The sequence below is a fragment of the Pseudoalteromonas sp. S4741 genome (assembly GCF_005886135.1).
GTDB lineage: Bacteria > Pseudomonadota > Gammaproteobacteria > Enterobacterales > Alteromonadaceae > Pseudoalteromonas > Pseudoalteromonas tetraodonis.
The window spans coordinates 1-48,599 of the sequence record NZ_PNCN01000038.1; the positions used below are offsets into that span (position 1 = coordinate 1).

At 40.0% G+C, this 48,599-nt stretch carries 36 protein-coding genes and 2 pseudogenes; 24 read left to right on the top strand and 14 right to left on the bottom strand.

Annotated features, from left to right (window positions below; all coding sequences use genetic code 11):
* Nucleotides 1-498: 498 nt before the first annotated feature.
* Both CWC30_RS07270 and CWC30_RS07275 read right to left on the bottom strand, forming a co-directional pair.
* The gene (locus CWC30_RS07270; RefSeq protein WP_138626751.1) at nt 499-1,353 is read right to left on the bottom strand and encodes a PA4780 family RIO1-like protein kinase; all 855 of its coding nucleotides are present in this window, start codon (nt 1,351-1,353) and stop codon (nt 499-501) included.
* Nucleotides 1,354-1,622: 269 nt separating this feature from the next.
* Nucleotides 1,623-3,608 (bottom strand): ligand-gated channel protein, encoded by a 1,986-nt coding sequence (locus CWC30_RS07275; protein WP_138626752.1) that lies wholly within the window; start codon nt 3,606-3,608, stop codon nt 1,623-1,625.
* A gap of 121 nt (nt 3,609-3,729) precedes the next feature.
* Here CWC30_RS07275 and CWC30_RS07280 point away from each other — a divergent pair, with 121 nt between their 5' ends.
* A complete protein-coding gene (locus CWC30_RS07280) occupies nt 3,730-4,614 on the top strand; it encodes a LysR family transcriptional regulator (protein ID WP_069439145.1) in 885 nt (294 codons plus the stop codon).
* Nucleotides 4,615-4,880: 266 nt separating this feature from the next.
* The gene (gene uvrA / locus CWC30_RS07285; protein ID WP_138626753.1) at nt 4,881-7,439 is read left to right on the top strand and encodes an excinuclease ABC subunit UvrA; all 2,559 of its coding nucleotides are present in this window, start codon (nt 4,881-4,883) and stop codon (nt 7,437-7,439) included.
* A gap of 120 nt (nt 7,440-7,559) precedes the next feature.
* On the opposite strand, the gene CWC30_RS07290 is transcribed toward uvrA, so the two are convergent.
* Entirely contained in the window at nt 7,560-8,447 is an 888-nt protein-coding gene (locus tag CWC30_RS07290; RefSeq protein ID WP_024605654.1) for a haloalkane dehalogenase, read from the bottom strand.
* A 180-nt stretch (nt 8,448-8,627) separates the two neighbouring features.
* Here CWC30_RS07290 and CWC30_RS07295 point away from each other — a divergent pair, with 180 nt between their 5' ends.
* The 6 genes from CWC30_RS07295 to CWC30_RS07320 all read left to right on the top strand — a co-directional run bounded on the left by CWC30_RS07295 (nt 8,628) and on the right by CWC30_RS07320 (nt 14,085).
* Entirely contained in the window at nt 8,628-9,140 is a 513-nt protein-coding gene (locus CWC30_RS07295; RefSeq protein ID WP_036983801.1) for a MarR family winged helix-turn-helix transcriptional regulator, read from the top strand.
* 274 nt (nt 9,141-9,414) lie between these two features.
* Nucleotides 9,415-10,482: a hypothetical protein gene (locus CWC30_RS07300; RefSeq protein ID WP_036983800.1), complete on the top strand. Its 1,068-nt coding sequence runs from the start codon at nt 9,415-9,417 to the stop codon at nt 10,480-10,482.
* Between the two features lie 54 nt (nt 10,483-10,536).
* The gene (locus CWC30_RS07305) at nt 10,537-11,373 is read left to right on the top strand and encodes a TonB-dependent receptor (protein WP_249929837.1); all 837 of its coding nucleotides are present in this window, start codon (nt 10,537-10,539) and stop codon (nt 11,371-11,373) included.
* 67 nt (nt 11,374-11,440) lie between these two features.
* Nucleotides 11,441-12,226: an ETEC_3214 domain-containing protein gene (locus CWC30_RS07310; RefSeq protein WP_036983798.1), complete on the top strand. Its 786-nt coding sequence runs from the start codon at nt 11,441-11,443 to the stop codon at nt 12,224-12,226.
* 10 nt (nt 12,227-12,236) lie between these two features.
* Nucleotides 12,237-13,535, top strand: a complete 1,299-nt coding sequence (locus CWC30_RS07315) for a transglycosylase SLT domain-containing protein (protein ID WP_138626754.1) — start codon at nt 12,237-12,239, stop codon at nt 13,533-13,535.
* A complete protein-coding gene (locus CWC30_RS07320) occupies nt 13,525-14,085 on the top strand; it encodes an LPP20 family lipoprotein (protein ID WP_013463046.1) in 561 nt (186 codons plus the stop codon). The genes CWC30_RS07315 and CWC30_RS07320 overlap by 11 nt, the downstream gene beginning before the upstream one ends.
* Nucleotides 14,086-14,147: 62 nt before the next feature.
* On the opposite strand, the gene CWC30_RS07325 is transcribed toward CWC30_RS07320, so the two are convergent.
* Both CWC30_RS07325 and CWC30_RS07330 read right to left on the bottom strand, forming a co-directional pair.
* Nucleotides 14,148-14,765, bottom strand: a complete 618-nt coding sequence (locus CWC30_RS07325) for a LysE family translocator (RefSeq protein ID WP_036983794.1) — start codon at nt 14,763-14,765, stop codon at nt 14,148-14,150.
* A 68-nt stretch (nt 14,766-14,833) separates the two neighbouring features.
* Nucleotides 14,834-17,296 (bottom strand): S9 family peptidase, encoded by a 2,463-nt coding sequence (locus CWC30_RS07330; protein WP_138626755.1) that lies wholly within the window; start codon nt 17,294-17,296, stop codon nt 14,834-14,836.
* A gap of 164 nt (nt 17,297-17,460) precedes the next feature.
* On the opposite strand from CWC30_RS07330, the gene CWC30_RS07335 reads away from it, so the two are divergent.
* The 5 genes from CWC30_RS07335 to CWC30_RS07355 all read left to right on the top strand — a co-directional run bounded on the left by CWC30_RS07335 (nt 17,461) and on the right by CWC30_RS07355 (nt 25,008).
* Nucleotides 17,461-18,438, top strand: coding sequence for a LacI family DNA-binding transcriptional regulator (locus CWC30_RS07335; protein WP_138626756.1), 978 nt, complete (start codon nt 17,461-17,463; stop codon nt 18,436-18,438).
* Nucleotides 18,438-19,661, top strand: a complete 1,224-nt coding sequence (locus tag CWC30_RS07340; RefSeq protein WP_138626757.1) for a glycosyltransferase — start codon at nt 18,438-18,440, stop codon at nt 19,659-19,661. Before CWC30_RS07335 ends, CWC30_RS07340 begins: the two co-directional genes overlap by 1 nt.
* A gap of 123 nt (nt 19,662-19,784) precedes the next feature.
* Complete coding sequence (locus CWC30_RS07345; RefSeq protein ID WP_028834183.1) at nt 19,785-21,011, top strand: threonine/serine exporter family protein; 1,227 nt, start codon at nt 19,785-19,787, stop codon at nt 21,009-21,011.
* 128 nt (nt 21,012-21,139) lie between these two features.
* Nucleotides 21,140-23,188: a S9 family peptidase gene (locus tag CWC30_RS07350; protein ID WP_138626758.1), complete on the top strand. Its 2,049-nt coding sequence runs from the start codon at nt 21,140-21,142 to the stop codon at nt 23,186-23,188.
* 152 nt (nt 23,189-23,340) lie between these two features.
* A complete protein-coding gene (locus CWC30_RS07355; RefSeq protein WP_138626767.1) occupies nt 23,341-25,008 on the top strand; it encodes a pseudouridine synthase in 1,668 nt (555 codons plus the stop codon).
* 736 nt (nt 25,009-25,744) lie between these two features.
* On the opposite strand, the gene exaC is transcribed toward CWC30_RS07355, so the two are convergent.
* The gene (exaC, locus tag CWC30_RS07360) at nt 25,745-27,265 is read right to left on the bottom strand and encodes an acetaldehyde dehydrogenase ExaC (RefSeq protein ID WP_138626759.1); all 1,521 of its coding nucleotides are present in this window, start codon (nt 27,263-27,265) and stop codon (nt 25,745-25,747) included.
* 195 nt (nt 27,266-27,460) lie between these two features.
* Between exaC and CWC30_RS07365 the strand changes: the two genes are divergently transcribed.
* On the top strand, nt 27,461-28,354 hold the full coding sequence (locus CWC30_RS07365) for an AraC family transcriptional regulator (RefSeq protein WP_069439129.1): 894 nt from the start codon (nt 27,461-27,463) through the stop codon (nt 28,352-28,354).
* Nucleotides 28,355-28,435: 81 nt separating this feature from the next.
* Nucleotides 28,436-29,467: a LacI family DNA-binding transcriptional regulator gene (locus CWC30_RS07370; RefSeq protein ID WP_016900594.1), complete on the top strand. Its 1,032-nt coding sequence runs from the start codon at nt 28,436-28,438 to the stop codon at nt 29,465-29,467.
* Between the two features lie 72 nt (nt 29,468-29,539).
* Here the strand turns inward: CWC30_RS07370 and gtfA are convergent, their stop codons facing one another.
* Entirely contained in the window at nt 29,540-31,012 is a 1,473-nt protein-coding gene (gene gtfA / locus CWC30_RS07375; protein ID WP_076921972.1) for a sucrose phosphorylase, read from the bottom strand.
* A 175-nt stretch (nt 31,013-31,187) separates the two neighbouring features.
* Between gtfA and CWC30_RS07380 the strand changes: the two genes are divergently transcribed.
* The 3 genes from CWC30_RS07380 (at nt 31,188) to CWC30_RS07390 (ending at nt 36,047) form a co-directional block, all read left to right on the top strand.
* Nucleotides 31,188-32,417: an MFS transporter gene (locus tag CWC30_RS07380; protein WP_036983784.1), complete on the top strand. Its 1,230-nt coding sequence runs from the start codon at nt 31,188-31,190 to the stop codon at nt 32,415-32,417.
* Nucleotides 32,418-32,583: 166 nt separating this feature from the next.
* On the top strand, nt 32,584-34,977 hold the full coding sequence (locus tag CWC30_RS07385; protein WP_036983783.1) for a TonB-dependent siderophore receptor: 2,394 nt from the start codon (nt 32,584-32,586) through the stop codon (nt 34,975-34,977).
* Between the two features lie 125 nt (nt 34,978-35,102).
* The gene (locus CWC30_RS07390; protein ID WP_069439127.1) at nt 35,103-36,047 is read left to right on the top strand and encodes a carbohydrate kinase family protein; all 945 of its coding nucleotides are present in this window, start codon (nt 35,103-35,105) and stop codon (nt 36,045-36,047) included.
* A 198-nt stretch (nt 36,048-36,245) separates the two neighbouring features.
* Here CWC30_RS07390 and CWC30_RS07395 read toward each other — a convergent pair whose 3' ends face one another.
* The 3 genes and pseudogenes from CWC30_RS07395 to CWC30_RS07405 form a co-directional block, all read right to left on the bottom strand.
* Nucleotides 36,246-36,647: a SpoIIAA family protein gene (locus CWC30_RS07395; RefSeq protein ID WP_138626760.1), complete on the bottom strand. Its 402-nt coding sequence runs from the start codon at nt 36,645-36,647 to the stop codon at nt 36,246-36,248.
* 121 nt (nt 36,648-36,768) lie between these two features.
* Entirely contained in the window at nt 36,769-37,461 is a 693-nt protein-coding gene (locus tag CWC30_RS07400; RefSeq protein ID WP_138626761.1) for a cupin domain-containing protein, read from the bottom strand.
* Nucleotides 37,462-37,475: 14 nt separating this feature from the next.
* Nucleotides 37,476-38,093 (bottom strand): annotated as a pseudogene (locus CWC30_RS07405) (glutathione S-transferase family protein).
* Between the two features lie 178 nt (nt 38,094-38,271).
* Between CWC30_RS07405 and CWC30_RS07410 the strand changes: the two are divergent.
* Nucleotides 38,272-38,790, top strand: coding sequence for a TetR/AcrR family transcriptional regulator (locus CWC30_RS07410; protein ID WP_138626762.1), 519 nt, complete (start codon nt 38,272-38,274; stop codon nt 38,788-38,790).
* 72 nt (nt 38,791-38,862) lie between these two features.
* Here CWC30_RS07410 and CWC30_RS07415 read toward each other — a convergent pair whose 3' ends face one another.
* Nucleotides 38,863-40,326 carry a carbon starvation CstA family protein gene (locus CWC30_RS07415; RefSeq protein WP_138626763.1) on the bottom strand — a complete coding sequence of 488 codons (1,464 nt, stop codon included), beginning with the start codon at nt 40,324-40,326 and terminating at the stop codon, nt 38,863-38,865.
* A 348-nt stretch (nt 40,327-40,674) separates the two neighbouring features.
* On the opposite strand from CWC30_RS07415, the gene CWC30_RS07420 reads away from it, so the two are divergent.
* Nucleotides 40,675-41,157 (top strand): putative 4-hydroxy-4-methyl-2-oxoglutarate aldolase, encoded by a 483-nt coding sequence (locus CWC30_RS07420; protein ID WP_138626764.1) that lies wholly within the window; start codon nt 40,675-40,677, stop codon nt 41,155-41,157.
* A gap of 116 nt (nt 41,158-41,273) precedes the next feature.
* Here the strand turns inward: CWC30_RS07420 and CWC30_RS18715 are convergent.
* The 3 genes and pseudogenes from CWC30_RS18715 to CWC30_RS07435 all read right to left on the bottom strand — a co-directional run.
* Nucleotides 41,274-41,710, bottom strand: a pseudogene (locus CWC30_RS18715) (glycosyl hydrolase family 18 protein); the annotation flags it as partial.
* 92 nt (nt 41,711-41,802) lie between these two features.
* Entirely contained in the window at nt 41,803-42,075 is a 273-nt protein-coding gene (locus CWC30_RS18720) for a hypothetical protein (RefSeq protein WP_069439123.1), read from the bottom strand.
* Between the two features lie 219 nt (nt 42,076-42,294).
* Nucleotides 42,295-44,802, bottom strand: coding sequence for a S8 family serine peptidase (locus tag CWC30_RS07435; protein WP_138626765.1), 2,508 nt, complete (start codon nt 44,800-44,802; stop codon nt 42,295-42,297).
* 575 nt (nt 44,803-45,377) lie between these two features.
* Between CWC30_RS07435 and CWC30_RS07440 the strand changes: the two genes are divergently transcribed.
* Genes CWC30_RS07440 through CWC30_RS07455 form a run of 4 tightly spaced genes read left to right on the top strand, consistent with a single transcriptional unit; the run spans nt 45,378 to nt 48,437 of the window.
* A complete protein-coding gene (locus CWC30_RS07440; RefSeq protein ID WP_138626766.1) occupies nt 45,378-46,814 on the top strand; it encodes a curlin in 1,437 nt (478 codons plus the stop codon).
* Nucleotides 46,815-46,855: 41 nt separating this feature from the next.
* Nucleotides 46,856-47,248, top strand: coding sequence for a curli production assembly/transport protein CsgE (locus CWC30_RS07445; RefSeq protein WP_036983770.1), 393 nt, complete (start codon nt 46,856-46,858; stop codon nt 47,246-47,248).
* Nucleotides 47,242-47,664, top strand: coding sequence for a curli assembly protein CsgF (locus tag CWC30_RS07450; protein ID WP_036983769.1), 423 nt, complete (start codon nt 47,242-47,244; stop codon nt 47,662-47,664). The genes CWC30_RS07445 and CWC30_RS07450 overlap by 7 nt, the downstream gene beginning before the upstream one ends.
* Nucleotides 47,664-48,437, top strand: coding sequence for a CsgG/HfaB family protein (locus CWC30_RS07455; RefSeq protein WP_024602690.1), 774 nt, complete (start codon nt 47,664-47,666; stop codon nt 48,435-48,437). The genes CWC30_RS07450 and CWC30_RS07455 overlap by 1 nt, the downstream gene beginning before the upstream one ends.
* Nucleotides 48,438-48,599: the final 162 nt, after the last annotated feature.

Genomic DNA, 48,599 nt, shown 5'->3' on the forward strand with positions numbered 1-48,599 from the left:
TCGTTTCAAGTACCTTGTTCATGCTCGTTCCTTTTTGTTCTAATCACTCTTGGTCGAATGATCGGATCATGGAACGAGCATTTAGTTCCTTTAAATTAGTAATTTCTTATCCGAAGCTCAGGTTCGTTAGGCTTAAATACTAAGTGTAGTGTTTTATTTAATAAAGCAATCACAGGCTGAATTCGAAATAACCATAAATAATAAAAAGATTGTCACAACGTCTTTTTTTTATAAATGTGATTTTAATGAGGAAGAATTTATCAGCTATTACATTGATAATGAATATGTGTTTGCAGACTCAATGGCATTTAATTAATGGATAGTATCAAGCTGCCTTTAGTTAAATACACACCTGTCGGTTCCCGTTGATAGTACTAACAGAACTAAATTAGATTTTGCAGTGACGAGCTAAACTCATCCCTTATGGCTCATACCTACATGCTAAGTTTTGATCTAATAATTATGACTATAAACAAAACTTAGCACGTAAATTAAAGGTTATTGCTCATCGGCGTCACGAATGCGTTCTTTACGTTCTTGCTCTTCATCAAAGGCGGCTTGAATTTCGCCAAGTACTGAATCTACATCTGCAGCTTCGCCATCGTCTTCAAATTCGCCACTGAGTTTTGAGTGCGGGGTTAAGTTAGCATCTGCAAACAGTGCCCACATTTCTTTGGCATATTGCGTATGTAATAACGCCGGTGCAAATTGGCCATAATAGCGGCGCATGTTATTTACATCGCGGGTAAACATGGCTTCGGCGCTATTATTAGCAGAAGCGTTAACCGCTTGGGGTAAATCAATAATTACTGGGCCGTTGCTATCAACAAGTACATTAAACTCCGATAAATCACCGTGAATAATCCCAGCGCACAGCATGAGTTTAATGTAGTGCATCATTAATGTATGTTGCTCAATGGCTTGTTGCTCGGTTAAATCAACTGCACCAAGCTGAGGTGCAACATCGCCTTCATCATCACTTACAAGTTCCATTAGCAATACACCGTCAATGCAGCCGTAAGTTTGCGGTACCCGAACACCCGCTGAGGATAAACGCGATAACGCGTCAACCTCGGCATTTTGCCAAATTTCTTCTTCTAATTGGCGGCCATAGCTTGAACGTTTACCCATAGCACGGGCTTGTCGGCCACTGCGTACTTTGCGGCCCTCTTGATACTGGGCGGCTTTTTTAAAACTGCGCTTACTGGCATCTTTGTATACTTTAGCGCAGCGAATTTCATCGCCACAGGCCACCACAAATACATCGGCCTCTTTACCGCTCATTAACCGGCTGATCACTTCATCAATAAAACCATCATCAACTAATGGCTGTAAGCGTTTAGGTATTTTCAAACGACACCTACTAAAAATACAGGGTTGGCTTTTTGTTTTGCTATGTGGTTCAAACGAGGCATACCTTTGGGGATTGAAGAAAGTTATAAATTATTAGTAAACTTTAAAGTTACATTTAATGACTAAATTACGCAGCTAGAATAAGCGACTACAGCTAAAAAGCCAACCGCCTTTTTTGCTTTTTAAACATTATTGAACAAGAGCCGAGATAAAACCAAAAAACGAGTACGGTTTAGCGTACTCGTTTACTTTATATTATTAAAAAGTGTTTAGAACTGCCACACTAAAGACGCCCAATAGCGACGGCCATCTTCAACATAGCCATACTCTTGCTCTGTGATCTCTTTATCAAGCAAGTTGTAAATTCCAGCACCAAGTTTAACGCTGTCACTTAGCTGATAATTAGCACCTAAATTGGCAATGGTATAATCAGGAGCAATTAAACTGCTTTGTGAAGGCCCTGTGGTAGGCTGGCTTTCTTCTCCACGATATTGCACACGTAACCATCCGCCTAACTTATCTGTTGGACGCCAATTTAAAGACGTTTGTAAACTATGTTTTGGTAGCTGATTAAGTGGGCTCCCCTTATATTGACCGGTTTTTTGCTCTGAGTCGGTGTAGGTATAACTGGCACTCACATCAATTTCAGTTGAAATATCATAATCTACGGATAGCTCAATACCTTGGGTTATGGCTTCGTCCACATTAATGTACGTAGTTGGCATGGAGTCGAACTGATTTGGGCCATCTGTACACTGCGTTAATGGGCATGCTATACGGGTTATTTTGTCATCAAATTCATTATAAAAAACGGTTGTCGATATGCTTAAATCGCGTCCAGAATCATAGTAAACACCCATTTCATAGTTAACTGATTGCTCAGGTTTTAAATCGGGATTACCATAAATATTCCCGCCACGACTCACTTGTCCCCACTGGGCGGTAGATTGGCGAATATTGGGGGCCCGGAAACCGGTTGATATGCCGCCTTTAATGGTGATCAACTTAGATGCGCTATAAACACCATACAAACGTGGGCTCCAATGACCCGCAAAGTTGCCATCATGATCGTAACGTAGACCTGCGGTAAGCTTAAAGTCATCCGTAGCTGCCCACTCGTTTTCACCAAAAACTGACCATTGCTCGTTTTCTACATGGGTTAAGTCGCTAATTTTATTGCTTGTATAATCATCCAATGACTCTTTTAAATAGGTCGCACCAAACGTAGAGTTATGATTGCTATAAAGCGGTAAACTCCAAGTCGTTTGAATGTCGGTATTTTCGACAAACATTTCACGTGAGTTATTATCAAACTTATCGTACTTAATATAACTTCGTGACGAGCCAAAGTCATAAAAACCATTGTGTGACATAGAGTATGTTTGTTGCTCATACTCAGTAGTTGCTGATTCAGGACAGCCACGTCGACCACAGTTTTCACCTGGCGCAAGCGGGGCAACTGTTTTACCAAGTGTTTCGTCTAATGTTTGTTTTGCCGAGCCAAGTTCAAACATTAATTCGTGACTATCATTAGGTGTTAATGTGAACTTGGCTTTAACATTACTTTGTTCTTTTCCTCGAAATCCTGCAGTAAAATCATCTTCATTTCGCTTTGAAAACTGCCCATACAATTGCACGCCCAATAGATCTGGAATAATGCCACCAGAAGTGAAAAAGCTGGCTTGGTTTATATCACCTGACTGGCTTTGCTCTTGAATGGTGCTGTCTAAACGCAGTTCACCGTACCACTGCTCTGGCGCTTTACGAGTAATAATATTGATCACACCACCAATAGCATCAGAGCCATACAACGACGACATAGGGCCACGTATTACTTCAATACGTTCAATCGCTGAGATTGGCGGTGTCCAAGCACCTTCTACGCCTGGGCCATCACTATTAGGTCGTGTTTCTCTTGAGCTTTGGCGTTGTCCATCAATAAGAATAAGCGTGTATTGGCTAGCCATACCACGCAAGCTAATATCTTTTCTGTCGCCTCCGCCGGTCACTATTACACCCGGAATATCAGCCATTGCGTCGGTTAAGTCACGATAAAAGCGTTTTTCTAGCTGCGCTCTGTCGATAACACTAATGCTTGCGGGCGCCTCTTTGAGCATTTGTTCGTAGCCAGAAGCAGTGACAACCATTACTTCCATATCTTGTTTTTTTTCATCAGCAAAAGCAGGGTTAGCAATTGCAAAAGTACTTAAAATAAATGCAGTTACCGGCCTTAACTTACAACTTACCGTGTTCATGATATTTCTCCGTGACATTTAGCGTGCAAATGATAATAATTAGCATTTGCGATAATAGTGAGAAGTTCCCTTTCTCACAACGTTATTTTTATTAAAGCTAATTTAAGTAAGGCTTAACGGTATGAGTGATAAGTTAACTAAAACCCTGAATATATTTGTTCGCACAGTACAAACGGGAAGTATGAGTAAAGCTGCCGCTGACCTTTTAATGACAACCTCTGCAATTAGCCAGCAAATAAAACAAATAGAGCAAGATGTAGGTTTGAGTTTATTTAATCGAAGCCCTCGAGAATTAACGCTTACCGAGGCGGGTGAACTGTATTATCAAAGTTGTTTACAAATGCTTGCCGTTGCAACAGCTACATCAGAACAATTACAGCATTTACAAAATTGCCCGAGTGGGCAATTAAAACTAGCAGCCCCTGTCGGTTTTGGAGGTGGGTTACTAAGCGAGCCTGTAAAGCATTTAATTAGCCAATTTAATGATATAGATGTGCACTTAACGCTTTCTGACGAACCCATTGATATGATCAGAACAGGTATAGATTTAGTGCTGGCGATTGGCCCTCTCGAAGACTCAAACTTAATTGCACGCCAGCTCGCTAGTTGGCCATTAATACTGTGTGTTCATAAAAATCATGCACTAGCACAGCAACCAAAAATCACACTGGATGACCTAAAAGCGCATAACCGCATTGCGCATATAGCTGTTGATCCGGCGCTTACGCATCTTACTCGCGGCGTAAATACAACACTACAAAAAGCGCGTATTACCATTAATAATATGCAAACTGTGATTCAATTTGTTCTCGATGAGTTAGGCTATGCTATTTTGCCTGAGCCTGAAGTACGTAATTTCTTAGCTACAGGAGAACTTTTAGAAATATGCACTGATTGGCAACTTCCCCATTACGATGTATTTGCTCTAACGCCTGCACGCGATACGTTAGCAGCAAAAACAAAAGCCGCAATTAAAGCACTTAACGCATCATTTTCAGCTATTTAAATAACCTAAGTTCAGGTTAAATAACCTATGGCTTGTTTATAGCTAGTTAATTGCAAATAAAATTCCTACCTGCATCATTTAACTCCCCGCAATACGCTTCAGTTACTTAATGTTATTGCCTTTGGTTAAAGTTTATACTTGTAGTTTTTCTGTTATGTAAACGCAAAACAAGCATATAGCTAAGCGCTCATTCAGTAAGACTGCATTAGTATTAATACTTTGCGGCACGTTAATAAACACACGGTTATTAAACAGGAGTAAATTACATGGCAAGCACATCTAATAAGTCACACGAGGTTAGTAATGCACAATCGGCTTTATTAAACCCAGAGCACAGCATTCAAGTACGAGGCGCGCGTGTTCATAACTTAAAAAATGTGGATGTAAACTTGCCCCGTAATTCACTTGTTGTTTTTACCGGTATATCGGGCTCGGGTAAATCTTCGCTCGCCTTTGGAACATTATTTGCCGAATCGCAGCATCGTTATCTTGATTCGGTATCCCCTTATGCACGCAGATTAATCGATCAGGTAGACGAGCCGGATGTAGATTCAATTGAAGGACTGCCACCCGCGGTAGCCCTGCAGCAACAGCGCGGTGCACCCTCGGTACGTTCATCGGTGGGTAGTGTAACCACTATTTCTAACGCGCTGCGAATGCTTTACTCTCGTGCAGGCGAATACCCCAATGGGCAAGGCATACTGTACGCCGATGCGTTTTCGCCCAATACGCCACAAGGCGCCTGTCCAGAATGCCACGGTATTGGCCGTGTATTTAACGTAACCGAAGAGCTGTTAGTGCCCGACCCTACTAAATCAATTAAAGAGCGCGCTATTGCAGCATGGCCGCCGGCCTGGCAAGGTAAAAACCTAAGCCGTATTCTTACCTCGCTAGGCTACGACATTAATAAACCGTGGAATACCCTGCCTAAAAAAGCCCGTGATTGGATTTTGTTTACCGACGACACACCCACAGTGCCCGTTTTTCCTGAGTACACGCTTGAGCAAACCCAAGCCGCTATTAAAAATGAAGAAAGCCCCAGTTACATGGGTACATTTATAAGTGCTAAACGCTTTGTTTTACAATCGTTTGCCAGTACGCAAAGCACACGCACAAAAAAGCGCGTATCGCAGTATATGCAAATATCACAATGCCCGCAGTGCGAAGGTAAAAAGCTTAAAAAAGAGTCGTTGTCGGTTAAAATAGCGGGCCTTGATATAGGTGAGATTTCGCAATTAACACTCAATGAGCTAGCAGATAAACTAAGGTTTGCCGCTAGTACCCCCGCTAAAAGTAATGCTGCAAACCCCGAAAAAGCCATAGTTGCAAAGCGTATAGCAGACGACATTCTTAAACGCGTAGAAGCACTTACCAAACTTGGTTTAGGATATTTATCGCTTGAGCGCACCACGCCATCGTTATCGCCGGGGGAGTTACAACGCTTAAGGCTTGCAACGCAAATTCGCTCAAAATTATTTGGTGTTGTGTATGTGTTAGATGAACCCTCTGCAGGCTTACACCCTGCCGATACCCAGGCCTTATTAGCCGCACTAGATGAGCTAATAGCTGCTGGTAACTCCGTGTTTGTGGTTGAGCACGACGTAAGTGTTATTCGTCACGCCGATTGGGTGGTTGATGTAGGGCCAAATGCGGGCTCCCGTGGCGGTAATATAGTTTATAGCGGCCCTGTTGAAGGCTTAAAGCAAATTAGCAGCTCACACACGAGCCAGTACTTATTTAAAAATAACGAATCCCAGCAAGCTCAAATACAAAACAAACAACGCCAAGCAAAAGCATGGCTTACGCTTAAAAATGTTGAGCGTAACAACTTACAAAAGCTTAATGTAGAATTTCCGCTTGGAGTTATTACAAGTGTTACAGGGGTATCTGGCTCAGGTAAATCAAGCTTAGTAAGCCAAGCGCTTGTTGAATTGATTTACGATGCACTAGGGCAAAAATCGCAGCCACAAATACCCATAGATGAAGCCGAGCTACTCGAGCAAGAACTCGATATAACAACCGGCGGACAAATAACTGGGGGCATTGAGCACATAAAGCGACTAATAACGGTTGATCAAAAAGCCATTGGCCGCACACCTCGCTCAAACCTCGCAACTTACACGGGCTTATTTGATCACGTACGTAAACTGTTTGCCAATACCAAAGAGGCAAAAGCACGTAAGTACGATGCCGGTCGTTTTTCGTTTAATGTTAAAAAGGGTCGATGCGAAAATTGCGAAGGTGTAGGCTTTGTAAGCGTGGAGCTGTTATTTTTACCTAGCGTGTATTCGCCTTGCCCTGTGTGTAACGCCAAGCGCTACAACCAAAAAACACTCGAGATTACCTATAAAGATAAAACTATTGCTGATGTACTTAATTTAACGGTGGAGTCTGCGCATACCTTTTTTGCCGATGAACCCGCTATTTTACGTGCGCTAAATGCGCTGCTACAAGTAGGCCTTGGCTATTTACGTTTAGGCCAACCTGCTACTGAGCTTTCGGGCGGTGAAGCCCAGCGCATTAAACTTGCCACTGAACTACAACGTACTCAGCGCGGCGATACGCTTTATATTTTAGATGAACCAACTACCGGCCTACACCCTAAAGATGTAGCCATGCTAATGGCCCAGCTAAATGGCTTAGTTGATGCGGGCAACACCGTCATTATGGTTGAACACGATATGCAAGTTGCCAGTAACAGTGATTGGGTTATTGATATTGGCCCCGGAGCCGGCGATGAAGGCGGGGTAATAGTTGCTCAAGGTTCCCCCGAAAAAGTGGCAAGCGTAAAGGCGAGTAAAACCGCACCATTTTTACTTAAATAGTTAATAGATGACGCTTTTAGTTGTATAAAAGCGTCATCTATATATGGTAGTTAACGCTGAAAATAACGGCTTGAGATAGATTAATTATCCAAAGTTCAGGTTTACTAATACATCCCTTTTTTATCTTGGTAACCAATCTGAAATAGCTTTACCTATTTCGTGCGGTGAATCCTCTTGGATGTAGTGAATACCGCTTACGGTTACCTCAGTTAGGTTTGGCCATGTGCGCACAAAATCTCTTGCGTAACCAACTAAAAAAGCACCCGGTTCAGCATTAATAAATAGCTTAGGAATATCGTGAGAGTTAGCTAAATAGCTCGCATAGCTTTTAACTAAAGCCACGGTATCGGCAGGCTCTCCAGCAATGGGCAGTTGGCGAGGCCCTGCTAAAATTGCACGGCGATCTTCTCCTGCATTTATAAAGGGTCTGCGATACTCATCATGCTCTGCCTGCGTTAATTTGCGTGCAATGGTCGCTGGTAATATTGTTTCAATAAAAAAGTTGTCATCAAGCACCATTTTTTCACCCTCAGCTGAGCGCATAGTGCCAATGGGTCCGTGCAAATCTTTAGGAAAATCGTCCCATGTTGGAAAGTCAGTAACAATTGCTTCCATAAACGCAATTGCTTTTACAGCATCACGATGTGTATTAGCCCAGTTAAAACCAACGCCTGAACCCCAATCGTGCAGCACCAAGGTAACGTTATTATTTACACCCAACGCTTCTAAAAGTGCAAATGTGTATTTGCTGTTTTCAGCAAGTGAGTAGCTGCCCTCATGGGTGTTATCTAACTTTTGCGAATCTCCTAATCCAATCATATCGATAGCAATTAAACGCCCTTTTCCTTGCAAATAGGGCATAACGTTTCGCCAAAGGAAGCTAGATGTAGGGTTACCATGTAAAAAAACAATAGGATCACCTTCGCCTTCATCTATATAAGCCATTTTTTTATCTAATACAGTTTTAAACTTTTTTGCATAACGTAATGTTTCTGAATCATTTTTCATTTAATTATATCGCTTTATTTAACTGATGAGCTGGCGGTAAATCCTCGCTCATCTAATTTGTGTAATATTCGAAGTAGATTAACTAATTTCGAGTTAATATACATGACTGAGTCATACAATAAACGAACGGGTTTAATTTGTCACTATATTTATATGATCGAATCACATATAATTAAATTTATGAAAAATGAAAAATATATATCAAATTTAATCGGCACGTTTGCTACTTCTGTTTCTAATGACATTGAAAAACAGATTGCCGAATTAGGCGGGCGAAGCCTAAGCCACGAAGCGGCACTGGTCACTATTTACAATCATCCGAATGAAACCATTGATGTACTAAGCAAGGTTTTAGGCTTAACGCATTCTGGTGCAGTTAGATTAATAAATACACTTGAAAAAGAAGAATTTGTAGAAAGGCGAAAGTCAGTAAAAGATGCCCGCTCTGTTGTTTTATGCGTAACGGATAAAGGAAGCCAAAGAGTTGAACTAGTACTAGCCAGCAGAGAAACAGCCACCTCTAAAATACTAAACAACTTTAATGATGAACAAAAACAACGCTTTTTAAGTTTGATAGAAGTAGCACTTGGCAGCCTAACAAACGAGCAGGTAGAAGCACGTAAAATATGCAAATTATGTAACGAAGGTGTATGTAGAAAGCGTGGTTGCCCAGTAGAAAATGCTATTAAGTAAAGTACACCTCACTTAAAAATTTATCCAATAAGTTAAAGAATGATAACAGCCACTTTAGTCGTTTTTCTTACATGAAATTAGGTAAAGATGGATTCGATTATAGTTATAAAATTCATGCATCTTTTTAAATTGTAAAGGTATTCCCCCCTTGTACCTTTTTTAAAATAAGAAAAAAGAACCGTTTTAATGAGAGTTTTTAGCTATAAGGTTGACTCATCTAGTTACAAGTGTTAAAAAGTGAAAATGAACACTAACTTAATAAAGGAATAATTGTATGATAAAGGGAATAAAAATCGCTTTAGTATCAAGTGTAATGCTCTCTGGCTGTGTAGTTACTGAAACTATTAATGTAGGTATTGCTAGTTTAAATAACTCTTTCACAACTGCTGAATTACCTATTACATACACAAAAGCGGCTAAAGAAAGTGGCACTGAGAAAATGAAGCGTCTTGCAGTTATTTCAAACAACAGAAACGCAGCTACAGGTATAATTGAAACAAACCTTTCAAATATTCGTGTGAATGGCCAACCTTACTTTACCTTTGTTGATAAAGCTTCTCTTAGTAAAATTATAGAACAACAACGGTTTAATGAAAGTGATATCAGTAACTCAAAAAACAGAACCCGCCTAGGTAAACTTACAGGCGCAGATACACTTATCACTGCTGACTACACTGCTGATGTAGATACCTCTACTTACTACGAAAAAGACAGTGAATGTATACAAAAAGGTGATAAATGGTACAAGTGTGAGAAGTCTAGAGAAATAACCATTAAGTGTTCAGAAAAAATTGCGAAAGTAAATTTTAAACCTAAGGCTGTATCTGTAGAAACAGGGCAAATTGTGTTTACTAAACAATATTCACGCCTATCAAGTAGTAAAGTATGTAAAGGTGACGACCCTCATCCATCTGACTCTGTATTACGAGGCAGAGCACTTGCCGCTGTAATAGAAGAATTAAAACAAGATGTTGCACCACACCAAGTGACTAAAAATGTAAAGTTGATGGAATCTGATGATTCAGATTTAACTGATAAAGCAGAAGAGTTATTAGACCTCGCTGTTGAATTTGCAGAAAAAGACATGCCTGACCACGCCTGCAAAACCTTTGCAAAAGCTCAAAGTCAGTATTCAGAATCACTGGCTATAAACTACAACAATGGTGTGTGCGCAGAAAGAGCGAATGATTTAGAATTAGCAAAAGCATATTATGAAAAAGCGAGCAACTTAACATTAGACGTTGACGAACTTAAGTTTGTTATTGAAGGCCAAACACGGCTTGTCGAGCGTGAATCGGATAACGCAAAGCTAACTCTAGCAACAACTTCAAACCGTTTGTAATTTAAGTTAAGGCCTACCAATTTTGTGTTAGGCCTTATTGCTGTTGGTAAAACTATGACTACTAGAACATCCTCACTACTATTAGCGGCAATAGCGCTAAGTCCTTTCCTTACTAATGCAGCATCACATTGTAGTTGCAGCTCATACTATGCAAAGAATGCCCAGCCTAAGTGGGTAGGAATAGATATTGTTGATGATGAAAAATTAGCTAGCTCAGGCTCTTCACAATGCTCTGGTTTAAAAACAATTGATGAACGTCGGTCAGCTAAAAATGCGCGTGAAGAGCTCGCAAAATTACTAAGTACTGATATTTCAGTGAAAGAAATAATTAAAAGCACCTCATCAAGCACAGTAAGCCATTCTGATTACAAATCGGTGATTGAGTCTCAAACCAATCAGCTATTAAAAAGCGCAAAAGTATATGATCGTTATGTAGACCCTATTAACTGTACTGTATATGCAGCTATTTCAATTAGTAAAGCCGATCTTGAAGAAGGCCAACAAGAAAAAATAAAACAACAACAAGCAATGCTAGGCGCAAAAAATAGTTGCTTAAAAGTAACGGGCGAAAATAGCTCTCAACTTACAGAGTTACTCACTGAGCAACTTTTACAGCATGGATATAAATTAACAAACTCGGCTTGCGAAGTGACCTATTTAGTTAAAAACTCGATAATAAAAGCACAAAGTAAACTTGTAATTACACAGTTAAAACTTCAAATAGATACACAAAGCAAAAAGTCTATTTGGCAACAACGTTTTGAAGGAAAAGGTTTGAGCTACTCTAAACGCTCAAAAACCGAGTTAATTCATTTAGCCAATCAAGACAGCACAACTAATTTAATAAATAGCATTGTAAAGTTAAAAAATACTGCTATCGATTCTTATTAGCGATTATATTAAGCCATGTTTTAAACAGTTATATTTAACACTGATAAACTATATTTTAAGGATGAAAATGTCTGTAGGAAATAACTTAGAGCCTGAGGCTAACACTGAAGAAAATAAATCTTTGTTAGCTAAATTGAAAGGTTACTTTATTTTACTTATGGTTGCTTTAATGGGTCTTGGAAATTGGGCCGATAGTAAAGCACTCATAATTGAAGGGTACAACGGATTCATTACTCACTTTACGAACCAAATCGAAGAAAAAAAGATTACTGCGCTAGATATTGGCAACTACTTACCTTACGCTGAAAAAAAAATAGGTATTCCGCAAGTAATTAAAACATCATCTTTGAATACTGATTACGAATATAGGTATTACAAAAATACGAAATATTTACTCACACTTATTAATAAAAATACTCGTATAGTCGGCATCGCCGTACATAGCTTAAAATACGATAAAGCTATGGTACCGGAATTTACACCCTTAATACCTTTTAATAAAAAAATGCTCAGAGTTAATAGTCTAAGCGATGTTATAAAATCAAGTAACGAATTTTATTTTGATTCTCATAATATTAAATATTATATGCTGTCAAAACAGTTAAATGCTCAAGGTATGTTTTTGAACCTTAGCGTTGGCTTTAGTAACTACGCACCATTACTTGATGAAACGCAAAAAGCTTTATTTAAACTTGATGAGTTAATGCTTACTCAAGATGACGAAAAAGCCTTAGCTAAAACAACCGAGATACTTGCTAACACTGCGGCTACATTTTATGCAGTATCTGAGCTATCTAGTGAATACATCTCTGATTCATTACTGACCAAGTATGAATTTAACGCTTATTTTTAAGGGATAAAAAATGCGTCACACTTTATTATTTTTTGCTTTATTTACTGCTTACAGCGGGGCTACCACGCCGACGTTCGAAGAATTTAAAAAACAGCAACTTGCAAAACAAACCACTTTTAAAAACGATCATCAGTTAGAATATCAAGCATTCAGACAAGCATATCTCGAGGAATACGATAAATTTAGAGATAGATTATTGCAAAACTGGTCAAGACCTGTACAAAGCTCATTATTAGAACGTGTTGAATATAGTGCGGATAAAAAAACACGTATTATTATTGATGAACAAAATTCGACCGTGACTGTACAAACACTTGAAGACTCAAATGAAACAGGACTAAAAGCGACTTCTCAAGAAGAAGTATTAACAACAAATCAATTGTTAAATAATGTTAAATTATCGCCGGTTTTAACTGATATTTTTAAAGACCTTAGCTTACTCGATAAAGCAGTAAAAACAGCAAAAGTTGATATAAAAGCACAGCCAGACAAACATGAAAGCGAAGTCGCATTAATTAATGAAATTACTTCTCAACACGAGCAATCATTGAGTAGTTTAGATAAAAACGAGCAATTACCTAAAGCACAAATTGATATCCAAAAAGAGCAGCTTACCAAAGAAAAAGAACAACGTATTAGTAATTTAAATAATGCGCTAAAAAAAACAAAAGAGCAAAACCTTACCTACAAACGCATTAAGTCGTATACTTTCGCTCTACCCGATACTTATTTACAAAAAAAAGTAGCGCCTTTTGTTACTTATTATAGCCAGTTTTCTAAAGACCAATTATCTTTACTATTAGCTATTTCACATGCTGAGTCGTCATTTGATCCTAATGCAAAATCGCATATTCCAGCATTTGGATTAATGCAAATAGTGCCAAACTCAGCAGGCTTAGATGTTGCTCGCAAACAATTTAAAAAGGATATTGCTCCTACAGCTAAAGAACTATTCGACCCAAAAACTAATATAACTTACGGTGCTGGGTACTTAGACATTTTAACGACTCGATATTTGCGCAAAATTAATAATCCCATAAGCCGAAGATATTGTGCCATTGCAGCTTATAATACTGGCGCTGGTAACGTAGCTAAAGCATTTAACTTAAATAGAAGTACGAATGTAAATAAAGCGGTAGCCTTAATAAACCAATTAGATAGCGAGGGTGTATACGCACAACTTATAAATAATTTACCGTACGACGAAACAAAAAAGTACTTACAAAAGGTAAGTAAATTAGATATTCAATATCAAAAAAACTTAGAACAATGGAACCTTAACAATAAGGAAGTAAATCATGCGAAATAAACTTTTAATATTGGCAGTTGCTGGAGTTATTACAGCATGTGGTACAACACCACAAAAGTCTCAACCTCTTGCTGAAAACGATTCTGTTCCAAGCTGGGTTTTACAACCTACAGCACCCGAGGGCGGTTTGGCTTCATCTAGCTGTGTAGTATGGACGGGAAATATGGCTGCAAGTAGAGCACAAGCTATTGCCAATGCACGTGCCGATCTAGCAACTCAAATTAGTGCTAAAGCGCAAGTAATGGATACACTAATAAACAAACAAACCCAACAGCAAGACTCAACGACGACTAATTCATCATTTACGCAAATAAGTAAACAGGTAGCTGAGCAAAGCTTAGTAGGGGCTATTGCTAAAGAAATTGGTTTTGCTCGCTTAGATGGAAAGAAACAGTTATGTGCGCTTGTAACTATGGAAAATACTAAGCCTTTATTTGATAAATTAATCGAAACGTCAGGAAAGAATTTAAGCCCTAATGATGAAGATATGCTTTATCGTGAATTCAAATTAAAAACAACAACTGATGAGCTTAAAGCGCTAGATAAATAAGCGTTTCATAACAGCCCTAATATAAGTTGGGGTTGTTATATTAATTAAATAACTACAATAAATTACCCTAGTATTAACCAAACCCCCACTAGCACCATTAAACTCCCGGCAATTCGGTTCATCCATTTTATGTTATCGCCTCGGCTTAAAAATAAACGTAGGCTTTTACCGCCTGTTGCATAGGCGAGCATACATAAAAATTCGCTTACCATAATAACTAAAACAAGCACTAAAAGTTGTGGGGCTACTGCATGCTGTACACTAATAAAGGGAGGCAATAGTGAGATCATAAACGCCCAGCCTTTAGGGTTTGCAATGGCCGTTACAAAGCCTTGCGTAAAAAGCGACTGTCGGCTTATATCGCTTGGGCCATGTGTATTAATTGACATTTTACCTTTGGCGCGCCACATATTTATGCCTATATAAATTAAATACCCACCACCTACCCATTTTAAAATAGCAAAGGCCTCTGGGTAATTTAGCATTACACCTGCGACACCGAGTACCGCAGCAACGGCAACACTTGCGACCCCTAATAACTCACCTATCATCATCCAGAGTGTTCGGCGTACACCTATGCTCATGCCGAGTGTCATGGCAAGGGTCATACACATACCGGGGGTGATAGATACAAAAAAGAAGGTAGGAATAAAAACCGCAAGCGCTGCTACATCAATCATTAATTTACTCTCGTATTCAAACAAAAACGCGGCTAAGTAGCCGCGTTGTTGCTTACTTATGTTTATTGCTATTGACTTGTACTTGCCTCTAGTTCAGTAATTGCCTCTACAGGCTCTGCTTTATCATTTAACAAATACTTATCTAACCACTGCTCTTGTTCCCACAGTACGTGTAATAAACTTTTACGTGCGCGATAGCCGTGGGCTTCGTAAGGCAGCATTACTAAACGAGCATCTTTACCTAAGCCTTTAAGCGCTGCGTACATGCGCTCACTTTGCATTGGAAAAGTGCCTGAATTAGGATCTTCTTTGCCGTGGATCATCAGCATTGGCTCGTTAATTTTTTCAGCATGAAAGAACGGCGACATATTAGCGTACACATTTTGTGCTTGCCAAAAATCACGCTCTTCCCCCTGAAAACCAAACGGCGTTAAGGTACGGTTGTACGCGCCACTGCGAGCAATACCAGTTTTAAATAAATCACTATGTGCCAATAAATTTGCCACCATAAATGCACCGTATGAGTGCCCAGCTATGGCTATGTTGTTTTTATCGGCAATGCCTTTTTTAACTAATACATCAACCGCTGCTTGCGCGCTTGCTACAAGTTGTGTTCTAAAGTTATCGTTTGGTTCGCTGCCATCAATACCTACAATCGGCATTTTAGGATCGTCAAACACGGCAATACCTTTAGCAAGGTAAGGCATAGGGCCCCAATAGCCTATGTAAGTAAATTCGTATGGCGATTCGCGCACTTGTGATGCTACGGCTTTATCTTTGTACTCGAGCGGGTAGGCCCACATAAGTACCGGTAACGGGCCTTGAGTTGCATCGTAGTCTGGCGGTAAATAAAGTGTGCCCGAAAGCTCTACGCCGTCATCACGTTTATAACGTAATTGCTCTTTTGTCACCCCTTTAAATGCAGGGTATGGGTGAGCAAAATTAGTTAATTGAGTAAGCGTATCGTTATCTAAATCACGAATAAAAAAGTTAGGTTGCTCAGTTTTAGACTCACGAACCGTTATAAAGCGCTCGCCTTCATCGTCAAGCAAAGCACGAACACGTTCGTAGTATGGCGCTTGTGATTGCCATAAACGCTTGCTGCTATTCGTTTTTACATCGTACTGGTCTAAAAACGGAATATTACCTTGCTCTGATGCGCCGTTACCGCGCAAATACACATAACGCCCGCCAACAATTTTAATAACGTTAGCACCTAAATCGTTGCGCTCGTAAATAAAGTTACCTGGGTCTTTATACGCATCGTTATAACTGCGCTCTGAAAACAGCACGCGGTTTTTATCGGCATTACGTGGTTGAATAACGTACATGCGAACTTGACGGTCGCTAAAGCGCCAATCGCTCAGTATGGCAATATTTTGGTTAGCCCACTCAATACCTGCAAAACGGCGCTCTACTTTTGCAAACAGCTTAGGCTCGCGTTTAAACGGCGCACGTAGGCTGTAAATATAGTCATGGTGCTCAACGTCAGTTTTCATGTCGCCGCCATCTTGCGCCTCGGCCCAAATAACTTCTGCGCCTTGGTCGGCGCGCCATTCAAAGTTGCGTCGGCCGGTGCGAACACTGTCGTAGCCTTGTGGAATATTATCGGCAAGGGGTTGTTTTGCAAGCTCGGCTAATGCGTAACCGCGCATTCCCCATATTTGCCAAGTGCTGGCAAAACGGCTGTACGGTACTTGATACGAGAACGGCTCGTTTATCGCAGCAACTAAAATATTGGTTGAGTCTGGCGATACCGAAAACGATTTAAACAAAGCAGGGCTGCCAATGGCTTGTGTATTACCATCAAGCGTTACATAAGCTAATTGCCCTTGGCCGTAGAATTTAAATTGTGCTTCATCAAACGGACTGGTTAATAAGTTTTGATAAGTACGCGCTGGCGCTTTTTCGCCAGTGCTTTGCTGTATAACTGGCACAACATTTTGACTGCTGTTTTTAAGCGCGGGTTTACCTATGTTAACCGCTAAATTGGCAATCAGTGCACTTCCATCGGGTAGCCATTGGTAAGGCATAGCGGTAATAACAGAATTAAGCGCTGCGCTTGAGAGCATTTTTGCTTGTTTAGTTTCTACACTGTATAGCCATAAATTTGCTTGGCTTTGTTGCTCTACAACAAACGCTAAATATTTACTGTTAGATGACCATTTAGGCGAGCGAATAATACCACTTGGTAAATTATTAATATTAATAACGGTGCCGCTTTGCACATGTTTAAGTTCAATTGCGCTGTATTTAGCACTCACACGCGAACGTGAAAAATTAGCAGGGTTAAGCTTTATGCCGGCAAGCTTGAGCTCATCTTTGGCAAGCTCATCGAGCGTTTCCACGCGTTTACGCTCAAATAAAGCAAGCCATTGGCCATCGCTCGATAAAAAACTTGTAGGTGCTAATTTTGCATCGACCACAGCAGCAAGCTCAGGCGATGGTGTTTGATAACCTTGCTCAGCATAGCTGTTTGGCATTATTACAACACAACAAATAAAGGCAATTAAGAGCCTAAATGCGTTCATGTTTTTATCCTTATGTTATTTTTAAGATTATAAAAGGTATATAATCACGTTTTGACCTGTTCATAAAGTATTAAGCTTTAAATTGCAGAGTTAAAAGATGACTTAAATAGATCAAATACGCTAAACTGCGCAGCTATTTATTTACTACTTCGCGCATAAATACCATGCCTAACAAAGCTAAATCGGTCACTATTTTTGATGTTGCCCACCTTGCGGGAGTGTCTAAATCGACCGTATCGCTGGTACTAACGCAAAGTAATAAGGTTGCTGACAAAAGCAAACAAAAAGTGCTACAAGCTATTGACGAGCTGGGTTATGTGTATAATCGTGATGCAGCGGCTATGCGCTCTGGGCGTTCAAACATAGTGGCTGTTGTAATTGATGATTCAACAAACCCGTTAATGGCATTACTTGCTAAAAATATAGAGCAAGTATTAAGCGAGGCTTTTTTTCAGGCCATTATTGTTAGTAGTAACAACAGCGTAGAGCGCCAAACGCAGCTAATAAATAATTTAAAAGAATACAAAGTAGCTGCATTTATAATGTGCCCTGTGGCTAATACCTGTGCGCAGTGGATCGACAACCTTGCAGCCACCCACCCCGTTATTAGCCTAATGCACGAAGTACCTTACAGCTCAGCTCCATGTGTTTTACCCGACTACACTAAAGCAAGCCATATAGTTACATTACAGCTAATAAATGAGTCGCCTAAAAACATACTGTTTATGGGTGATGAAAGCTTATCGACAGAGGATTTATTAAGCGGCTTTAATAGTGCGTGTAAAAAACACAATATAATCCCCGAGCCAGCTATTACGTGCACAAAAAACACCTCATTACATGCAAAGCAAGTATTTAATAACACATTACTTAATAAGCCGAGTATTGATGCGGTTGTATGCGCTAACAACATAATTGCCCATGGCGTTTTAGCCGCCGCCCCGCACTTAAAAAACAATATAGTAAGCTGCTTGCATATTCCTGATATTACCGAAATGCAACCGCGCTTTACTTGCGCCAATATAAACACCCAAGAACTAGCTAAGCGCAGTATTTTAGTGCTGCAAGAGCAACTACAAAACAACACTACGCCAGTAAAAACACTGGTAAATGTAAACCTACAAATTAGAGAAACACCGTAATGAAAAAAGTGCTGGTAATTGGCTACGTATGGCCAGAGCCCAATTCGTCTGCTGCGGGTACGCACATGATGTCGTTATTAACCGCGTTTAAAGCGCAAGATTGGCAAGTAGAATTTGCTACCCCAGCACAGCGCACCGAACACATGGTAAATTTAGATGAGTACGGCATAAGCAGTCAAAGCATTGCCCTTAACTGCGATAGTTTTGATGATTACGTTAAAGCCTACAACCCAGACATAGTAATGTTCGACCGTTTTATGATGGAAGAACAATTTGGCTGGCGCGTAGATAAGCATTGCCCAAATGCAATGAAAATTTTAGACACCGAAGATTTACAATGCCTGCGTAACGCCCGCCATGAAGCCCATAAAGGTGAGCGTGAATTCAACCATAGCGATTTACATTCAGACATAGCTAAACGTGAAATAGCCGCTATTTTACGCTGTGACTTAAGCTTAATTATCTCAAGCTATGAGATGGAACTACTCAATGAAGTGTTTAAAGTTGAGCCTAGTGTGTTACATCATTTACCATTTATGGTTGATTTAAGCGCCTTACCTGAGCAAACTAAATCGTATGAACAACGCCAACACTTTATGACCATTGGCAACTTCAGGCATGCCCCAAACTGGGATGCGGTACTGTATTTACAAAAAATTTGGCCGCTTATCCGCAAACAACTACCGCAGGCAGAGCTGCACATTTATGGCTCTTACCCGCCACCTAAAGCCACCGCACTCAACAACCCTAAAACCGGTTTTTTAATTAAAGGCTGGGCAGATGATGCTTATGAAGTAATGCAAAGCGCGCGCATTTGTTTAGCCCCGCTTCGTTTTGGTGCTGGCATAAAAGGCAAACTTTTAGAGGCCATGATCATGCAAACCCCAAGCGTCACCACGCCAATAGGTAGCGAAGGTATGCATAACCATTTACCATGGCCTGGTGCTATCACTCAAAATGCAGAAGAATTTGCAAACGCTGCTGTCTCAATTTATACCAATCAAGCTGAGTTTATAGCTGCACAAAAAGCTGGTAATGAGTTACTTCATACACTTTATGATAAAGCGCAGTTGAACGACAATTTAATCGAAAAAATTCAATTAGTAAGCCAAAATTTATCGGCCCATAGAATGAAAAATTTCACCGGTCAAATGCTAAAACATCACACCATGCGCAGCACACAATACATGTCGCAATGGATAGCAGAAAAAAATAAAAAATAACGGTGAAAAATGACTAGACAGACGGCGATTTGTGTTTAAAATCGCCGCAAATAAACTTGGGCAATTTTAGCATTATTGCCTATATTTTTAGCTTAGTTATTTAATAGTTGGTTCAAAACAAATTTGAAAACCGCAACGTTTACAGAAAAACGCAAATTTATCGTTAAATTGGGCAAAATGCTTCATAAGTACGGTACACCGGCATATCGCCTAGAAGCTCATTTAATGGAAGTGGCGACTTACCTCGGTCTCAAATCATCGTTTGTCATGTCGCCAACATCGGTTACCTTTGTTATTTGGACTGATGGTCACGAAGATGAATACACCCATGTTGCCCGTGTAGACCCTGGCGATCATGACTTAGGCTCACTTGCAGATACCGATGATCTCGTTAATAAAATGCTTAATGATGAATTAACGTTGCAAGAAGTTGATCAGCAACTTGATATCATTTTTGATGCCCCAAACCCTTACAATAGAGTGATTACAGGTATTGCCTTTGCTACCTCTGGCGGCGCATTTGCAATGCTTATGGGTACCAGTTGGAATGACGTGCTGTGGTCTGGTTTATTAACCTTTGTTGTTTATTTATTTGTGCTGTGGTCGGCACGTTCCAAGCGCGTTGCCCACATGTTAGAACCCTTAGTGGCCATTGTTTCAGCGGTACTGGCGTGTGCCATTAGCGTTCATTTAGATGCGCATATTAATATTCGTTTAATTGTTCTGTCGGCCATTATTGTGTTTATTCCAGGCCTAGCACTGGCACTTGGTTTAGCTGAACTCGCAGCGCGGCATTTAGTATCTGGCACAGCACGCGTTATGGACTCGTTTATGTTGCTGTTTAAACTTTATTTTGGTGCATTTATTGGTATTGCTATTGGCTTTGCTATTTTTGGCCAAGCTGATTTTGTACAGCCAGAGCCACTGCCTAAATGGACAGCTTGGTTAGCTATATTTTTACTATGTAGCAGCTTAATTGTGATATTTAGAACTAAGTTTAAACATGCTGCTTGGTCTATTGCTTCAGGATTTATAGCCTACGGCACCAGTATAGGCTCCGCCATGTATTTAGATTACACGCTGGGTACCTTTGTTGGCGCATTTTCTGTCGGTGTATTTAGTAACTTATTTAATCGCGTTGCAAATGCCCCAGCTTCTATTGTTGCTATGCAAGGCTTAATTGTACTGGTCCCCGGCAGTAAAACTTATATTGGCTTAAACTCGCTTATTGAAGGCCAAGACTTTGTTTATGCTGAACATATTGGGCAGCAAACGTTTTTAATATTTATGTCGCTTGTAGCGGGGCTCATATTTGCAAACGTGGCGCTTCCTCCTAAAAAGAGTCTATAAATGTATGCGCGGTATTGCACAAGAATCACTTCACTTAACGTCCTCTTTTGAGGATTAATCGCATTTTTTAGTATATTGGTTACACATTGTTATAATGAGATAAATCTTATAAAGCAAAGGAAATAACAATGCTAAAAACTAGCTTAGCGCTGGCAATTGGGCTTTCAAGCTCAGTTGCATTTGCGCAATCGGCCATCACTGTTGAAGACATTCCAAAAATTAAATCTGTGATCCAAACCAGTGTTAGCCCAGATGGCGACAACGTTGCGTTTACACGATCGTTACCGCGTACATTATATGTTGATGAGAACGGCAGTAATTACAGTGAACTTTATGTTGTGGATGATAAAGGCGTTGAACGTCCTTTCATTACCGGCTCGGTTAATATTAAAAGCATAGAATGGTCAAACGACAGTAAAACAATTTACTTTTTAGCGAAATTAAAAGACGATAAGTTTACCTCGCTTTACCAAATACCTGTTGATGGCGGCCAAGCACAACCTGTTCTTGCTTTAAAAGACACATCAATTTCAAGCTACAAATTAAGCCCAGACAACAAACAGGTGGCTATTTTAGCGATGCCTGCAGCAGACAAGTCAGAAAAAGAACTTAAAAAACTTGGCTTTAAAGCTGAAGTATATGAAATGGGCTTAAAGAACAAGCAGCTTTTTATTGTTGACTTAGCAAAATCGGATAAGCCACTTACCCCCACCGCACTCAACGTTGATAATTACGTGAGTGATGTTAACTGGGCTGCTAATGGCGAAAAACTACTGGTTAAAACTCAGCCTACCGCATTGATTGATGATAAATACACAAAATCTATGTGGCATTTGTTTGATATTGCTAGCAATAAAGTCACCTTATCGTTTAAAACTGAAGGCAAGCTAGGTGATGCAGAGCTGTCGCATGATGGTAAATACATTGCTATTTTAGGTGCAGAAGATAAGCATGACCCTGCAACAGGCCGCTTATTTATTGCTGACACTAAAACCGCTGAAATCACTGAATGGTTACCTGACTTTATGGGTCATGTTGTTGATTTTGAATGGTCGCATAAACGTAATACACTTAACTTTATTGCCAATGTAGGCACGCAAAGTTTTGTAGCGAGCATTAAAACGGGCTCTAATAAATACAAAAAATTAGTCAAAGAAGGTAAATTTATTGCCTCACAATTAAGTGTTTCAGATTCAGATAAAACACTCGCACTTCGTGGTAATACCGCAAAACACCCTAACGAAGTGTTTATTGTGCGCAGCAATAAAGCAACACGTTTAACCGATTCAAATAGCTGGTTAAATGATAAACGCTTTGCCAAGCAAGAAACCATTACGCTTAAAGCCCGCGACGGCGTTGAGCTTGATGGTGTGCTTGTTTACCCATTAAATTATGAAAAAGGCACACGCTACCCACTTATTATGTCGGTACACGGTGGCCCTGAAAGCCATGATAAAGACGGCTGGGTCACTAACTACTCACGCCCAGGTCAAATGGGTGCAGCACGTGGCTATGCGGTGTTTTATCCTAACTACCGAGGCTCTACAGGTAAAGGCGTAGATTACTCAAAATTAGGCCAAAACGATTATGCAGGTAAAGAATTTGACGATTTAGTTGACTTTAAAAATCACCTTGTTGATATGGGTTTAGTAGACACTAAACGTGTTGGTATTACTGGGGGATCTTACGGTGGTTATGCATCGGCGTGGGGCGCAACAAAACTAACCAAACACTTTGCTGCCAGTGTTATGTTTGTGGGTGTCACCAACCAACTGTCTAAATTTGGTACTACTGATATTTCTAACGAAATGAACCTAGTTCATGCGCGTTCATACCCATGGGATAAATGGCAGTGGTACTTAGAGCGCAGCCCTATTTACTGGGCAGGCCAATCTGAAACACCTCTGCTTATTATGCATGGTAAAGACGACCCTCGCGTTCACCCTGCACAATCTATGGAGCTTTACCGCTACATGAAAGTGCAAGGTAAAGATGTACGTCTTGTTTATTACCCAGGTGAAGGTCATGGTAACCGTAAAGTGGCAGCGCAATACGACTACAGCTTGCGTTTAATGCGCTGGATGGACAACTATTTAATGGAAGGCAAAAAAGAGATGCCTGCGTTTGAAATTGACCATGCTGCTAAGTTAAAAGAAGTTAAAGACGCAAATAAATAAGCACTTATAAACGCTGTTTAATTTTAAAAGGCCAACATAAAAATGTTGGCCTTTTTTATAGGTCTAAATTGGCGCGCACGCATCCTTAGTGACATAGCACAGCTTATGTTAAACTCTCGGCAATTATTTTGTTAACTGCTAATTTTACTGCCATGTCAAACCCTGCTAGCTGCTTTACCGTTTTTGTTCAAAACGTCGATTCCCTTGCTCTGCCTGAACAGTTTACATTTCCATTTTATTATAAACCGCACCCTTTGGCCGTTGCCGCGGCACAGCAATTACAACAGCAATTAAAAAAGCTAGATAAGACTATTTTAGATACGGATGATATTGATGCGGGTAAAATGTTTGGTGTGCTAGTCGTTCAAAATCAGGCGCAACAACTGGGATTTATTAGCGCCTATTCAGGGCAAATAGCGGGCATAGATGAGCAACTGAATTTTGCACCTAATGTGGCACTTAAACACATAGACGATGCTGTATTTAGTCAGCAAAGCCAAATCATTAACGCCATTAATGCGCAAATTACGGCATTAGAAAACAGTGAAGATTATCAAGCCATTGAGCAGCAATTAGCCACAACACGTAAAAATTATGAACAGCAACTTGTAGCCAAACAACAAGCCATGCAAGTGACCCGCAAACAGCGAAAAGAGCAACGCCAAACTGGCCAAGAGCAACTCAATGCCGATGACTTTGAACAACTTAAAACAACCTTAGCTGGGCAAAGTATTGTTGAGAAAAAACAACTGCAGGCATTAAAGCAAGACTGGCAAACGCAAATTAAAGCGCTTGAGCAAACCCAAGCAGCTATGCTGGGTGAAATTAACGGATTAAAAAAGCGCCGCAAAACACTCTCAAAAAACCTACAAAAGAAATTATTTGCTCAATACCAATTTTTAAATGCACACGGTGAAGTGACCGATCTGAATGCCATTTTTGCCAAACTTCCTGAGCACACTCCACCTTCGGGAGCGGGGGATTGCGCCGCCCCTAAATTATTACAATATGCATACAAGCACCATTTAAAACCAGTGGCTATGGCCGAATTTTGGTGGGGTGCACCGCCTAAATCAGCAATTAGGCATCACTTACATTATTACCCATCGTGTTATAGCAAATGCCAACCCATTTTAGGTCATATGCTAAAAGGCTTAAATGTTGAAGAAAACCCATTACTAACAAATCCAGCAAAAGGGAAAGACTTAACTATTGTTTATCAAGACGATGATTTACTGGTAATAAACAAACCCGCTGAATTTTTATCGGTGCCAGGGATTAATATTGATGACTCAGTGTACATGCGTATTAAAACTCAGTTCCCCGCAGCTTCTGGCCCACTTATTGTGCATCGATTAGATATGTCGACCTCAGGGCTGTTAATTATTGCGCTTAATAAGCGCGCGCATAAAGCGCTGCAAAAACAGTTTATTGAACGCACAATTGAAAAGCGTTACGTTGCTTTAGTGGCGGGCAATATCACTGAGAATAGCGGAGTGATTGATTTACCCCTTGTGCTCGACTTTGATGATAAACCACGCCAAATGGTGTGTTATAAAACCGGTAAACCGTCGTTAACAACATGGCATGTACTGGAGCGCAAAAACAACACCACCCGACTGCAGCTATACCCTAAAACAGGGCGAACACATCAGTTACGGGTGCATTGCGCTCATCAATTAGGTTTAAATACCCCGATAGTTGGCGATACTCATTATGGTGAAGAGGCAGAGCGCTTACATTTACATGCCGAGTATTTAGCCTTCACCCACCCTATTTCTCATCAACGTTTAGAATTTGAAGTAGCCGCTGATTTTTAAATCAGCGATACTAAAACTCCCCTCTGTTTTAAAAAGCCTTGCCATTTTTTATATTGCAAAGTCGGTAACCTTTACCGTTGCAATATAGAAAAATTTACCTGCACTATGCAAAGCTTCTAATTACAAATAATAAATAGTCATATATTTCAATACATTAAAAGCTGGCATTAGCTTTGCTTTTATAAAGACAAGTATTTATTACAGTCCACTTTATTTGATTAAAAGCGCCAATAAGTGCTTTTAATGACACACAGTAAATGGGTAACTAACCGTTTACTGCGTACAACAGAACTTCCTACACTCCCTGTGTACTTTATTGGTTATAGGCTAACGCTTATAACCATTTTTTTTGCCTTTATTATTTGATTACTTATTTGTACCTCTAAAAGCGCAGCGTCTCTTTACCCTCTTTGTGCATAATTCACTAAATTTTTTTGAACTGAGAGAAGTGAATGAGCGGGCTTCGAGTGACGAGCAGCGAGCTTGTGAAAACAACATGACACCTAGTCATAACAGCCCTTAACTATAACCTTTAACCTATTCTTTCAGCGCGCGCTTCTTTGCGCTCTTTATGCATAATTCACTAAGATTTTTTGCCTCACGAATAAGCCATTTCTTTATTGTTATAATTAGCCACTAATTTAATGCAATGGGTATTGGGTTTTAAAAACAAAGCGCTACAAAAATGTAGCGCTTTCATTACTTATAGGTTGTTTGTTTAAACTAAAACGCGTTATTAAAAAAAGCCAAGCGGATCTTCGCTGTAACTTACTAGCAAGTTTTTAGTTTGTTGGTAGTGATCAAGCGCGAGTTTGTGAGTTTCGCGGCCTATACCAGACTTTTTATAACCGCCAAACGCTGCATGTGCTGGGTACATATGGTAACAATTAGTCCATACGCGGCCTGCTTCTATTTTGCGACCAAAGTGATAAGCACGATTCATATTACGGCTCCATACCCCTGCGCCTAAACCAAATTCTGAGCTGTTAGCCAGTTCAAGTGCTTCGGCTTCGTCTTTAAAGGTCGACATTGAAATAACGGGGCCAAAAATTTCTTCTTGGAACACGCGCATATCATTACGCCCTTTTAATAGTGTAGGTTGAATGTAATACCCGCCGTTTAGCTCGTCGCTTAATTGCTCAACATGGCCGCCAGTTAATACTTCAGCACCTTCTTCTTTACCAATTTCAATGTAGCTTAAAATTTTATCAAACTGGGCTTTAGAGGCTTGTGCGCCTACCATGGTTTCGCTATCAAGCGGGTTGCCACGTTTAATTTGTTTAGTACGTTTTAAAATACGTTCTATAAATTGCTCATAAATATCTTCTTGAATGAACAAGCGTGATGGACAAGTACATACTTCACCTTGGTTAAAGTAGGCAAGAATGGCACCTTCAATTGCTTTATCTAGGTATGAGTCGTCTTTTTCCATAACATCGCTAAAGAAGATATTAGGTGATTTCCCCCCAAGCTCTACCGTTGAAGGAATAATATTTTCAGCTGCACATTTTAAAATATGTGAGCCCACAGGAGTTGAGCCTGTAAAAGCAATTTTAGCAATGCGCGTACTGGTTGCCAGTGCTTCACCTGCTTCTTTACCAAAGCCGTTTACCACATTTAAAACACCTCCTGGCAGTAAATCGCCAATAATTTCCATTAACACCAAGATTGAGGCAGGTGTTTGCTCGGCGGGTTTTAATATTACACAGTTACCCGCTGCAAGTGCAGGCGCTAATTTCCATGCGGCCATTAATAATGGAAAGTTCCACGGAATAATTTGTCCTACAACGCCTAGTGGCTCATGAAAATGATACGCCACCGTGGTTTCGTCTATTTCGCCAATACTGCCCTCTTGAGCGCGCAGGCAGCCTGCAAAGTAACGAAAGTGATCGGCGGCTAGTGGAATATCAGCGGCAAGGGTTTCGCGAATCGCTTTGCCGTTATCCCATGTTTCGGCCACAGCAAGTAACTCTAAGTTTTGTTCAATTCGGTCGGCAATTTTTAATAGTATATTGCTGCGCTCGGCGACTGAGGTGGTGCCCCAATGGGTTTTTACTGCATGGGCTTTGTCGAGTGCAAGGTTTATGTCGTCTTTATCTGAGCGCGGTACTTTACAAAATACCTTGCCATTTACTGGGCTTATATTATCAAAGTACTGGCCGTTGACTGGGGCAACCCACTCGCCGCCAATGTAATTACCATACTGCTGTTTAAATGTGACGAGTGCGTCTGCTGAACCTGGGTTTGCGTAAATCATATGTGTGTTCTCTTGTTGTTGTTAGCTAAAAGTCTAAGCCGAAATTTGTTAGAGTAATGTAGCAACTTGCTTTATATTTAATCGGTATTGATTGACATTAGACCAATAAGCGCTTAAAAACTTGCTTAGCTGTCCAAAAAAGTTGTCTGTGAGTCCACATTAAAAACGCTCTATAACGATTAAAAAAGGCTGAACATGCACACATCTCAGTTAAATAAAAAACGCCAACAACTTGATGTACTGATTGAAAACAAAGTGACCTTTGCTGCCGATAACTCTGAGCTAAGTATTTACGATACCTATAAAAGTGCGCAAAAAGTGGCGTTGCACTCAAACGAATTACTGTTTTGTGCCATGCTCAGTGGTAAAAAAATAATGCATGTTGAAAGCAGTCAATACCACAAAGCGTTTTTACCACATGAATCGTTTGTATTAGCACCTGAGCAAGGCGTACTAATTGATTTTCCGCATGCATCCTTAAACGCACCCACCACCTGTTTAGCCATTGAAATAAGCACAGATAAAATAACCAATGTGGCTAATGCGCTTAATATGCAGCAAAGTTTTGCAAACGATGCCTTGTTTGAATACAACCCTAATTTAGTGCATACCCAACATAATACTCAAACGCAGCAGTTATTAGAGCGCATGGTGCATTTATTTAGTGAGCAAGGCGCCGAGCGACACTACTTAATTGATTTATCGTTAAACGAATTGATCACCCGTTTATTACAACAACAGAGCCGTGATTTATTGCTGGCAAACTGTGATAAGCTGCGCCTAAAAAGTAACGTGAGTGATGCACTGCATTATATTGAAGAGCATTTAAGCGAAAACCTCGACATAAACACCCTTTGCAAAATAACCTGTATGAGTCGTAGTAAGTTTTACCAGCAATTTAAACTTGCTTTTGGTACTAGCCCTGCACTTTGGCAGCAACAACTTAGGCTTAAAAAAGCCCGCACGCTTTTATTAGAAGGCCACGCTATAAGCAAGGTGTGCTACGATCTGGGTTTTAATAGCGCCAGTCATTTTAGTCGTTTATTTAAGCAAACTTTTGGTATTGCACCAAAAGCGTGTCGCCACTAACCTAACACAACAGTTTTTGTTATATTAAACAGCCTAATATGCTAGATTGTTTGCAATGTTGTAAGTAGTAATGAGTCACCGATGAGTAAACCCACCCGCTGGACATTAAAGAGTATTGCCAAAGAATTAGGTGTGTCTAATGCTACGGTATCAAATGCATTTAATCGCCCGGATCAACTCTCTGCTAAACGCCGCGAAGCCATACTTAAAGCGTGCAAAGAGCTGGGGTATTATGGCCCTAATAAAGCGGCGCAATCTTTGCGAAGTGGCACGTTTAATATTGTTGCATTAGTCCTTCCTGATAGCGTGGAATACATGGTATCAGACCCTGTTGCGAGCAGTTTTATGCGGGGAGTAACCTCGGTACTTGAAAAAAATAATATTAATGTTTTATTGTTTTCAGGCAACAGTGACAACCTCAACAGCGTTGTTGATTTTGTCGATGGTTTTATTTGTTATGGTCGCCCACGCAATAAAGCACTAGTAGAGCAACTAAAAACAGTCTCTAAACATGTGGTGACGGTTGATTTTGACATTGCCCGTAACGCCTCAATTAATGTTAATAACGAGCAAGCCAGTTATGAAATAGCCAAACATGTTTTGCATAATCAAGATGATAAAGTGGCTATATTAGGTTTAAGATTACTTGATGAAAATGTATTGTGCCGGGTATACGAACATCACGAATTTGAAACTGGCCAATCTATTTCGCATCAACGTTTGCGTGGCTATCAACGCGCCTTAAGTGAGGCCAATATAACGGTTGCCGATGACCGCATTTGGAATATTCCTGAAAGCAGTGAGCGCTTTGCAAATATTGCCGCAAAAGAGGTATTAACAGCCTCTCCTCGCCCTAACGTGATTATATGCATGAGCGATTTAATTGCCCTTGCCACCATGCGAGAAGCCATAAAACAAGGGATAAAAATAGGCAGTGAGCTGCGTATTGTGGGGTTTGATGGCATAGAAGAAGCCGCTCGTTTTGTACCTCGCCTCACTACAATTCATCAAAATAGCCAAGAAAAGGGCGTTATGGCTGCTAACTTATTTATTTCTAAAGAAGAAAAACAATATGAAGTAGGTTACGCACTCGATATTGGTGCAAGTAGCTAAGCACTGTTAATAAAGCAAATAAAAAAGCCAAGCAGAAACTGCTTGGCTTTTGGTTTTCAACAAATAAAGCTATTAAGCCAATAAACTTTGTAAGTTTAGAGTGCTTTCTTGAGTGCCATTAAGCTGCGTAATAAGTGCAGTACGGCTTGCAAAGTCAATCCTCAAAGAAATTGATTGTTGTTCAAGCTTCCACATTAAACAGCAAACACTTGCGCCGCCTTGAGCCGAAAATTCACCTGCAAATGCGGGGTGTTCGTTACGCATTTTAATTAGCTCTATGAGCCCTTTTACTACCGGTTTATTAAGGGCTTGCTCTATTTTAGCCGCGTTCAAATATGGACGATTTATATCACGGCCAACATTGGTTTTTGCTAACAGTTCCATATCGTTTTCACAGGCAAATAAGCCGCCGTAATAAACTTGGGGTACACCTGGCGCAAAAAATTGAATTGCTCGCGACAGCAAATAGTCAAAATCATTAGCGCCTAATGCATTGTAATAAGTACAGTTTACTTGATATAAATCGACATTACTGGCAGCCGCGCCTGTTGCTTGGCGGCTTTGATTGTTACTATTTGCATGCATGGTTTCTACTAGGTTATCAATTTGTTCTGCATTTAATAAGCCTGGTTTTTCGCCCATTGGGCCTGCATCAATTATGCCTATGCCATCATGGGTGTCTAGTACCGTTAAACAATTACGCGGCGATATTTTTAGCCATTTGAGTAATGCATCCGCATTGTTATTAAACAAGCTATGTAGAATAAGTGGTGGCAACGCAAAGTCATAAACCATATTAACGCGCTTAGCTACATCTACTTGTGTTTGATAATGGCTATGAATTTCTGCAATGGTTTCCATGCCTAAATCGTTGGCTTGCTTTGATAAGTTATCTAAGTAGCCAAACGTTTCATCTAGCATAAAACAATTAGTACCCGCCTGCTTAATGGCATAACCCGCTGCATCTAAACGAATAATATTAACGTTGTTAGCAGAGAACTTAGTAAGTACATTATTTAAATACGCAATTCCTGCCTCTACTTTTACGTTTATATCAATTTGATTATCGGTAAAAGTGGTCCAAAAATCATACGTTTGACCATCACCGCATTTCATTGGCGTAAAACAACTGCCTGGGCGTGGACGGTAAATAGCTTGCTGCTCAGCCTCGCTCATGCCATTGGGGAACACGTCCTCTTTGGTTAAAAATAAATCCCAAAATTCTGACGCTTTACCTTTAGCCAGTACATCTTGAAACTGAAAAGATTGCGCCGACACATGGTTCACTATGAGATCAGCCATTAAATCATGGTCTTTACCGAGTGCCTTTATGTCGTCCCAAGTACCGATTCGAGAATCAACTTCACTATGATCAATCGGGTCAAAGCCTGCATCGCTGCCATCAATTGGGTTATAAAATGGCAATAAGTGCACACCACCAAAAACGCCCTCTAATGGGCCATGTAAAAGAGTGGTAAGTGCATTTATATCTTGGCCAGTAATTCGATCAGCGTATGTGATCAATTGAACTTTATTCTTCATCATTGTGTGATTACCATGTTGAAACTTAATCGATTAAGATATATCTTTAACTAGCACGTACGAATTTACAAGTTATTTTTATAAATTTTACATACAAATATCGTGGCGACATTAATACTATAATCAGTAACTGACTGACTTACTGGGTGTTAAGAACGCATTTAACGAGGAAAAGCACATGACAAAATCACACACACACGTAAGCAGCGATCCGTTGCAACAAATTCGCTGGCTCACATATATGATGTTTTTTATGTTTGCCATGACCTCCGATGCCGTAGGCATGATCATTCCCGAGCTCATAACTGAATTTGGTTTAAGCATGACCCAAGCCAGCGCATTTCACTATGCGCCTATGGCACTCATTGCCTTTAGCGGATTATTTTTAGGCTTTTTAGCCGATAGCCTCGGGCGTAAAAAAACGATTATGCTTGGGTTATTACTATTTTCTGCGAGTTGCTTTTTATTCGCCATTAGTAGCAGCTTTATATTTTTTATTTTTTTGCTTTGCTGTATTGGCTTAGCTATTGGCTTATTTAAAACCGGCGCTTTAGCGTTATTAGGTGATATTTCTCATAGCAACGCAGAGCACACTAAAACCATGAACAAAGTAGAAGGCTTTTTTGGTATTGGTGCCATTGTTGGGCCTGCACTTGTTGGTGTATTACTGGTACAAAATGTAAGTTGGACTTATTTATATATCATTGCCGGTATTATGTGCTTAATTTTAGCGTTTTTAGCGTGGCGTGCAGAGTATCCGAGCGTTGTTAAAAGCACTGAAAAGCCCGCTTCACTTGCTACCACCATGAAAATGATAAAAAACCCCTACGCGCTTGGCTTTTCGCTCGCCATTGCGCTTTATGTTGCAACCGAGGTTGCCATTTATGTATGGATGCCGACGCTGTTAAAAGACTACACGGGCTCTTGGCCCCTTTTGGCAACCTATGCACTCACCATATTTTTTATACTGCGTGCCGCAGGGCGTTTTATTGCGGTGTGGTTATTAAACCGCTATAGCTGGCAAGGTGTTATGGCTTACTTAAGTTTAGGTATCGCATTATGTTATGTGGGTACTTTAGTCGGTGGCGTTGATTGGGCTGTTGGTTTATTGCCGCTTTCAGGGTTATTTATGTCGATGGTTTACCCGACCTTAAACTCCAAAGGAATATCGTGCTTCCCGGTACAACAACATGGCGCAGTTGCTGGGGTTATATTATTTTTCACTGCACTTTCAGCCGCATTAGCACCCTTGTTCATGGGTATGATCAGCGATTACTTTGGTCATGTACGTTATGGTTTTTATCTTGCAACCGGCTTTGCCATTATTTTATTTTTAGCGATGCTTTTTAACTATTTCCGTGACCCATCAGCCAGCGCTTTACAAGAGAGCAACCTAATAACTGAGTAAATCAACAAATTGGGTGCTAAAAAAACACTATATAAATCAATAGATGAGTAAAAAAACAGCAAATAAAGAATAAAATAATTTGCTTATTGTAAAAGATTTGTTATTTTTACTTAATCGATTAAGTAAAAATAACAACCCCTTCGGGCTCACAAAACGAGGCGTTCACATGACAACACACAACACACCTTTATATTTAATGAGTGCTTTAGCGCTGGCTGTAAGCCAAGGCGTTTATGCACAACAAGAAGAGCAAAACACACAAGCGCAAGCTAACAAAGGTCTTGAGACTATCGTTGTAACCGGTGTACCACGTCGTACAACCATTATGGCATCAAGCTCATCAGTGAGCAGTTTATCGCTTGCTCAAGTTGAAGTATCTACACCCCGTTCAACTGCTGAAGCGTTTAGAATTATTCCGGGCGTACGATCAGAATCAACCGGCGGTGAAGGTAACGCAAACATTGCTGTACGCGGCTTACCTGTGGCCTCTGGTGGTGCTAAGTTTTTACAATTACAAGAAGACGGTTTACCCGTTATGCAATACGGTGATATTGCTTTTGGTAACGCTGATATATTTATGCGCCTAGATAATACCGTACAAACTATCGAATCAATTCGTGGTGGTTCGGCCTCGACTGCAGCAAGTAATGCACCGGGCGGCATAATTAACTTTATTTCTAAAAATGGTGAAAACGAATCAGGCAGTATTTCTACAACACTGGGCCTTGATTACGACACTATTCGTACAGACTTTGAATACGGCACTTACCTTAGTGATAGCGTACGTTTTCATGTAGGTGGTTTTGTGCGCCAAGGTGAAGGCCCGCGTGAAACAGGTTACACATCAAATAAAGGTGGGCAAATTAAAGCCAACCTTACAAAAGACTTTGAAAACGGTTACGTGCGTCTTTATTACAAACATTTAGATGACAAAAGCGTGGGTTACTTACCAATGCCAATGTATGCAAATGGTGACTCAATCCCAGGGTTTGACGCACAATCGGATACCCCGCATTCGGCATTATTTACTAAAACAGTACGTTTAAATGGCGAAAATCAAATTAGTAGCGGCGATATTCGCGATGGTATGAACCCGCAAGTTGACTCAGTGGGTTTTGAAGCCGTGTTTGACTTAGATAACGATTGGCGTATTGAAAACCGTTTTCGTAAATCCTCTGTGAGCGGTAACTTTAATTCACTTATTCCTGCTGAAGTAGGCAGCGCGACTGCTATTGCACAAAGTATTGGCGGCGCAGGTGCAACGCTTAGTAATGCAAATACCGGGGCTGCATTTAATGACGATTTAGCCATGCGTATTCATACGTTTGACGTCACAATGAACGACTTTGACTCTATTGTGAACGACTTCAAACTAACTAAATCACTAAACGATGATACAAGCGTTACGTTTGGTTACTACGCTTCAACGCAAAATATTGCTATGTCATGGTTATGGAACTCTTACCTAATGGAGCTTAAAGGCGATAATGCGGCGCTACTAAATGTAACAGCTGCTGATGGTACAGAGTTTTCTGAAAATGGTTTATATGCATACGGAACGCCTTTTTGGGGTAACTGTTGTCAGCGTGATTACGATACAGAATACGATACCCGCGCCCCGTACGTTTCATTTTCAACAAAAGTGGGGGATGTAAGTATTGACGCCAGTGCTCGTTACGATAGTGGTGAAGCACGCGGCAACTATGCAGGTGCCGTTACCTCAACGGTCGATATGAATCGCGATGGAGTGATTTCAGTTCCTGAACAAAATGTAGCAGGCATTGATACCGCAAATGCTAGCCCAGTAAATTACGATTGGGATTATGCATCCTATTCAATTGGGGCTAACTACCAAATAGACTCAAGCCTTGCGACATTTGCACGATTGAGTAAAGGTGGCCGTGCAAATGCTGACCGACTTTTATTTGGTAAAGTACGCGCTGATGGTTCGGTTGCTGATGAAGATGCCGTTGATGAAGTAAACCAGTATGAATTTGGGGTTAAAAAACGTTTTGATTCACTCTCAGTTTTTGCAACAGCGTTTTATGCAGAAACAGAAGAGCAAAACTTTGAAGCAACATCGCAAACCTTTTTTGACCGTGAGTACGAAGCAAAAGGGATTGAAATTGAATCAACTTACTTCATCGATGCATGGGATTTTCGTGGTAACTTAACATGGACTGATGCAGAAATTGCTAAGGATGCACTTACCCCTGAAGTGGTAGGTAATACGCCACGCCGCCAAGCTGATTTAATCTACTCTTTAATGGCTCGTTATAGCTTTGATAAAGGTGCTGCCGGTGTCAACTTTATTGGTACTACTGATGCTTACGCTCAAGACAATAACGACCTTAAATTTGACGGTTACACTCAAGTAAATGGCTTTGTAAGTTACGATTTATCTGAAAACCTTAATATTGCACTTAATGTAAATAACTTATTCGATACGGTAGGTATTACAGAAGCTGAAGAAGGCTCAATTCCAGATAATAACATTATTCGCGCCCGTACTATTAATGGCCGCACAACATCAATAACGCTTAAATACGCGTTTAACTAACCATCTTTAGTGTAACAAACGCTGAAGCTATGTTTTTCAGCGATTGTTACACTAACTTTAATTAGTTTTAATAATTCTCCCTTGAATTTTAACCTAGCTCTGCTGGGTTTTTTAGGATTTACACTATGACCAAATTACTTAGCCTCGGCGAGCTACTTATTGATATGCTGCCACAAGATTCTCAAAACAGTGCTTATTTGCCCATTGCAGGAGGTGCCCCTGCCAATGTAGCGGTAGGTTATGCAAAGTTAGGCGGCAAGGCTGCTTTTTGTGGCGGTATGGGTGATGACTACTTTGCTAAACAATTAAGTAAATCGCTTGAGCAATATAAAGTAAGTACAGAGTACTTATTTACGATTAAAGACTCTCAAACGGCCGTAGTTATTGTGAGTTTAGATGAAACCGGTGAACGCAGCTTTAATTTTTATCGCCACAATACCGCCGATTTACTGTTAACGAGTGATCACTTAAACCATATCAAATGGGATGAATTGAGTACCCTACACTTTTGTTCCAACACGTTAACCAATCCAGCCATTGCAAACACCACCGTGTGTGCTTTAAAGCTGGCTAAAAACAACCATAAACTCGTTAGCTTTGATGTAAATTTACGCTATAGCTTGTGGCAAAATAGCAATGACATTGAACACAATGTACACGCGTGTTATGCCTATTGTGATATTGTTAAGCTATCGCGTGATGAGCTGAACTTTTTAGCTGAGCAAACACAGCATGCACCTGATGATTACTTACAATCTATTTTAAATATAGGTGTTAAATTGGTATTTTTAACCGATGGCCCTGCACCGGCAACGGTTTACCATAAGGCGTTTATATTAAACGAATCGGCGCCAATCATTAATGCTGTGGATACTACCAGTGCCGGTGATGCGTTTATTGCAGGCGTGTTATATTATTTAAATCACACCGATGAAAATAGCCCGCTCATCGAAAAAATTAATAATGAGCATCTAGTAAAACACGCTTTAAATTTTGGTTTGCGCTGTGGCTCTAAAGCCTGCTTAGCCAAGGGGGCATTTCCCGCATTACCTACACTTCAAGAGGTATAATACCAATCCGCAATAATACTTAATCATTTTATGGGGCTAAACGTGTCGCTATCTGCGTTAAAAAATTCTCATTTTGAACAACTAAATAGCACACTTTTTGCCTAGCTATCAACACGTTTTTCCTGCCTCAAAATAGATCACTTAATTAAGCGAATTGGTATAAATACTATAAAAATAAAGGCCGATTATGGCCTTTATTTAAGCATCCGCTTCTTCATCATTACTTTTTAACCATTCTAAAGCCGCAGTGGCGTTCTCAAAATATTGAATTTCACCTGATACAAACCAACTGCCTAATTTAGCGATGGTTGATTGCCAGTCTTTGTTGCCGTATATGGCTATTTTTTTAAACTCTTTGTTATGTTTTAAGCCAAGTTTTAAATCATCCCATGCGGCTCTAAGTTCCCAGCCATCAAGCTCAGTACCATCTATGAGTACATTAACAATAGGATGTTTAACTTCGCCAAGCGCAGAGTCAATCATCGGCGTGATCACCTCATAATCTTTGTGAGTGAGTGTACCTATAGCTTTTAAGGTTAAAAAAAACTCGCAACCAGAGCGCTCAATACCAATAGATAAGCCGTGTATTAAATTTACCATAACCCGAACTCCACAATAATATGAGCATCAAGTATAGGTGATTGCTTAGTAACCAATAGTGAAGTAGATCAAAAAACAGGCACATATACTTTTATTGTGCCTATTTTAATTAAATGCTTAATTATGCATTTTTAAGCCGTGCTATTTGGTTTTCAACATCTGTTAAATGACCGATTTTAAGCCACACTCTGGCTCCTTCACTGCCTGCTGTTGCTTTAATTTCGCTGTTAGGCGGCACTCTTAACCAGCTGTGCTTTACTAATGTATCGCCCTGCTCTTCAAGCGAGCCTTCAAGAACTAAAAGCTCGCCCCCACCCAAGGCGTTTAACGATATTTCACTGTTAGGTGCAAATGCTAAAATACTCACCTCTTCAAAGGCATCTTTATAAAGAGAAGCTACATTTACATTACTAAACTCAGGGTGAGGAACACCGTGCATGGTATTAGTTTGCAAGCGAACATGCTCTGTGTCCTCTGGCTGAAACTGCCATAATTTTACAAATATAACGCACCCGTTTTCAGAGCTTGGTGTATGTTTTGACTCAGGCGGATTACGAATATAAGAACCCTTGGGGAAATCACCATGTTCATCTTGAAAAACACCTTCAAGCACAATAAATTCTTCACCGCCGGTATGTGTATGAGCAGAAAAATGGCTGTTTGGCGCATAACGTACAATGCTGGTTGCGCGTGCAACCTCATCGCCCACTCTATCAAGTGGACGTCTATCAACACCCGCCATCGGTGAGGCTATCCATTCTAACGATTCGCTATGTACAACAACACGTTCGCTAAAATCAGCTGCAATTTTCATATTTGACTCCATATCTAAACAGCAATGCTTGGACGTTGAGCGACCTTTTCTTGCCATGCTATTAAATGTGATAGCTCCTAGGAATAGCTATTTTTGCAAAGCCTGCAAACACCAGACCGGCGTACAAAGTAATATCTGCAACACTAAAATTCTCACCGGCAACATAAGCAGAGTTGGCTAACACTGTATTAAAATAAACAAAGCCTTGGCGCGCTTTTTCACCTTGCTTTTCTCCACAAGCAACATTTTGATAGGTTTTAAGCGCTGGGCCTAAACCATCCGTTGCATGATGAAAGTAACTGGCTACAGCATCAAGCACCATAGACTCCGCACGCTTTTGCATCATATTAATCACCACGCGTTCTTTTGCCTCAACACCGGTTAATGAAGGGCCTGCAAAAGCGGTATCAATATATTCAGTAATCGCGGTGCATTCTGTTATGAACGTTCCATCATCTAGCTCTAAAACAGGTACGCCTGCTAAGGGTTTTTAGTTAAAAAAGCCTCCGTACGGTGCTCACCATTTAATAAATCGACAGCAACAAACTCTACTTTATCTGTCGCCTTTTTTCAGCAAGCGCAATACGTACACGTAATGGATTAGGAAAGTTTTCTACGCCATAAATTTTCATAATTATCTCTTTATATTTTTTACCACAGTTTGAACTAATACTGGCAAGAATAAATCACCTACCTTCTGATAGGTAATTTATATTAAGATCTCGACCTTTGCAAACTAAAAATAAAAGAGCTTGAAAATAACTACCTACTGGTCGATAATTTTTTGCAGCGATATGAAGGAAGTTAAAAATGACAAAAAAAGCGGCCCTGTTAAAAGCAGCAGAAAACAAAGTTAGACTTGGTGGCTATAGCAATTTTAGCTTTAGAGAGTTGGCCAGTGAAGTTGGTATTAAAAGTGCCAGTGTGCATTATCACTTTCCAACTAAAGCTGATTTAGGTGCAGAGCTTGCGCATCAATATACCGATGCCTTTATCGCTGTACTTGGTGAACCGCAGACACACAAAGCAAACGGTAAAAACCCTATTGATATTTACACTCAGTTATTTAGAAATGCACTCGTGATTGATAAAAAAATGTGTTTATGTGGCTTGCTCGGCGCAGAAAGCGACAGCCTACCTGATAAAGTGCGGGTTGAAGTTCAGCGGTTTTTTAATAAAAATTTAGCCTGGTTAACCCAAGCACACGCTGCGAATGGTGAAGAAAACCCTGCTCGCGCGGCAATACAAACAGTGAGCTTATTAGAGGGTGCGATGATAATTAGTAAAACCCTAGATGATATCAGCTACTTCGAACAAGCCACTTTTTAGCGATTGGCGATCAAGTATAAAAAAAGCGAGCCTTCATAAGGCTCGCTTTTACATTTTTAAGATTACGATTTATTAAACCGTACGCACTTTATGCTTTGAATGCACAACAGCTAATACAATAAACCCTATAACAGCCACCGCTGCACCAATCGGTTTACCTAAATCACTTGATAAGTTTAACCCTATTGCCGCGGTCATTATGTATGACAAGGTCACTGCTGTAGCGATTACTGCTGGTATACTAGTGATCCAGTGGAATGTACCACGGTCAAATAAGTACTTGGTCGCAAGCCACAACACACTGGTAGAAAGCAGCATATTTGAGAATGCGAAGTAGCGCCAAATCACAGAGAAATCGAGCTTAGTCATAAAGTAGGCAATGGTTAAAATAGGGATTGCTAGCAATAAACGATTACGTAAACTTTGCGGAATACTAAACGCATCAACCACAGTCAAGCGCAGTGAACGAAACGCCGTATCGCCTGAGGTAATAGGGAAAACAGCAACAGCAATAATTGCCATAATACCGCCAAATACACCTAAGTAGCTGTTTGCAATATGGTTAACCACCAAACCTGGGCCACCAAGATCAAGCATAGCTTTTAAACCCGCATAGCCTTCAGGGAATGCAGCAATACCCGCTAATGCCCAAACACAACCTACAATGCCTTCACACATCATCGCACCATAATAAACTGGGCGTACGTATTTTTCGTTGGTTAAACAACGGGCAATAATAGGGGCTTGCGTTGAGTGAAAACCACTAATAGCACCACAGGTTATGGTTATAAATAGCAGCGGCCAAGTGGGCAGTCCATCAGGATTTGGTGCTAAGAAGTCATGAGCGTGATCAGCCTCAAAGTATGCTAAAAAGTCGCCCGCTACTGGTAAATGCGGTGCGTTTATTAGCAGTGATACCGCAATAGCTACTGTCATTACGATCATTAACAAACCAAAAATAGGGTAAAACTTAGTGATGATTTTATCAATGGGTAATAACGTGGCTAAAAAGTAGTAAGCTAAAATGGCCAAAACCCAAAAGGTATTATTTGCAAATATTGTATCCTTAAATATATCAAGGTTACTTAATAATCCTGCCGGGCTCATAATAAATACAACACCAACAAAAAATAGTAGCATCGCAGTAAAAATAAGCATAAAGCCTTTAAATACAACGTTGTAGTAGTGCCCAGCTATTTCCGGTAAGCTTTTACCGTCTTCTTTTATACTCATTACTCCTGAGAAGAAGTCGTGTACAGCGCCACCCAAAACATTACCAAGCACAATCCATACAAGCGCAACCGGACCATATAATGCACCCAATATTGGGCCAAATATGGGGCCTACGCCTGCTATATTTAAAAATTGAATCAAAAATGCACGAACAGGGTGAATTGCAACGTAATCAACACCTTCGCTAAAGCGTTTTTGTGGTGTGTCGACCGTTGAATCCATGCCCGCTTGCTTTTCAACAAACGGGCTATAAAACTTATAGCCTAAAATTAAAATAGTTAGGCAAATAAAAAAGATGATCATAAAGCACGCTTCTCTTTTTGTATGTGTGTATAGGGCCAAGTATTACAGCCCAAATTTTTAAATAACAATTGAACGTAGCATATGAAAAAGCACGCAACAATGAGACGTTTGGCTAATGCTCTGGCAAAATCAAATTTATTCAAAAAATAAAACTAAGTAACAGCATAAGTTACTTATAAAAAAGCGTTAAAAAACGTTAAAAGTACTTATATTGCGACTAAAATCTATACGCCAATTTGCAACAATAGCTACACCTGAATGATTAATTAGCCTACGATAAACATTATTACTACTTTAAATGTACTGCCGTTGGCCTACGTGGCTTTACAAAAAACAAGGATGCCCTCAATGACACAGTTTACTACGCCCGATTTGTACGATGAACATCGCGACCATGTGCAAGTCGCTGACAGTGGCTTGCAACACTTTGGTAATAAAACTCTCTTTTATGGTCAAGTAGTGACTGTCACCTGCCCAGACGATAACTCGCTTGCTGGCAATATATTACATGAAAATGGTGAAGGCAAAGTGTTGGTTGTGAATGGCTTTGCTAGTAAACGTTTTGCCTTCATTGGCGATATGATTGCAGAGCGAGCCCTAAAAAATGGCTGGCAAGGCATTATTATTAATGGTTGCTGCCGCGATATTGAAATTCTTGCCACGCTTGATTTACCCGTGATGGCACTAGGCGCTACGCCGCGCTGCACCACTAAGCGCGGTTTAGGTGCCAAAGATCACCCGGTTAATATGTTAAATACCACAATTAATACCGGTGATTGGGTGTATGCTGATGTCAATGGATTAATTATTAGTAATAAAGCCTTGTTTTGAACAATAAAAGTGACTGTGCGCGATAAAAAAAGCAGCTCGAAAGCTGCTTTATATAAAATCTAACATTAAGGTTTTACATTAAAGTGCTAACCATACATCGGTTACGCCTGGCTCGTGGTATTTAAATAACCAATCCCTTCAAACTCTTTAGCGCCGTATACGTTCCATTGTGTTAATTATGAGTCTAAACCGGTGTCAAATAAGGCAGCATTGTGCCTACATGTGAGTTCCATGCGCCATGTAAGTCGTAAGACATAATGTTTACATAATCCAGATATTTAACCGCTTGAAAGGTTTCCATACCTCGTAATAAATAACCAGAAGATGGAGACGCAAAAGTGAGTAAATAGTGCTTACCTGCGGCTTCACCTGCACGATATAGCTCTTCACGTACTTTTTTCATTAGCACTTGGTATGAGGCATTCAATTCTGCACGGCGCGCGTTGGAAATAGGAAAATCATCGGGGTGACCTGAGTCGTTCATTGAAGATCGGTATTCGTAATCAATATCAACGCCGTCAAATTCATATTTTTCAATAAACTCAACGGTGGTTACCTCTCCATCGTTATCAATTGCTTGCGTAGATACGACAACGCTGTCTTTATCGGTTAGTTGAAAACCGTCTGCTGGCATTAACTCGATAATTAAGGGAATTTCATTTTAATGACAGCGTTGTCAAATGCACCCAGAATTTTCCAATCTTTATAATCACCAGCATTCTCCACTGGATTGGCTTGTGTCCACCAGCTAGCTTCATACGCTTGCACTTGCACTTGATCTCCAGCAACGTGTGTCTGGCCTGTTTGCCACTGTTCTAACGCACTGCAATCAATAGACGCGTGTACATTTAAACTAAGAAAACTTAACAATAAAGCACTTAGATTAAAGGCATTTGTTATTATTTTACGTGAGCTCATTGGCTCCTCCATTAACAATGTTTATACTCATTATTTTTTACCTTTCAGGTACAAACTTAACATGGATATCGTAAATACCAAGAAAACAATGCACAAAAACACATACAAAATAGTTACATTATAAAATTAACTAATTATTTATAACTATAAGTTTAAGAAGGGATATTCCATAAAAAAGCCCAGCATTGCTGGGCTTTGGATGTCTAAGGGGTAAACGTTTTATTCAGAAAATGAAACCGTAATAATATTCGAACATACGTTTTCAGATATACATAACTGGTAGTCGTATGCCGGTAATGTTGCTTTACGTACGTAATCACGGTAACGGCCATTATCCGATACGGTATCTACTAGTTCGCCATTTCGGTATAAGCTAAGTGACTCAGCCCCTACTTCTGCCCAGTTTAACTCAACACGCATAGTATCAAGACGTGACTTGTTAGCGCGTTTTAAGCTCAATTCAATTTCAACATCACTAACAACCACTGTTTGAGTGAATGTATCTGAGTTATTTTCACTATCCGTTACGGTTAATTCAACCTCATAACTTCCTGACTGAGCGTAAACATGTGTAGGATTTGGGTTTGTTGATGCTGAACCATCACCAAAGTTCCAGCTCCACTGTGAAATGTCATCATTTACATCACGACTTGTATCTACAAATGTAGCAGTTAAACCTTGTGCTGAAACACTAAAGCCAGCTTGTGGTGGTTGTGGGCTTACCTCACCGATAGCGCTAAATGTAAGTGACCAACCATTGATATTACCCGTATCTGCACCAGCTGTATCTTCAACATGAAGTGTCCAATCTCCAGTTGCCACTTCAGAATTAAATACGCTTGATGTAAATGACTTAACAATATCGTCTTCACTGCCACCTTCATTGCTTTGTAAAGTTACTTCTGTACCTTGCGCTGAAATAAGCGTAAGTACTAAGTCACCAGACCAAGTATGCGTAATATCTACATCAGCAGTGGTGCCAAAAATAGTTAAATCATCAGCAACCGTAATAACCGAGCTTGCGCCCTCTGGAGAATTATCCGGAATAGCGATGTTTTCATCACTGCTGTAAGTAAAGTCATTTAAACCAGCAGGTTGAAGCATTAAGCTAACAGTTTGTTCTTTAACTTGCTCGTCTGATGTCGCAGTTACAGTAAAGTCGTAATTTCCCCACTGAGTATCGCTGTTAGTTGCAACTGTTAGAACAACTTCATCGCCCGGACGAGCAGTAGTTGCGCTTAGTGATGCACCTGAAAGATCTGAAGCTAAAGCCAGTGAAACGTCACCATCCCATTGTGAAATTGAACCAATCGTAAAGGTATAAGTAACCGTATCACCTACAGTCGCTTGCTGAGAAACCGGCGATACAGATAATTTAAAGCCTGGAGTTGGATCAGCATCTATTAGCGCTTGATTAACATTTAGGCGTGTACCTGCAACCGTTTTACCATTTAATGCTGCATTAGCATCACCACTAGACATAAGTAATTCTTTAAGCTCTAGTGTTGTTAAATCAGGATTAACTGAAAGTACAAGTGCAGCAGCACCAGCTACATGCGGTGTTGCCATAGATGTACCTGAATAAGTAGCATAGCTATTACCAGGAACGGTCGACAAAATACCTGAGCCAGGTGCGCCCATATCAACACTTGTTAGGCCCCATTGAGAAAAACTAGACATATTATCTCTGCTATCAGTACTTGCTATCGATAATACGTTGTCGTTCTCATAGTTAGATGGGTAGTTTGGATTTTGATCGTTATCAACCGCATCGTTACCCGCAGCAGCAACAAATAAAATATCAGCTTGCTCACTAGCCGTAATCGCATCAGCTAACGCTTGGCTAAAACCACCGCCGCCCCAGCTATTATTTAACACACGCAGATTAACACCCGCATTTTTAAGGCCAACCATGTAATCGATACACTTAATAGCACCAGAGGTAGAACCTGTACCATCTGCGGCTAAAAACTTACAACCAACAATAGAAACATCATGATTTACACCAACAACACCGACACCATTGTTACCACTGGCACCAATTGTGCCTGATACGTGTGTACCATGGCCTTGGTCATCCATCGGGTCACCAACATCAGTAATTGCATTAATACCGTGAACGTCATCAATATAACCGTTACCGTCATTATCGATACCATCACCAGCAATTTCACCACTGTTTACCCACGCGTTCGCAGCTAAATCAGGGTGACTATAATCTACACCGGTATCAATAACACCTACAACAACATCACGGCTACCAGTTGAAATTGACCATGCTTCTGGCGCATCAATATCTGCATCAGCAGTACCACCAGTTTGGCCTTCATTATTTAAGCCCCATAAATCGTCAAAACGAGGATCATTCGTTGCACTTGCTATGCTCACTCGGTAATCAGGCTCAACATACTCAATAGCTTGATGCGATTTTAAGCGCTCAATTGCTTCTTTAGCGCTCATTCCTGATACTTTAAATTTAGCAAGGCGGCCTGAAAATAACGAGGTGAAGTTATCATCAATTTCATCGTTATTTAGATCTGATATTTTTGCTTTTACTAACGAACGAGCTTGCTTACGCATTTCCGGCGAAGCATTCTTTTTATATTTAACAATAATCGAGTCACTGCTCGCAGTTACTTTTTGAGTTGTACTGTTAACATCAGGCAATTTAGCCGCAGCTAAACAAGGTAAAAGTGCAAGTGTAATAATAGATAATTTTGTTTTCATTGTTTTATCCGTAATTAAGTTAACTTAGCTTTACTAAGCGAAATATTTACGTTTATGAATTTAAGTAATCACGTGGCAAGCATTAAGAAAACGGGTAATCAGTCACTAACTCAAGTAAAAAAAACAAAATCAGGAACAAAACCATTATTTTTAACTAGAAATACAGTAAAAAAACACTAATAACAGCCATTTTAATGAATTAAATAACTTATTTTTAACATGTAATTAACTAATTATTTTTTACTGGTTTTTTTATGTAAATAGATAGAAAACACAAATTAAACGAGTAAGTAATTGAAATTTATGAATTTAAATTACCATTAAAAAAGATGATTCAAAATGAATTCACTGAAGAATATAGTGACTGAGCAGTTATGAATTAGTGAATGGCAAACCACCTTAACAAGTACTAATGACCAAACCCTAATTCATATTTAAAACAGCATTTTACGTTTAAGAATAAAAAGCTAATCACACATTATGGCAGCACGGCATGCTGCAACGAAAACGAAAATACCTTTTAAAACTTAATAAATAATCAAGGTATTTTATTTTATCTTTCAAGGAGAATAATAATGAAATTGAATAAATCACTTTTAAGCTGTGCAATTGCAATTGCAATGGGCGCCAGCTTTACAGCAAACGCAAACACAGAAACAAAAGCGGGTTCAACTTCTGAGCTTGCAGCTAAAGTATCTGTAAAAAGTATTGAGAATGCTGTAACAGTTAACCAATCATTTTCTGACAACACGGCATTAGTATCTCAAGATGGCGATGGCAACACTGCACTAGCTACTGAAATCGGTAACAACAACGATGTTAAAATAGCTCAATTACAAAATGGTAATTACGCCGAAGTTGAAACAACAGGTGATAACAACCAACAAACTTATGCTCAAGATGGTGTTGCTAATGGTTTCATTACGCGCATAACGGGTGATAACAACGGCGTTAATGTTTCTCAAACCGGCCAAGGATTATTTCAAAACAATGAATCAATCAATATTATCACTGGTAGCGACAATAATATTGACGTTGAACAAGGAAATGGCGGTCACTGGTTTTACAACATGGACATGAGAGGTAATGGTAACGTAATTACTTCATCTCAGTCTGGTATGTGGCAAGAATTTGAAGTACTTAGCTTATCAGGCGATGAAAACATTATTGAAATTGAACAAACAGACATCTGGAATGAATTTAAAGTAGGCTCATTACGCGGTAACGAAAATGACATTGACGTTAGCCAAGATGGTTCACGTAACATCGTTACATTCACTGATATTGCTGGTAATGATAATGAAATAAAACTAGACCAAGAAGGTTCGAATAATGCTATTGAGTCTGGTCTTTTTGACGGTTCATTCAATGAAGTAACAGTTAATCAAATTGGTGATGAAAACCTTGCGACTACTGAGCTAATGGGCGATAACAATGAGCTTACAGCAATGCAAGTTGGTAACACTAATGAAGCATACATGGGTGTCATTGGTTCAAATAATGAATTTACAGTAACCCAGGTTAGTGATTTTAACTCGGTTCATTTAGCTAACTTTAATGGTAGCGGTAACGATGTTGATCTTAGCCAATCAGGTGGCGATGAAAACGCAATTTTAGTGCAGTCTTCATACCCTGATGTTTCTCTCACTTCAAACGATAACGATATTGATGTTAATCAAGTCGGTAATCAAAACGAGGCGATTGTTACACTAGCGGGTATCCTTGATAGTAACGCAAACCAAATTGATATTGCTCAAAATGGTGATATTAACGTTATTGACTTAATGGTAGAAGGCAGTAATCACTCTATTGATATTGCACAGCAAGGCGAAGGTAACTGGGTAGGTGGAACTGGAGATTCACCGTTTTTATTAGGCGGTGAAAACGTTTCATTCTCTGTTACTCAAACCGGTAACTACAACACTGTTGAAGGTAGCGCAATTGGCTTTAACAGTACATTCTCTGTCACTCAACTTGGTGATGGTAATACAGCAACAATTACACAAATGTAATTGATGAGATGGGGAGAGTAACCCTCTCCCTTATTTTAACTATGGAAAATAAACAATATATCTATCTTTTTATACTTTTAACTTTTTTTACTCCTTTGAGTAATGCCAGTGCTGATTTAGAAATCGATGGATTATTACTAAACAAAAGTATTAGTCGCTTTGGGTATCAATTTTACAGTGAATTTTCAAATTATTGGCGTGAACTGCCTTCAACAGCTGGCTTTAATGTAGAAATAAAAGAAACAGTTATACCCCGTGCTGGTACTAAATTAGTTTTGATAATGAATCATAAGATTATTTATGCAACCCATTTGGGACGAAAGTTAGAGCCTTTGGACGAGCGAGTAGAGCAAGCAGTGCACTCTGTAATGGACGCCATGGCGCGATCGAATATGCAAACAGCGAGTCCTGATATGGCATTGAATGGATGGTAACAATGAAAAAAATAGCATTAACAATAATAACAACTTTAAGCTTTTCAGTCTGCGCAACTGAAATTATTTATACCCCTATTAACCCGAGTTTTGGTGGCAACCCTCTCAATGCCAATATGTTGCTTAGTAAGGCACAAGCACAAAATAAACATAAAGCGCCGGTTGTCGAAAAAGGGTATGCAGACCAGTTTAAAGATTCATTAGAGCGGACATACTTAAATCGAATGGTGAGAGAAATCACCGACATGGCTTTTGGGGAAAATATTGAAGACAGTATTTTTAATCAAGACTCCATTTTTATGAGCGGTGATTATCAAATAGAAGTGATCACCAGTACAACCGACACTATCACGGTTAGAATAACAAATGTAATTGATGACTCGGTTGTGGTTATCGAAGTACCGAGGTTTGGATAATGTATAAATTAATAATAATAACAATCGCTCTTTCTCTTAGTGGTTGCTCTACTATGGGTAATTTAATCCCTCCGTCAAAACAAAGTGCGGTAACGTTAGAGCCAACAGATGTTTTTTCTGATTTAAAAAGCTTACCTAAACCTGCGGGCAGCATTCCAGTCTCGGTTTATTCATTTCGCGATCAAACCGGTCAATATAAACCACAGACTAATGTTAGCTCTTTTTCAACGGCAGTCACTCAAGGTGCAAACTCTATTCTAGTGCAAGCATTACATGAGTCTGACTGGTTTACGCCGGTTGAACGTGAGGGTTTGCAAAATATTTTGACTGAGCGAAAAATTATTAGAGCGGCACAAGCGACTAACCCTAATCAAGGCGAGCTACCGCCGTTAACCACTGCGAAAATCATTTTAGAAGGCGGTATAATTAGTTACGACACTAATGTAAAAACGGGTGGCTTAGGAATGGAATATTTTGGTATTGGCGCATCAGAGCTATACCGTGAAGATGCAATATCAATCTATTTACGTGCCGTAGATGTAAGAACTGGCCAGGTATTGTTATCAGTAGCCACCAGCAAAAAAGTATTGAGCCAAGAAATGCGAGCAGGTTTTTTTAGGTATGTTAGCTATAAACGTCTGGCGGAAGCTGAGGCGGGCTTTAGTGATAATGAACCAATGAGCATTTGCGTAACGCAAGCAATAGAAAAAGCGCTTACAGATCTTATCACCAAAGGTATTGATAAAGGCTTATGGGCTAAACAGGCAACTTAACGTACTCTTGTAGATGGCCACAACGTCATTGATGTGGCCAAACAGAGGGCGTTCAGAATTCTGTGTCAGCCTAAATTGCTAAATATCTAGCACGCCATCTAACCTACCTTCGAAGTGAATGGCTAATTGCGACAATGTCAGGTTCCAACTGTGGATTGGCAT

Excerpts from the sequence above, each read along its gene's own strand:
- CWC30_RS07415 (WP_138626763.1), bottom strand. The coding sequence starts at position 40,326 with ATGATCATCTTTTTTATTTGCCTAACTATTTTAATTTTAGGCTATAAG.
- CWC30_RS07370 (WP_016900594.1), top strand. The coding sequence starts at position 28,436 with ATGAGTAAACCCACCCGCTGGACATTAAAGAGTATTGCCAAAGAATTA.
- CWC30_RS07295 (WP_036983801.1), top strand. The coding sequence starts at position 8,628 with ATGAAAAATGAAAAATATATATCAAATTTAATCGGCACGTTTGCTACT.
- CWC30_RS07400 (WP_138626761.1), bottom strand. The coding sequence starts at position 37,461 with ATGAAAATTGCAGCTGATTTTAGCGAACGTGTTGTTGTACATAGCGAA.
- gtfA (WP_076921972.1), bottom strand. The coding sequence starts at position 31,012 with ATGATGAAGAATAAAGTTCAATTGATCACATACGCTGATCGAATTACT.
- CWC30_RS07410 (WP_138626762.1), top strand. The coding sequence starts at position 38,272 with ATGACAAAAAAAGCGGCCCTGTTAAAAGCAGCAGAAAACAAAGTTAGA.
- CWC30_RS07350 (WP_138626758.1), top strand. The coding sequence starts at position 21,140 with ATGCTAAAAACTAGCTTAGCGCTGGCAATTGGGCTTTCAAGCTCAGTT.
- CWC30_RS07455 (WP_024602690.1), top strand. The coding sequence starts at position 47,664 with ATGTATAAATTAATAATAATAACAATCGCTCTTTCTCTTAGTGGTTGC.
- CWC30_RS07395 (WP_138626760.1), bottom strand. The coding sequence starts at position 36,647 with ATGGTAAATTTAATACACGGCTTATCTATTGGTATTGAGCGCTCTGGT.
- CWC30_RS07320 (WP_013463046.1), top strand. The coding sequence starts at position 13,525 with ATGCGAAATAAACTTTTAATATTGGCAGTTGCTGGAGTTATTACAGCA.
- uvrA (WP_138626753.1), top strand. The coding sequence starts at position 4,881 with ATGGCAAGCACATCTAATAAGTCACACGAGGTTAGTAATGCACAATCG.
- CWC30_RS07330 (WP_138626755.1), bottom strand. The coding sequence starts at position 17,296 with ATGAACGCATTTAGGCTCTTAATTGCCTTTATTTGTTGTGTTGTAATA.
- CWC30_RS07315 (WP_138626754.1), top strand. The coding sequence starts at position 12,237 with ATGCGTCACACTTTATTATTTTTTGCTTTATTTACTGCTTACAGCGGG.
- CWC30_RS07300 (WP_036983800.1), top strand. The coding sequence starts at position 9,415 with ATGATAAAGGGAATAAAAATCGCTTTAGTATCAAGTGTAATGCTCTCT.
- CWC30_RS07450 (WP_036983769.1), top strand. The coding sequence starts at position 47,242 with ATGGTAACAATGAAAAAAATAGCATTAACAATAATAACAACTTTAAGC.
- CWC30_RS07440 (WP_138626766.1), top strand. The coding sequence starts at position 45,378 with ATGAAATTGAATAAATCACTTTTAAGCTGTGCAATTGCAATTGCAATG.
- CWC30_RS07325 (WP_036983794.1), bottom strand. The coding sequence starts at position 14,765 with ATGATTGATGTAGCAGCGCTTGCGGTTTTTATTCCTACCTTCTTTTTT.
- CWC30_RS07305 (WP_249929837.1), top strand. The coding sequence starts at position 10,537 with ATGACTACTAGAACATCCTCACTACTATTAGCGGCAATAGCGCTAAGT.
- CWC30_RS07420 (WP_138626764.1), top strand. The coding sequence starts at position 40,675 with ATGACACAGTTTACTACGCCCGATTTGTACGATGAACATCGCGACCAT.
- CWC30_RS07275 (WP_138626752.1), bottom strand. The coding sequence starts at position 3,608 with ATGAACACGGTAAGTTGTAAGTTAAGGCCGGTAACTGCATTTATTTTA.
- CWC30_RS07280 (WP_069439145.1), top strand. The coding sequence starts at position 3,730 with ATGAGTGATAAGTTAACTAAAACCCTGAATATATTTGTTCGCACAGTA.
- CWC30_RS07435 (WP_138626765.1), bottom strand. The coding sequence starts at position 44,802 with ATGAAAACAAAATTATCTATTATTACACTTGCACTTTTACCTTGTTTA.
- CWC30_RS07365 (WP_069439129.1), top strand. The coding sequence starts at position 27,461 with ATGCACACATCTCAGTTAAATAAAAAACGCCAACAACTTGATGTACTG.
- CWC30_RS07340 (WP_138626757.1), top strand. The coding sequence starts at position 18,438 with ATGAAAAAAGTGCTGGTAATTGGCTACGTATGGCCAGAGCCCAATTCG.
- CWC30_RS07335 (WP_138626756.1), top strand. The coding sequence starts at position 17,461 with ATGCCTAACAAAGCTAAATCGGTCACTATTTTTGATGTTGCCCACCTT.
- CWC30_RS07385 (WP_036983783.1), top strand. The coding sequence starts at position 32,584 with ATGACAACACACAACACACCTTTATATTTAATGAGTGCTTTAGCGCTG.
- CWC30_RS07445 (WP_036983770.1), top strand. The coding sequence starts at position 46,856 with ATGGAAAATAAACAATATATCTATCTTTTTATACTTTTAACTTTTTTT.
- CWC30_RS07310 (WP_036983798.1), top strand. The coding sequence starts at position 11,441 with ATGTCTGTAGGAAATAACTTAGAGCCTGAGGCTAACACTGAAGAAAAT.
- CWC30_RS07290 (WP_024605654.1), bottom strand. The coding sequence starts at position 8,447 with ATGAAAAATGATTCAGAAACATTACGTTATGCAAAAAAGTTTAAAACT.
- CWC30_RS07390 (WP_069439127.1), top strand. The coding sequence starts at position 35,103 with ATGACCAAATTACTTAGCCTCGGCGAGCTACTTATTGATATGCTGCCA.
- CWC30_RS07355 (WP_138626767.1), top strand. The coding sequence starts at position 23,341 with ATGTCAAACCCTGCTAGCTGCTTTACCGTTTTTGTTCAAAACGTCGAT.
- exaC (WP_138626759.1), bottom strand. The coding sequence starts at position 27,265 with ATGATTTACGCAAACCCAGGTTCAGCAGACGCACTCGTCACATTTAAA.
- CWC30_RS18720 (WP_069439123.1), bottom strand. The coding sequence starts at position 42,075 with ATGAGCTCACGTAAAATAATAACAAATGCCTTTAATCTAAGTGCTTTA.
- CWC30_RS07380 (WP_036983784.1), top strand. The coding sequence starts at position 31,188 with ATGACAAAATCACACACACACGTAAGCAGCGATCCGTTGCAACAAATT.